53 protein-coding genes and 2 tRNA genes (1 of these 55 running past the window's edge) are annotated in these 57,671 nt (G+C 54.7%); 37 read left to right on the top strand and 18 right to left on the bottom strand.

The features are described from left to right. Together hpnD and hpnE are read left to right on the top strand one after the other, a co-directional pair. Positions 1-209 carry the end of a presqualene diphosphate synthase HpnD gene (gene hpnD / locus BEN30_RS17955; RefSeq protein ID WP_084005462.1) on the top strand. Its footprint begins 1,462 nt before the window's first position, so 209 of the gene's 1,671 nt are visible here — the last part of the coding sequence; the start codon falls outside the window, past its left edge; the stop codon is at positions 207-209. Further along, complete coding sequence (gene hpnE / locus BEN30_RS11950) at positions 206-1,468, top strand: hydroxysqualene dehydroxylase HpnE (RefSeq protein ID WP_069958560.1); 1,263 nt, start codon at positions 206-208, stop codon at positions 1,466-1,468. The genes hpnD and hpnE overlap by 4 nt, the downstream gene beginning before the upstream one ends. Here hpnE and ispH read toward each other — a convergent pair. Then, positions 1,465-2,439 carry a 4-hydroxy-3-methylbut-2-enyl diphosphate reductase gene (gene ispH / locus BEN30_RS11945; RefSeq protein ID WP_069958559.1) on the bottom strand — a complete coding sequence of 325 codons (975 nt, stop codon included), beginning with the start codon at positions 2,437-2,439 and terminating at the stop codon, positions 1,465-1,467. The genes hpnE and ispH overlap by 4 nt on opposite strands. Before the next feature lie 729 nt (positions 2,440-3,168). On the opposite strand from ispH, the gene rpoH reads away from it, so the two are divergent. From rpoH to BEN30_RS11930, 3 genes are all read left to right on the top strand, one after another. Further along, positions 3,169-4,092: an RNA polymerase sigma factor RpoH gene (rpoH, locus tag BEN30_RS11940; protein WP_069958558.1), complete on the top strand. Its 924-nt coding sequence runs from the start codon at positions 3,169-3,171 to the stop codon at positions 4,090-4,092. A 64-nt stretch (positions 4,093-4,156) separates the two neighbouring features. Beyond that, positions 4,157-4,933 (top strand): SAM hydrolase/SAM-dependent halogenase family protein, encoded by a 777-nt coding sequence (locus BEN30_RS11935; RefSeq protein ID WP_069958557.1) that lies wholly within the window; start codon positions 4,157-4,159, stop codon positions 4,931-4,933. A gap of 119 nt (positions 4,934-5,052) precedes the next feature. Next, a complete protein-coding gene (locus BEN30_RS11930) occupies positions 5,053-5,883 on the top strand; it encodes an MBL fold metallo-hydrolase (protein ID WP_069958556.1) in 831 nt (276 codons plus the stop codon). Positions 5,884-5,973: 90 nt separating this feature from the next. On the opposite strand, the gene BEN30_RS11925 is transcribed toward BEN30_RS11930, so the two are convergent. From BEN30_RS11925 to BEN30_RS11910, 4 genes are all read right to left on the bottom strand, one after another. Next, entirely contained in the window at positions 5,974-6,810 is an 837-nt protein-coding gene (locus BEN30_RS11925; RefSeq protein ID WP_069958555.1) for an OmpA/MotB family protein, read from the bottom strand. A gap of 46 nt (positions 6,811-6,856) precedes the next feature. Then, positions 6,857-7,660 (bottom strand): motility protein A, encoded by an 804-nt coding sequence (locus BEN30_RS11920; RefSeq protein ID WP_069958583.1) that lies wholly within the window; start codon positions 7,658-7,660, stop codon positions 6,857-6,859. Positions 7,661-7,825: 165 nt separating this feature from the next. After that, positions 7,826-9,136, bottom strand: coding sequence for an HlyD family type I secretion periplasmic adaptor subunit (locus tag BEN30_RS11915; protein WP_069958554.1), 1,311 nt, complete (start codon positions 9,134-9,136; stop codon positions 7,826-7,828). Between the two features lie 3 nt (positions 9,137-9,139). Beyond that, positions 9,140-11,584 carry a peptidase domain-containing ABC transporter gene (locus BEN30_RS11910; protein WP_069958553.1) on the bottom strand — a complete coding sequence of 815 codons (2,445 nt, stop codon included), beginning with the start codon at positions 11,582-11,584 and terminating at the stop codon, positions 9,140-9,142. A 506-nt stretch (positions 11,585-12,090) separates the two neighbouring features. Here BEN30_RS11910 and BEN30_RS19115 point away from each other — a divergent pair. Then, positions 12,091-14,376, top strand: a complete 2,286-nt coding sequence (locus BEN30_RS19115) for a CHASE2 domain-containing protein (RefSeq protein WP_069958552.1) — start codon at positions 12,091-12,093, stop codon at positions 14,374-14,376. Between the two features lie 10 nt (positions 14,377-14,386). Here the strand turns inward: BEN30_RS19115 and BEN30_RS11900 are convergent, their stop codons facing one another. The 5 genes from BEN30_RS11900 to BEN30_RS11880 all read right to left on the bottom strand — a co-directional run bounded on the left by BEN30_RS11900 (position 14,387) and on the right by BEN30_RS11880 (position 20,902). After that, on the bottom strand, positions 14,387-15,601 hold the full coding sequence (locus BEN30_RS11900; RefSeq protein WP_069958551.1) for a hypothetical protein: 1,215 nt from the start codon (positions 15,599-15,601) through the stop codon (positions 14,387-14,389). Between the two features lie 237 nt (positions 15,602-15,838). Continuing rightward, on the bottom strand, positions 15,839-16,207 hold the full coding sequence (locus tag BEN30_RS11895; RefSeq protein ID WP_069958550.1) for a response regulator: 369 nt from the start codon (positions 16,205-16,207) through the stop codon (positions 15,839-15,841). A gap of 31 nt (positions 16,208-16,238) precedes the next feature. Then, the gene (locus tag BEN30_RS11890; RefSeq protein ID WP_211563390.1) at positions 16,239-18,641 is read right to left on the bottom strand and encodes a GAF domain-containing protein; all 2,403 of its coding nucleotides are present in this window, start codon (positions 18,639-18,641) and stop codon (positions 16,239-16,241) included. 18 nt (positions 18,642-18,659) lie between these two features. Next, on the bottom strand, positions 18,660-19,106 hold the full coding sequence (locus BEN30_RS11885) for a hypothetical protein (protein WP_069958549.1): 447 nt from the start codon (positions 19,104-19,106) through the stop codon (positions 18,660-18,662). Between the two features lie 131 nt (positions 19,107-19,237). Continuing rightward, complete coding sequence (locus tag BEN30_RS11880; protein WP_170827042.1) at positions 19,238-20,902, bottom strand: sensor domain-containing diguanylate cyclase; 1,665 nt, start codon at positions 20,900-20,902, stop codon at positions 19,238-19,240. A 293-nt stretch (positions 20,903-21,195) separates the two neighbouring features. Here BEN30_RS11880 and BEN30_RS11875 point away from each other — a divergent pair, with 293 nt between their 5' ends. Next, on the top strand, positions 21,196-21,534 hold the full coding sequence (locus BEN30_RS11875; protein WP_069958547.1) for a hypothetical protein: 339 nt from the start codon (positions 21,196-21,198) through the stop codon (positions 21,532-21,534). Between the two features lie 203 nt (positions 21,535-21,737). Next, complete coding sequence (locus BEN30_RS11870) at positions 21,738-22,805, top strand: RelA/SpoT domain-containing protein (RefSeq protein ID WP_084005457.1); 1,068 nt, start codon at positions 21,738-21,740, stop codon at positions 22,803-22,805. Positions 22,806-23,152: 347 nt separating this feature from the next. Here BEN30_RS11870 and BEN30_RS11865 read toward each other — a convergent pair. After that, positions 23,153-23,227 (bottom strand) — tRNA-Asn (locus BEN30_RS11865). A gap of 29 nt (positions 23,228-23,256) precedes the next feature. Further along, a tRNA-Cys gene (locus tag BEN30_RS11860) sits at positions 23,257-23,330 on the bottom strand. Between the two features lie 406 nt (positions 23,331-23,736). Between BEN30_RS11860 and BEN30_RS11850 the strand changes: the two genes are divergently transcribed. From BEN30_RS11850 to BEN30_RS11830, 5 genes are all read left to right on the top strand, one after another. Continuing rightward, a complete protein-coding gene (locus BEN30_RS11850) occupies positions 23,737-24,387 on the top strand; it encodes a protein-L-isoaspartate O-methyltransferase family protein (protein WP_069958545.1) in 651 nt (216 codons plus the stop codon). A 149-nt stretch (positions 24,388-24,536) separates the two neighbouring features. Beyond that, positions 24,537-24,875, top strand: coding sequence for a rhodanese-like domain-containing protein (locus tag BEN30_RS11845; protein ID WP_069958544.1), 339 nt, complete (start codon positions 24,537-24,539; stop codon positions 24,873-24,875). Between the two features lie 183 nt (positions 24,876-25,058). Beyond that, on the top strand, positions 25,059-26,447 hold the full coding sequence (locus BEN30_RS11840) for a TolC family outer membrane protein (RefSeq protein ID WP_170827041.1): 1,389 nt from the start codon (positions 25,059-25,061) through the stop codon (positions 26,445-26,447). A 115-nt stretch (positions 26,448-26,562) separates the two neighbouring features. Then, positions 26,563-27,336, top strand: a complete 774-nt coding sequence (locus BEN30_RS11835) for a DUF2497 domain-containing protein (RefSeq protein WP_245649046.1) — start codon at positions 26,563-26,565, stop codon at positions 27,334-27,336. A gap of 108 nt (positions 27,337-27,444) precedes the next feature. Next, positions 27,445-30,102: a valine--tRNA ligase gene (locus tag BEN30_RS11830; protein WP_069958542.1), complete on the top strand. Its 2,658-nt coding sequence runs from the start codon at positions 27,445-27,447 to the stop codon at positions 30,100-30,102. Positions 30,103-30,212: 110 nt separating this feature from the next. Here BEN30_RS11830 and BEN30_RS11825 read toward each other — a convergent pair whose 3' ends face one another. Continuing rightward, positions 30,213-30,467 (bottom strand): hypothetical protein, encoded by a 255-nt coding sequence (locus BEN30_RS11825; protein ID WP_069958541.1) that lies wholly within the window; start codon positions 30,465-30,467, stop codon positions 30,213-30,215. Positions 30,468-30,694: 227 nt separating this feature from the next. Between BEN30_RS11825 and BEN30_RS11820 the strand changes: the two genes are divergently transcribed. Beyond that, positions 30,695-31,552, top strand: a complete 858-nt coding sequence (locus BEN30_RS11820; RefSeq protein ID WP_069958540.1) for a LysR family transcriptional regulator — start codon at positions 30,695-30,697, stop codon at positions 31,550-31,552. A gap of 124 nt (positions 31,553-31,676) precedes the next feature. Here BEN30_RS11820 and BEN30_RS11815 read toward each other — a convergent pair whose 3' ends face one another. Together BEN30_RS11815 and BEN30_RS11810 are read right to left on the bottom strand one after the other, a co-directional pair. Next, the gene (locus tag BEN30_RS11815; protein WP_069958539.1) at positions 31,677-31,967 is read right to left on the bottom strand and encodes a TusE/DsrC/DsvC family sulfur relay protein; all 291 of its coding nucleotides are present in this window, start codon (positions 31,965-31,967) and stop codon (positions 31,677-31,679) included. Between the two features lie 185 nt (positions 31,968-32,152). After that, the gene (locus BEN30_RS11810; RefSeq protein ID WP_069958538.1) at positions 32,153-32,686 is read right to left on the bottom strand and encodes a DinB family protein; all 534 of its coding nucleotides are present in this window, start codon (positions 32,684-32,686) and stop codon (positions 32,153-32,155) included. A gap of 175 nt (positions 32,687-32,861) precedes the next feature. On the opposite strand from BEN30_RS11810, the gene BEN30_RS11805 reads away from it, so the two are divergent. The 5 genes from BEN30_RS11805 to BEN30_RS11785 all read left to right on the top strand — a co-directional run bounded on the left by BEN30_RS11805 (position 32,862) and on the right by BEN30_RS11785 (position 38,135). Beyond that, positions 32,862-33,260 (top strand): DUF302 domain-containing protein, encoded by a 399-nt coding sequence (locus tag BEN30_RS11805; RefSeq protein ID WP_069958537.1) that lies wholly within the window; start codon positions 32,862-32,864, stop codon positions 33,258-33,260. 123 nt (positions 33,261-33,383) lie between these two features. Continuing rightward, a complete protein-coding gene (locus BEN30_RS11800) occupies positions 33,384-33,866 on the top strand; it encodes a hypothetical protein (RefSeq protein WP_139135001.1) in 483 nt (160 codons plus the stop codon). Positions 33,867-33,943: 77 nt separating this feature from the next. Continuing rightward, a complete protein-coding gene (locus BEN30_RS11795; protein WP_069958535.1) occupies positions 33,944-35,083 on the top strand; it encodes an NAD(P)/FAD-dependent oxidoreductase in 1,140 nt (379 codons plus the stop codon). Positions 35,084-35,179: 96 nt separating this feature from the next. Next, entirely contained in the window at positions 35,180-37,033 is a 1,854-nt protein-coding gene (gene ilvD / locus BEN30_RS11790) for a dihydroxy-acid dehydratase (protein WP_069958534.1), read from the top strand. 262 nt (positions 37,034-37,295) lie between these two features. Further along, positions 37,296-38,135, top strand: a complete 840-nt coding sequence (locus BEN30_RS11785; RefSeq protein WP_069958533.1) for a bacteriohemerythrin — start codon at positions 37,296-37,298, stop codon at positions 38,133-38,135. 38 nt (positions 38,136-38,173) lie between these two features. On the opposite strand, the gene xth is transcribed toward BEN30_RS11785, so the two are convergent. Beyond that, positions 38,174-38,977: an exodeoxyribonuclease III gene (gene xth / locus BEN30_RS11780; protein WP_322091072.1), complete on the bottom strand. Its 804-nt coding sequence runs from the start codon at positions 38,975-38,977 to the stop codon at positions 38,174-38,176. Between the two features lie 135 nt (positions 38,978-39,112). Then, on the bottom strand, positions 39,113-39,463 hold the full coding sequence (gene erpA / locus BEN30_RS11775) for an iron-sulfur cluster insertion protein ErpA (RefSeq protein WP_069958578.1): 351 nt from the start codon (positions 39,461-39,463) through the stop codon (positions 39,113-39,115). A 147-nt stretch (positions 39,464-39,610) separates the two neighbouring features. On the opposite strand from erpA, the gene BEN30_RS11770 reads away from it, so the two are divergent. From BEN30_RS11770 to BEN30_RS11695, 16 genes are all read left to right on the top strand, one after another. Further along, positions 39,611-40,810: a deoxyguanosinetriphosphate triphosphohydrolase gene (locus BEN30_RS11770; protein WP_069958532.1), complete on the top strand. Its 1,200-nt coding sequence runs from the start codon at positions 39,611-39,613 to the stop codon at positions 40,808-40,810. 15 nt (positions 40,811-40,825) lie between these two features. Further along, positions 40,826-42,580, top strand: a complete 1,755-nt coding sequence (gene argS / locus BEN30_RS11765) for an arginine--tRNA ligase (protein WP_069958531.1) — start codon at positions 40,826-40,828, stop codon at positions 42,578-42,580. Between the two features lie 24 nt (positions 42,581-42,604). Then, the gene (locus BEN30_RS11760; RefSeq protein ID WP_069958530.1) at positions 42,605-43,549 is read left to right on the top strand and encodes an SPOR domain-containing protein; all 945 of its coding nucleotides are present in this window, start codon (positions 42,605-42,607) and stop codon (positions 43,547-43,549) included. Next, positions 43,536-44,591, top strand: coding sequence for a beta-N-acetylhexosaminidase (nagZ, locus tag BEN30_RS11755; RefSeq protein ID WP_084005451.1), 1,056 nt, complete (start codon positions 43,536-43,538; stop codon positions 44,589-44,591). The genes BEN30_RS11760 and nagZ overlap by 14 nt, the downstream gene beginning before the upstream one ends. Before the next feature lie 10 nt (positions 44,592-44,601). Further along, a complete protein-coding gene (locus BEN30_RS11750; protein WP_069958529.1) occupies positions 44,602-45,300 on the top strand; it encodes a site-2 protease family protein in 699 nt (232 codons plus the stop codon). A 29-nt stretch (positions 45,301-45,329) separates the two neighbouring features. Further along, complete coding sequence (locus BEN30_RS11745; RefSeq protein WP_069958528.1) at positions 45,330-46,187, top strand: segregation and condensation protein A; 858 nt, start codon at positions 45,330-45,332, stop codon at positions 46,185-46,187. Continuing rightward, on the top strand, positions 46,184-47,293 hold the full coding sequence (gene scpB, locus BEN30_RS19165) for an SMC-Scp complex subunit ScpB (RefSeq protein ID WP_322091071.1): 1,110 nt from the start codon (positions 46,184-46,186) through the stop codon (positions 47,291-47,293). Before BEN30_RS11745 ends, scpB begins: the two co-directional genes overlap by 4 nt. Positions 47,294-47,488: 195 nt before the next feature. Continuing rightward, complete coding sequence (locus BEN30_RS11735; RefSeq protein ID WP_069958527.1) at positions 47,489-47,725, top strand: twin-arginine translocase TatA/TatE family subunit; 237 nt, start codon at positions 47,489-47,491, stop codon at positions 47,723-47,725. 101 nt (positions 47,726-47,826) lie between these two features. Then, the gene (tatB, locus tag BEN30_RS11730) at positions 47,827-48,267 is read left to right on the top strand and encodes a Sec-independent protein translocase protein TatB (protein WP_069958526.1); all 441 of its coding nucleotides are present in this window, start codon (positions 47,827-47,829) and stop codon (positions 48,265-48,267) included. After that, entirely contained in the window at positions 48,264-49,190 is a 927-nt protein-coding gene (tatC, locus tag BEN30_RS11725) for a twin-arginine translocase subunit TatC (RefSeq protein WP_069958525.1), read from the top strand. The genes tatB and tatC overlap by 4 nt, the downstream gene beginning before the upstream one ends. A 21-nt stretch (positions 49,191-49,211) precedes the next feature. After that, a complete protein-coding gene (serS, locus tag BEN30_RS11720) occupies positions 49,212-50,489 on the top strand; it encodes a serine--tRNA ligase (protein WP_069958524.1) in 1,278 nt (425 codons plus the stop codon). A 2-nt stretch (positions 50,490-50,491) separates the two neighbouring features. Further along, positions 50,492-51,271 (top strand): 5'/3'-nucleotidase SurE, encoded by a 780-nt coding sequence (gene surE / locus BEN30_RS11715; protein ID WP_069958523.1) that lies wholly within the window; start codon positions 50,492-50,494, stop codon positions 51,269-51,271. Beyond that, entirely contained in the window at positions 51,271-51,921 is a 651-nt protein-coding gene (locus BEN30_RS11710; protein WP_069958522.1) for a protein-L-isoaspartate(D-aspartate) O-methyltransferase, read from the top strand. Before surE ends, BEN30_RS11710 begins: the two co-directional genes overlap by 1 nt. Further along, positions 51,922-52,929 carry a M23 family metallopeptidase gene (locus BEN30_RS11705; RefSeq protein WP_084005449.1) on the top strand — a complete coding sequence of 336 codons (1,008 nt, stop codon included), beginning with the start codon at positions 51,922-51,924 and terminating at the stop codon, positions 52,927-52,929. It abuts the gene before it with no gap. Between the two features lie 23 nt (positions 52,930-52,952). Beyond that, positions 52,953-53,312 carry a DUF4389 domain-containing protein gene (locus BEN30_RS11700; RefSeq protein ID WP_069958521.1) on the top strand — a complete coding sequence of 120 codons (360 nt, stop codon included), beginning with the start codon at positions 52,953-52,955 and terminating at the stop codon, positions 53,310-53,312. 101 nt (positions 53,313-53,413) lie between these two features. Next, the gene (locus BEN30_RS11695; protein ID WP_211563388.1) at positions 53,414-55,114 is read left to right on the top strand and encodes a monovalent cation:proton antiporter-2 (CPA2) family protein; all 1,701 of its coding nucleotides are present in this window, start codon (positions 53,414-53,416) and stop codon (positions 55,112-55,114) included. A gap of 120 nt (positions 55,115-55,234) precedes the next feature. Here BEN30_RS11695 and ald read toward each other — a convergent pair whose 3' ends face one another. Further along, entirely contained in the window at positions 55,235-56,353 is a 1,119-nt protein-coding gene (gene ald / locus BEN30_RS11690) for an alanine dehydrogenase (RefSeq protein WP_069958520.1), read from the bottom strand. A 295-nt stretch (positions 56,354-56,648) separates the two neighbouring features. Here ald and BEN30_RS11685 point away from each other — a divergent pair, with 295 nt between their 5' ends. Together BEN30_RS11685 and BEN30_RS11680 are read left to right on the top strand one after the other, a co-directional pair. After that, on the top strand, positions 56,649-57,116 hold the full coding sequence (locus tag BEN30_RS11685; protein ID WP_069958519.1) for an Lrp/AsnC family transcriptional regulator: 468 nt from the start codon (positions 56,649-56,651) through the stop codon (positions 57,114-57,116). 100 nt (positions 57,117-57,216) lie between these two features. Then, the coding region (locus tag BEN30_RS11680) for a hypothetical protein (RefSeq protein ID WP_139135000.1) at positions 57,217-57,671 on the top strand (455 nt) is incomplete at its 3' end.

Below are 57,671 nucleotides of genomic sequence, written 5' to 3'. Positions count from 1 at the left end.
CCCAAGCACAAGACCACTACGACCAAGCCCGCGTTGCCCTGTTACACTTGGACAGATCGAAAACACGCCCGGCCCGGATCATGTTGGGCGTCTATGAACGCATGTTGCGGCATTTGCAACGACGCGGCCTTGCCCGCGCGGATGTCAAAGTGTCGTTGGGGCGTTTTGAGAAAATCGGCTTGGTTTTGCGTTATGGGCTTTTTGAATGACACGGCGTGTTCACATCATTGGCGCGGGGCTGGCCGGGTTGTCGGCAGCGGTACGTTTGTGTGCGGCAGGGGTGTCCATCACCGTGCACGAAACCGCCAAGCATGCGGGTGGACGGTGCCGAAGCTTTTATGATGATGCGCTTGAGGCAATCATCGACAACGGCTCGCATCTGGTGCTTAGCGGCAATCACGACGTGTTGGACTATGTGGCTCTCATAGGCGGACAAGCGGCGCTGGAGGGAGGCGCGGGCGCCCAGTTTGCGTTTCAAGACCTTTCAACGCGCACAAGCTGGTGTGTTGATTTGGGCCAAGGCCATGGGCGCGCGGCGTTGCTGAGTTGGTTGTGGGATAAACGTCGCCAACCTCCGGGGTTCACGCCGTGGGGCTTTTGGCGCGATCTTTTGGCGCTGAGTCGCGGGCGCGGTTGTCGGGTCGCGGCGTGCTTGGACACAACGTCGGAGCTTTACCGCACCTTTTGGCGGCCCATGACATTGGCGGTGCTCAATGTTGAGCCTCAGGTCGGTTCGGCCCAATTGTTGTGGGCGGTGTTGCGCGATACGGTGTTGAAGGGCAGTGCCTTTGCCAATCCGGTTTTTGCCCCACAAGGACTGGGGGCGGCGCTGGTGGACCCGGCGTTGGCGATGTTGGCCAGGCACGGCGCTGACGTGCACTTTGGACGTCGAATTTCGGGTTTGGAGTGTCAAGATGGGCGTGTCAGCGCCATTCAGTTTGCCCATGCGGCGGAAGTCTTGGGCCAAGATGATGGGGTTGTTTTGGCCGTTCCGCATCATAAGGTGGCGGACGTCTTGGAAGACGTCCACGTGGAGATGGGCGCGCAATCGATTTTGAATGTGCATTACCGGGTTGCATCGGATGAGGCGGCCATTGTCGCGCCGCGCCTGATGGGATTGGTGGAGGCCAAGGCGCAGTGGCTCTTGCAGCGTGGTCCCATTGTGTCCGTGACCGTCAGTGACGCCCAGGCATGGATGGACAAAGACACCGATGCCATCGCCCATGCTTTGTGGCCCGATGTCGCCCAAGCCCTGGATTTGGGCGAGATGCCAAGCCGTTACCGGGTCATCAAGGAGCGCCGCGCGACGTTTTGCGCCAGCCCTGAGGCACAGCTCAAACGTCTGCCCACACGCACCAAACTCGCCAATTTGGTTTTGGCCGGGGATTGGACGGATACAGGGCTCCCGGCAACACTGGAAAGCGCCGTTAAGTCCGGGCGCTTGGCCGCAGAGACCATTCTTGCTTAATCGAGCAGTTCAACAGGCAGCTTAAAATGCATGTTTTCTTCGATGCCGGTGAGCAGCTCGACGCGAGTGTCGCGCAGCTCGGCCAAGCGTTCAAGCACGCCTTGGACCAGCACTTCGGGGGCTGATGCGCCCGCCGTCACGCCAATGGTTTTGACCCCCTCAAGCCACGCGGGGTCTAGGTCGTCGGCATCGTTGATCAGATAGCTGGGGACGTCGCAGGCCTCGCCAATCTCGCGCAGGCGATTGGAATTTGAGCTGTTTTTGCCGCCGATCACCAGCACCAAATCGGTGTCGGTTTGATGGCAAGCCATCTCGCGCACCGCTTGCTGGCGGTTTTGTGTGGCATAACAAATGTCTTTGAGGTTGGGGCCTTCAATGTCGGGGAAGCGCTTGGTCAGGGCTCCAATGATGTCGCGGGTGTCGTCAACGCTCAGTGTCGTTTGGGTCACGTAAGCCAGTCGTGTGCCTGGGGCTATGGCCAGCTTTTCGACGTCTTGTACGGTGGCCACCAGATGGGTTTTGCCGTGGATACGGCCCAAGGTGCCTTCGACTTCGGGGTGGCCTTGGTGACCAATCAAGATGACTTCTTCCCCACTGTCGGCAAAGCCTTGGCCCTGGCGGTGGACTTTGGTGACCAGCGGGCAGGCAGCGTCGATGTACGGCAGGCCGCGGCGTTGGGCCTCTTGCTCGACCGCGTCGGATACGCCGTGGGCGCTGAAAATGGTGTGGCCACCGTCGGGAATTTCATCCAATTCTTGAACGAACACGGCCCCCAGGTTTTTGAGCTCGTTTACAACGAAGGTGTTGTGGACGATTTCGTGGCGCACATAGACCGGAGCCCCATACAGTTCGAGAGCTCTTTTTACGATGGCGATGGCGCGATCCACCCCGGCACAAAATCCACGCGGTTGAGCCAAAATGACCCGCAAGGGAGGGAGTGTCGGGGAATGGGGGGCGGGGGCGGCGCTCAAAGGACGTCTCCAAGTGGGGGAAGGGACAGGCGTTATGGCGACCATAGCCCCCTTTGAAACAAGTTGAAAGAGGAAGCAGGGTTCTTTCGATAATTTACATTGATATCAATATACGTCACAATGCAATGTAATATATAGATTTTATTTATTTTATAGGGCTGTGCATTGGTGAAAACCATTGACTCTGGTGTGCCATTATGGGATATTCTAGGGGATTAACGCCCGTATGGGGTTGATTGCGTTATGGGTGGCATGGGGTTGCCCTTGACGTCGATCCGGCCAAAATGACACCCTGTCTAACTGGGCTCGTCAAAGCGGCCAAAGTGGATCGGGCTTATCCGGGCTTTTGTGGCAATCGGAGGGGCCGACTGAACGAAGAGCCATCGGGCTTGTTTAAGTTGGTTGCCTGTGAACGCATTGCCATCCAATTGCCACTTTGTCGCCATGTTATGGGGGCTAGATTGGATGAGTTTTTAAAGACTATTGCTTCGATAGGAGGATAGCTATGTTGACGTCTACCGTGCTTTTTGCACTTGTCGCTTTAGCGGCCACGCCCCTTTTGTTGGCGTATCTCCTGTCATTGCAGACTGAAATGAAGCGGAAACGGGTTCACGTTCCCGTTCGTGTAACCGGGGTTCGTGTGCCGCGCACTGCACATTTTGATCACCGCCGTTGATTTCAGACGTCTTGTCATAATGTATTGATGATGATTTGGGAGTATTTCTCGCCATGACCGCATTGAACTTACCCACTGCCGTTACCGAAAGCGGACTCGCGCGCTATTTCAAAGAAGCGTGGAAGTATCCTGTTTTGGGTGCCAAAGAAGAGCGCCTCCTCGCCGAAAAATGGCGTGATGAAGGTGATGTCGACGCGGCCCACACGCTGGTGACGTCTCATTTGCGCTTGGTGGTGAAGATCGCCATGGGGTATCGCGGCTACGGCCTGCCGGTGGCGGATTTGGTGTCGGAAGGCAACATCGGCCTGATGAAGGCGGTTAAGAAATTTGAGCCCGAACGCGGCTTTCGCTTGTCCACGTACGCCATGTGGTGGATCAAGGCGGCGATCACGGAATACGTTTTGCGCACTTGGTCGATGGTGAAAATGGGCACCGTTGCGGCGCAGAAAAAACTGTTTTTCAGCCTGCGCCGTCACAAGCAGCGCCTAGGCATTCAAGATTCGGGTGAATTGAACCCCGATCAAGCCAATCTTTTGTCCGAACAACTGGATGTGAAGGCAGATGAAATCATCTCCATGAACAGGCGTTTGGCGACCAAGGATTTGAGTCTCAATGCACCGGTTGGACAAGACGAAGGCAGCACGGTCGAGTTTCAAGATCAGCTGCAATACGAAGGCGCATCGCCAGAAGAGTCGCTTGCCGATGGTGAAGAACGGGGCTTGCGTCACGACATGTTGCGCTCCGTCTTGGATATGCTGGATGTTCGCGAACGCCACATTTTTATGGAGCGGCGCTTGAAAGACGATCCCGTGACGTTGGAAGAATTGGGCCAGCACTACGGCATTTCCCGTGAACGGGTGCGCCAGTTGGAGGCTCGCGCCTTTGATAAGGTGCAAAAGGCCATGACTGGCGAAATGGCGGACCGGGAACAGGCGGCTGAAGAGGCCGTCGCCGCGGATGCTCCGTTTTTGAGCTAAGGTTTTCGTTCTGTAGGCGAATTTGCTTATTGGATTATCGCGGTTAAGCCATGATAATTCCGCCATGACGACACCCGCTGCACCCATTGTACTGTTTTGCGATTTCGGCTTGCCCTATACGGGGCAAATGAAGGGGCGTCTGGTTGAAGAACTGGGCTCTCATGCGGCTGAGCATCTGATCATCGATTTGTGCCACGACGCACCTTCTTTCGACATTCGTGCCGGATCGGTGCTGCTGGCGGCTCATGCCGACGACTTTCCGCTGGGCAGCGTCTTTATCTGTGTTGTCGATCCCGGTGTGGGGTCAAAAGCTCGCAAGCCCGGCGTGGTGTATGCGGGTGGAAGATGGTTCGTCGGTCCCTTGAACGGGCTGTTTGAACACGTTCTGCGCCGCTGGGACCAAGACGGTGAGGCTCAAGCTTATGAAATCGTGTGGCGGCCCACCCGGTTGTCTGCGACCTTTCATGGACGAGACTTGTTCGCCCCGGTGGCAGCGGGCCTGGCGCTGGCGGGCAATCAAGGGATCGAAGGCTTGGTTCCGCTCAAGGCTGAAGAGATCCGCCGTCCGGATTATACTGATGACTTAAGCCAAGTGATTTACGCAGACGGCTTTGGCAACCTGATGACCGGGATCCGCTGGGAGTCGCTGCAAGACGGTGATATGATTGAAGTTGAAGGCCGCATTTTACCGCGTGCGCGGACGTTCTCCGACGTTGAATCGGGGGCGCTGTTTGTTTATGAAAATGCGGTCGGATTGGCGGAAATCTCCGCCAATTTGGGAAATGCGCAAAAAAGTTTAGGCATAAGTGTCGGAACACACGTAAAAATCATTAAAGTGTGACGGCGATCACTTTCATTTCACGATGAAACTGCGTTACTATCCATTTGGCTGGCCTAACGGGTGAAGACCTATCGGAAGCAAGTGGGCGACACAAACAAGTTGGTGCTACGGGGAAACAAATGGCTTTGAAAGTCAAATTCTGGGGCGTGAGAGGCAGCATAGCTTGCCCGTCCGCCAAGCATATCGGATATGGCGGCAATACCAGCTGCCTCGAAATCAAAGTCGGTGATCGCCGATTGGTTTTGGATGCCGGAACGGGCATTCGCGGCCTTGGTCAGACGTTCTTGAAAGACGATATCAGCCAAATTCATATTTTGTTGACCCACACCCATTGGGATCACATCAACGGCTTTCCTTTTTTTGTGCCAGCCTATGATCCGCGCCGTTCGGTGCACATCATGGCGGGGCACCTGCGCGGCGGTGAGGGCATTCAAAATGTTCTCGCGGCACAAATGGATAACCCCATGTTCCCCGTGCCGCTGTCGGCCATGCAAGCGAAGATGCGGTTTGAAGACTTTGAGGCCGGCATGGGCTTTGATATCTATCACGATGTCCATGTGCGCACCGCGCCCTTGAACCATCCCAACGGCTCGACCGGATACCGCATTGAGCACGCCGGTCATTCCATCTGCTATGTGACGGACACCGAACATGTGCCGGGCAAGATGGATCAAAATATCTTAGGCCTTATCGAAGGCGCGGATTTGGTCATTTATGACAGCACCTACACCGAAGAAGAATTCCCCTCTAAAATTGGTTGGGGACATTCGACCTGGAACGAAGGCGTCAAACTGTGCCGCGAAGCCGGTGCAAAATCCCTGGCGATCTTCCACCATGATCCGGAACATGATGATGATTTCATGACCAAATTGGGTGAAAAAGCCAAGGCTGAATGGGACGCCGCATTTGTAGCCCGCGAAGGCATGGAACTTAGCTACGGCGACGACTAAGCATTCCGTCCCCGAGGCAATCTACGCATAAAAAAGCCGCCCCAAGTGGACGGCTTTTTTGTTTGGGTGGCGCTTGATATGAAACCTTGATTATTGGGGCGCAGGCGCTTGATCCTGGGGCGCAGCACCGCCTTGTTGCTGTTCTGCGGCTTTGAGGCGCTCTTGCACGGCGTCCTGGGCAGCTTTGGCTTCGGCGCGACGTTGGCGTTCTTCGCGAGCCAAACGTTCTTCCAGCAGCACTTCGGTGAAGGCGTCTTTGGTCTGATTGTTCATCGGTTCTAAGCGGATCACAACCCGGCGGTTTTTGGTTTGATTGAGCTTGATGGGATTGCCATCAGCATCACGGTTGGGAACCTTGGGGTGTGAATCGCCAAACCCTGTGGCTTTGAGTTGGAAGGCGTGCACGCCATCTTCTTGTAATGTGCGCACCACGGCAGCGGCCCGGTCAGCGGACAGTTCCCAGTTGGACGGGTAGCGTTCGGTGTGGATGGGGTCGTCGTCGGTATGGCCTTCAACGTCAATCAGGAAGTATTTGTATTCTTCCTTAATCAAAACGTCGGCCCACAATTTGATCAAAGGTCCGGCTTCGTCGATGAGAAGGGCGGTGCCGGGCTTAAAGAAACTGCCGCTGTCCATGTCGATGGTGACGCCGCGGTCGTCTTTTTGCACTTCGACTTTTTGTTCCATGCCGACTTGAAAGACGATGTCTTCGATTTTGGTTTTGACGACTGAAGTTGTCGTTTCTGCGGCCTCACCCGCACCGATTTTTTCGTGAATGCCGGACATCACTTCATCAAAGAGCGCCATGTCGATTTTGGAAAATGACACCAGCATGATGAAAAAGGCCATCAGAAGGGTGATGGCGTCAGCATAGGTGAGCAGCCATTCTTCTTCATCGGGCTCTTCTGTGAGGGGTGGTGGTGCCACGTCTCATGCTCTCCGTCTTGGGCTTTGTTGCAGAGGGGGTGTTTAATTACGATTCACTGCGTTTCGCTTTGTCGATGTTAAAATGGATGGCCGGGTCCAAGTAGCTGTTCATCTTGTCTTGGATGTAGCGCGGGCTTTTGCGGTCCGCCATCAAGATCAGGCCTTCAGCAACCAAATAGTTACGAAACCGCACGATCTGTTCACGCTGCATAATTTTATTCGATGCGGGAATAAAGAGCATGCGCGCCAGCAGCACACCGTAGAGGGTTGTGATCATCGCAACGGCAAGACCGCCACCAAGGGCACTGGGATCGCCGCCCATTTTGTCGAGCATGATCACCAAACCGATCAAGGTCCCGACCATGCCAAAGGCCGGTGCGGAGGATGCCATGAATTTGAGGATGTTGACCTGCACCGTGTTGCGCCCAAAGGTCGTTTCGGTGAGGTTGGTCATGATGTCGCGCACTTCATCACCGGAATAACCGCTGGTCACCATCTCAACGCCGAATTTGAGGAACTTGTCCCCCTTGACGGCTTTCGAGGCTTCAACTTCCAGCGCGGGCGGCCCACCTTTTTGCACGATGTAGGCCCAGCGGATCATGCGACCGACTTCGGCCTTCAAAATGTCGCGACCGACTTTGGGCGTAAACATGATGCGGCCGATCAGCTTTAACGACAGCAAAACGTAGCGTGGCTCATACGACACAAACGCTGACGCCATCGTGCCACCGAAAACGATGATGAAACTTGAAAGGCTGAAAAAGATGATGGGGTTGTCGGTTTCCCAAAGAATTGCGCCTAGGAATAAGCCAAAGGCTCCGACCAAAGAAAATAATGTAGTTAGTGACACGCCCATTGGGTCTCATCCCCCTAATATCCAGGCTATTCTGCCGGATCCCCGAACCAATTCTGGTAGATCGAAACGGGATAATTCGATAACATTCTGTTCTGCGAATCCTTCGCTTGTGGTCAATCATATCCAAAATTGAGGCACAAGGGGAAGGGGTGTCTGATATCAGCGTTCTCGGAAGGCTTCGTGCTTTAATTTCAAGACCGGTTTGACCAAGAAATCCATGACGGTTTTTTGCCCCGTGCGGATATCCACGGTCGTTTCCATACCGGGCATTATAGGCCATTGGCCCTTTTTGTCCCCCAAATACGATTTGTCCGGCTGAACCACAACGCGGAAATAGGGCATGCCTTTTTCGTCGAGGCTGGTGTCCGCTGCGACCAAAATGACCTTGCCGTCCAGGCCGCCATAGCGGGCGAAATCATAGGTGGAAACCTTCACCAGCGCATGTTGACCCTCGGCGACATAACCACGATCGGTCGGATTGAGGCGGCTTTCGACCACCAGGTTTTCCCCCGTGGGTACAATTTCCATGATCGGTTCGCCGGCTTTGACGACGTTACCTTCGCCGGTGAACATCAAGTTGATGACCACACCGTCGATGGGGCTTTTGATTTCTGCGCGAACGCCTTGCTCTTCGGCGCGTTTCAAAAGTTCGGCAATGCGCCCGATGGACTGTTCTGTTTTGTTCAGCTCATCCTGGGCTTCGCGGCGAAAGCGGGTTTCGTCTTCCAAATTGCGGCGCTCCGCTTCTGAAACGGCGGCGCGGGCGCGGGGGATGCCGGCTTGGATGGACTGCATCTCGCCCTGCAAGGTTTCGACTTCGGCGCGCAATTGCAGGTGATCGACCCTGGATGTCAGTCCGTCTTTCAACAAATCGGTAGAAATTTTGTAGCGTTCGCGGGCACTTTCCAAATTGTTTGTCGCCGCCCGCAAACGCGCTTCCAGTTCTTGCACTTCCAGTTTGCGCTGCTTCACCAATTCGTTCAACACCGCAAGACCCGCCGCCAATTGACGCTTGCGGGCATCAAAGGCTTGGCGTTGTGCCGCAACTTGATCGGGGACGCGCGCAACCACCTCAGGCGGAAATTCGGGGGTGTCTTTGCCTGTGGCTTCGGCATCCAGACGGGCACGGGTCAGCAATTCACTATCAAGACGGACTTGAAGTTCTTGAAGGTTCGTGCCCCCTGAACCCAGATCCAGCTGCATCAACGTTTGTCCGGCCGTAACCACTTCACCTTCACGGATGAACAGCTTTTGAACGATGCCACCTTCCAAATGCTGAATGACTTTGGATTTGCCCAAAGGAATGACTTCGCCCGGTGCGACGGCGACTTCGTCAAGCTTGGAGAAACTGGCCCAAATGATGCTAAAAATAATCAGCGCCATCACTGGCCAAGCCGCGTTGCGCCATGTCGGCACGGGATGCTGCATCAACATTTTTTCAAGTGGATTGGTTTTAACCGTGCTCTCCACAGTTTATTCTCCCACCGGACCCTTGAGACGCAGGGTTGGGGTCGAGCGTGTCCGTGCACCTGTTCCCCGGTTCGTTGTCCCTTTACGTGGGGTGGACGGGGCGGGAATACCACCCTCTGCCCAAGTGTTGAGAATCGATTTGGTCGTGGGGCGCAGGGCGGCTCCGGCTTTGATCTTGGCTTTGACGTGCTCTGCGCTGTTTTGGGAGACCGCGGATTTCTGCGTTGGTTGCAGGTCCAGGTTGGCCCGTGCGCGGATGCTCCGTGCACCACGCAAGGCTGGCGTGGCAAGCGAAGACGGCGCGGAAACGGGTTTGCCAACCGTCCTATGAATGGGGGTAACAGAACGCAATTGGGCCCCTGCTTGAACACCGCCAGGGGTGGCGTTTGCGGTTTTCTCGGCAGAGCGCAAAATCGGCTGCGACGCGTTTGATGAAATGGGACCTGTTGAATTCGCTGCGGTCTTCGGTTTGGCCATGCGGGGGGCTTTCCCGCGCGCCATAGCGGCAGCTTTGACCTTGGGTTTGGCTGCGGCCGCAGTCTTGGGTGCCTGAGCAGCGTGAGTTTGTGTCGCGGAAGCTTGGGCCAGCGCGGCCTTTTCAATCGGTGTCAATTTAGCCGGGGCTTTGAGCTTCGCGGCGGGCTTTTGCGGGGTGGCCGTGTGCATTGGTGCTGGAGATGCCGATGCTGCCGCGGCGCTGGACGCGTCGGCAGACTTTACCCCGGCTTTCGCCATGATGGCTTCGTATCCCGTGTTCGGCTTTCCACCGCCTGGGCCGCCATTGGGGCCTTTGGGCGGCGCTTTGGGGCCGTCACCTTTGGGGGGAGGGGCTTTGCCGCCAAACAGGCGCGGCAACACTTCGCGGGCCGGTCCGGACAGGGCCAGCTTGCCGCGGTCAAGCGCGTACAAGAAATCACAAGCCGACAGCAAGGTCGGGCTATGGCTGACCATGATCACGGTCCGGGTCTTGGCGATTTCGACCAAGGTGTTTTTGAGCTCGGTTTCCGCATGACGGTCCAAACTCGAGGATGGTTCATCCAGCAACACCACCGGCGGGTTGCCGACCAAGGCGCGGGCGATGGCGATGCGTTGGCGTTGACCGCCCGAAAGACGTCCACCGGCTTCGCCAATTTCGGTCGCGTAACCGTCCGGTAGATCGATGATGAATTGGTGCACACCCGCTTCGGTTGAAGCCTGGATGACTTCTTCGTCGGTGGCATTTGGCATGCGCGAGATGATGTTGTCGCGCACGGTGCCCGCAAACAACACGCTTTCTTGCGGTACATATCCCAGCCAGTCAGCCAACTCGGAGCGGGTAAACTGCGCGATATCTGCGCCGTCCATGGTGACGCGGCCTTTTTGCGGCTGATAAAGACCTTGGATCAGCTTGAGCAAAGTGGTTTTGCCCGACCCATTGCGTCCCACCAGGGCATGTACACCGCCGGGCGCGATGTCCACGGTGATGCCTGATACCACGGGCGCCAAGTCTGGGCTGTAGGAAAAGATTACATTTTCAATGGACAGCGCACCGCGGGGCTTCTTCAGTTTAATTTCGCTGGCTTCGCGTTCTGATGGGCCCGTAAACACTTTGCCCAGACGCTCGGTCGCTTGCAGAAAGCCGGAATACAAACGCCACGTGCCGACCAACTGGTTGAGCGGACCCATGATCCGACCCGACAGCATGTTGGTCGCAATCAGCGCGCCCATGGTGAGCTGTTGGTCAATGATGGCCAATGCACCGACGGTGGTCAGCAACAAAGATGTCAACAGACCCAATGAAGAGCCAATGTTAGAGAAGCCGTCGGTCTTGGAGCCGCGGGTGATAGCGCTTTCGATATTTTCTGCGTGCGCTTCTTCCCACACCGGTTCCATGGAACGGTCCAGCGCCAGGGCTTTGATGGTGGTGCGACCGGCAATCATCTCCGCCACCAGTGAATCCCGAGACTGGGTGGATTTGCGTTCCTGACTGCTGGCTTCGGACATGACGTTGGACGACCGCCAGGCGACGAACATGAACACCGGCAACATCACCAGCAATACCCAAGCAACCGGAGCGGCGATGACAAAAATCACCACCAGGAACAAGAGCGCGAAAGGCAAATCGGCGACCAACAACGCGGTTGAACCCGACAGCGTGTTGCGAACCATGTCCACGTCGCGAAATAAGGACGACCAATACGCAGATGGCTGAATTTCCAAGGTTTGCAAGGGAACGCGCATAACTTTGCGAAACAGGCGACGGCCCAAATCCACGTCAACGCGCAGTGCTACGGTTTGCAGAATGCGGGCGCGAGATTGGCGCAAGATATAGTCGAAAATAATGACCAAGATCATGCCCACGACCAAGCCTTGCAACGTGCTGATACCGTTGTTGCCCACAACCCGGTTGTACACCTGCATGGTGAAAATTGGCACGGCCATGGCCAGCAAGTTGACAAAGAACGACATGGCCACGACTTCTTTGAAGACGGGCGTAAGAGGCTTTAAGAAGGGTTTTAGCCAGCTTCTGGGCGACTCTTCTGTCGTCGGTTCCAATCGGTTTCTCCGCTCAAGTGCTTGATGTTAAACGCCTCATTCTGAGGTTCTTTACGCAAATGGACGTGTTGGGCTAGGGCACTTATCCACAAGCATCATCATAGAATCGGGTTAACAAGAGGTAAAGGAAAACTGTAAAATTCGCCTGATAAATTTTTAGATTACAAAGGCTTCTGTAGCAAAGCTAACATATGGGTTTGTAGAAAAACGGGTTGGTTTTGTGTTTTTATATTTTTATTCCATGTCAAGAACTATTATAAAGTGCGGGATGTGCGTTTTTGCGTCATTTTGTCTTGACCTGATGCGGGTACAAACGCTCTAGTGGAAGGCAATTAAGCGTAAGATTGCTCCTGATTGCGTTGTTTTCGTCTGTTTGCGGGCGTTGACGGTCTTTTGCGGGGCAAAATGGGCGGATATGAATGAAAAAGTTTTTCAAAAAAGCGTTTAGCCTCGACCGCATGGTCGGCTTGGGCATGCTCTTGGCATTGCTGGCGCTTTCGCGTTTTGATCCGTATCCCGTTCAGTTCTTGCGGGAAAAAAGCTTTGACATTTATCAACAAATCAAGCCTCGGGTGGTTCCGAAGCCTGAAGACCGCCTTGTCACCATCATTGATATCGATGAACGCAGTCTGCGCGAAATTGGCCAGTGGCCCTGGTCGCGCAAGACCGTATCGGAGCTGGTCGCCAGCCTGCAGAAAATGGGCGTCGGCGTGACCGCCTTCGATATTGTGTTTTCCGAGCCCGACCGGATGAATCCGGCCGGCGTCGTGGCCTCCTTGCCGGGGCTTGATCAAGACGTTCGGGATAAGATTTTACAACTCGACAGCAACGACGATCTTTTCGGCGCCGTTGTGAAGAAGTCCAATGTGGTGTTGGGGCAAGCAGGCTATTGGGACCAGCTGCCCAACAATGCCGGTGAGCCGTTCAGAAAATCGGTGGCGATCCGTAAATCAAGCAAAGAGGCGGCGGAGCCAACGGATTATCTCACCAACATTCCGACTTTGATCCGAAATCTGCCGGTGCTTGAAAAAGGTGCTCAGGGTGTCGGCATGTTTTCGTTGAATCCGTCGTTGGACGGCATCATCCGCGAAGTGCCGTTGGTGATGAAGCACGAAGGCTTTTTGTATCCGGCCTTGTCGGTCGAAGCCATTCGCGTCGGTTTTCATGTCTCCACCTTGATGGCGGAAGTGGACCCTTTTGGCATCAGCGCCATTGGCGTTGCGCCCAAAAGCAAGGTCAAACCCAAGGGCTTGAAAATTGAAACCAACGAAAAGGGACTGGTGCGGCCTTATTTCGCCAAACACGACCAGAGCCTTTATGTCTCGGCGGCCGATGTTTTAAACGGGACCGCCGACCCTTCTAAAGTCGCAGGGAAAATTGCTTTTGTCGGCACCTCTGCGGTGGGGCTGCTTGATATTCGGTCCACACCGATCGACCCCTTGATTCCCGGGGTTGAGGTTCACGCCCAGGTGGTGGAAAATGCCCTGGCGATTGACCGGAAAATGGGTGCCGTGGTCGCGGCCGATCAATTTCTGCAACGCCCGCAACTGATTAAGGGTGGGGAGATGATCCTCATTGCGATGGGCGGTTTGCTGATGATCATCCTCACGCCTCTGCTGGGTGCGACCCGTTCGTTGGTGGTCTTTTTGGTGTTGGCGGGCGGCGCCATGGGCGGGTCTTGGTATTTGTTCGCCCAGGAACGCATTTTGCTGGATGCCACGTTTGCGGTGGTGTCGACCTTCTTGCTGTATTCAACGTTGACCTACATCAACTTCACCCAAGAAGAAGCCGCCAAGCGCCAAACCCGCACGGCCTTTTCCAAGTACCTGTCGCCGGACATGGTCAAAGTGGTTGCCGAAAACCCAGACCAGTTGAAACTGGGCGGACAAAAGCGCGACATGACGTTGCTGTTTTGCGACGTGCGTGGCTTTACGACCATTTCTGAACAGTTTGATGCCGAAGGCTTGACCAAGCTCATCAACAAATTGCTGACGCCGCTCACCAACGTGATTTTGGCGCGTAAGGGCACCGTCGATAAATACATGGGTGATTGCATCATGGCCTTTTGGAACGCGCCCCTGGACGATGCTGAGCACGCCCGCAACGGCTGCCGTTCCGCATTGAAGATGCTCGAAGAGATGGACCCGCTGAATGCGCGCCTGGAACAAGAAGCCATTGAAGAGGGGCGCAAACACATTCCTTTGAAAGTCGGTATCGGCCTCAACTCCGGTGAGTGCGTCGTCGGCAACATGGGGTCAGACCAGCGCTTCGACTATTCGGTTTTGGGTGACACCGTGAACCTGGCCTCGCGCTTGGAAGGTCAGTCGAAAACTTATGGCGTGCGCATCGTCATCGGTGACAAAACCCACGATCTGGTTGAAGGCATGGCGTGTATCGAACTTGATTTGATCAAGGTGAAGGGCAAGACCGAAGCCGTGCGCATTTTCTGTTTGCTGGGCGATGAAGAGCTGGAAGTAACGCCGGAGTTCAAGGCTTTCAAAGCCAAGATTGACGAACTGCTGGCCAAGTACCGGGCGCAAGATTGGGCCGGTGCGCGTCTAGCCTCAGCCGAAGGCCGTGCCATGCACGAACCCTTCGACATCGACGATGCGTTCTTCGACCTCTATGACGAGCGCATTGACGCCGGTGAAGCCAACCCGCCGGGCGAAGGCTGGGATGGCGTGTTCACCGCGACGTCGAAGTAGGATTTGCTTGTTATAACGGTAATTTAAACTCGGATACTGGCAATCTCTCTCCCGTCTTATGAACGACAATTGACGGTTCTCCATTATCATCATGCTCGATATGGATGTGCCAGTGGCGAAGTGCTCCATCCTTTTCAGAAGTATTGAGCCTATCAAGCACACCAATGATAAGCTCTCTGGGCAAGGCCAGGGCATAGTTCTTACCTACACATCCCAATACATGAAATCCGACATCTCCAGATTCTAAAAAGGCTTTCCATTGGGGGTGAAACCCATACCAGTAATATCCGTTTCCACCATCATAAAGCTTGGAAAGGGAAATGATTGCCCGAGTTTTATGGTCAGGCGACCAGAACAAAGAGCGTTTGTGGGCAAGAAAATTTACGCCTTCACGCTCAGAAATGCTTTTAACAATTTTATTTCTAATATCTGTCATTATGGCTTGAGGGGTGTGTTGATGAACATAGCTGACTTTCGCAGTACTGCAGTTTGTTGAGGTCACGTCTTCAACGTCTTGCAGTTCATTATCCACCGCAGCCTCAACATCCTTGGCAGTCGCAAAGACCACATCAATGATGTTATCCAGTCTTGTGTACTCAAACGGTACTAATAGGCTTTGAATTTTTGAGAGGGTTTCGTCCTCATCGGTCTTCTCTTTCAGATCAACCAGTCTGAGTAAAGCATCCGCACTTATTAAGCGGATATCCCATGCGTGCCGTGAACCTCGCACCTGAGCTTCAATGTCGCCTGTGTCTTGTCGACCAACCACAATGAGAATAGATGAGTTTGTGCTAATTTGATCCCGATTGAGCAAGCCCATCCTGTAATTAGCCAAGGTATCAAGATTGATGCGGTATGCATCTGTCGTTTTGACCTCCACAACAAGGGAATGGCCGTTGGACAATTTCCAAAGACCATCAAACCCTATAGCCCCTTTCCGTCCCTGATAAAGACCATTTTCCACTTTATAATCAAGACGTCGCCCCAACTCGTTGACAATATCCTGTAGGACGAGCCCACTATCTTTGAACGAGTCCGTAAGACATTTTTCTACATGTATGCCCAACGTTTGGGTTGGAATCTTGGACAAGTACTCTCGTAGCTCTGCAGCACAAGAGTTACCATCCTTGAGAGGTTCTTTTCCCCCTGCAAAGGCAACAATTTGGTCAATTGCGTACTGCTCAATTTGCTCTCGGTTGTTTTTCCACAACTCAATTAGCGGCATATTTATTCCCCTAAGTCACTGCGCTTGTTGTATGTCTTATAATGGCAACGTTAAGTTGCACGCAAGGTAAAATTGAGTTAGTCGGAGCACTTTCAGAAAAGTAAAGATCCGGCTCAATACGGGCGTCAGCAAAGACCCTCTATCCCGTCCTGAATGATGAGCGGGTAGCAAAAGAGTGGCTCAGCGTGAGACTTGCGTGGCGTGTTCACGGCGACGAGCAAGTAGGGTGGGGTTGAATTAGGTACTCGCCGAAACGATACCTTCGACGGTCGCCGCAAAGGTCATGACGTCGATGGGCTTTTCGATGAAGCCCGCCGCGCCGCAGTCTTTGGCTTTGTCTTTCCAGAGGTCGTCGGTGCGCGCCGAGATGACGATGATTTTCATCTTCGACAAGCGGGCAGTGGTGTTCACAAGTTCGCACAGTTCCAGGCCCGTCAATTCCGCCATCATCAAATCGGTGATCAAGACGTCAGGCGGATCGGCTTTTAAGGTCGAAACAATGGGGGCGCCGGCGGGAGACGTGATGACCGTGTGTCCCGCTTGTTCAAGAGCCAGGGACATGAGGTCGATCACATCGGGGTCATCATCAACGAGTACGATTTGCATGTGCTTGTCCTTCACCCTGTCCCTGTTTTGATTACTTAGACTTCATCACCCATACGCCGTTCCAGTCCTTGGGATTTTCTGTCTTCAAGTGCGTGCAGCGTTCGATATAGGTGTTGGACAGTTCATCTCGGGGGTTGGCTTTCAACACGTCATTGAACGATATGATGGCCTTGTCCCAATTGCCGGCACGGTAATGTTTGCGCCCTTCGGAAAAATAGTTCACGCCGTCCATCAAGTTGGGGAAGGTTTCATCGGTGTGATAGTCGAGCACTTCATAAACGCCCACCGGTTCGGTCTTGCCCTTGACGATGACGTCGTCAATGTCGCGGATGCGGTACGTGCCTTTGAGCTTTTTGTAGGTGAATTCAGAAATGAGCAGGTGCGCATGGTATTGCTTGCAGGCACTTTCCAAACGCGCGGCCAAGTTCACGCCGTCGCCGATCATGGTGTAATCCATGCGTTTGGGCGAACCGATGTTGCCTGATACGATGTTGCCGGTGTTCAGCCCTAGACCGTGATCGATGGTCATCTCGCCCCGCGCCGCACGGACCTTGTTCCAGTCGGCCAGGCTGGTGAGCATTTTAATGCTGGCGCGCATGGCGCGGTCTTCATCATCGCCGTGACCAACCGGAATGCCGAACGCTGCCATGATGGCATCCCCGATGAATTTGTCGAGCATGCCGCCTTCTTCGGTGATGCAGTCGACCATGATGGTGAAGTATTCGTTGAGCAGCGCGACGGTGCCTTGCGGCCCCAGGGCTTCGGTGAGTGTGGTGAACGAACGGATATCGGAAAACAGCACCGTGGCATCGGCGCTGCGACCGCCCAAAAACTCATCGCCACCCGCCATCAACTGATCGGCCAAGCCTGGGTCCATATAGCGGCTCATGGTTGACTTCATACGTTTTTCAGACGAGATGTCTTCGATCATGATCATCGAGCCCAGCTTTTTGCCTTCGGATGAAATCAACGGTAGCGTTGTGACGTTGGCAGAGGTCTTCTCTTCGCCGAAGGTCAACTCGGCATCCATCAAAATGTCGGGAACCTCTGTCTCGCCCACCTTCTTGATGGTTTGCAAAACCCAGTCGTTTTCTCCGGCAAAAAACTCATCTGCGGTCTTGCCGATCACATCCTTTTCGCCTTCCAGCTTCATGATCCGATAACCGGCCCTGTTGCAGGTGACGATCTTGCCGTCTTCGTCGGTGGTGACCACAGCGTTGGACATACTTTCCAGCATGCTTTCGTTGTAGTTTTTCATGTTCTGAACGTCTGAGAACAACTTGGCGTTTTCCAGGCCGATGGAAATTTGCGCGGTGAACGCTTTGAGGCGTTGCTCGTCTTCATCGGAAAACGGCCCGCCCTTTTTGTTCAGCACCTGGGTGACGCCGATGCACTTGCCTTCTTTGTTGACCACCGGCGTGCACAAGATGGAGCGGGTGAAAAACCCGGTCTTTTTGTCGAACGCCGGGTTAAAGCGCAGATCGGCGTAAGCGTAGGGGATGTTGATGGTCTTGGCCGATGTGAACACGGTGCCGGCAATGCCCAAATGATTGGGCAAACGAATTTCCAGCGCGTTCAGTCCGGCGCCCACCATGGACCACAGTTCGTTGGTTTTTTCGTCATTGAGAAACAATGTGGAGCGTTCCGCGTTCAACATCCGCGTCGCTTCGCCCATGACCTTGGCCAGCAAGGCGTTCAAGTTGATTTCGGACGTTACATCGGACACCACATCCAGGAACTCCATTTCCTGGCTGCGCTTCTTTTGCATGCGTTCGACGAATTCCGTGCTTTGCAATGCGACGGCCGCTTGGGTGGCAATGTCTTGCAAAAATTCCAAATCGTCCTTGTTGAAAAGGGCGTGGTGACGGCCATCCTTTTTGTTCAGCGCCTGGACCACGCCGATGATGTCGCCCTTGACGGTTTTGATGGGCGCGCACAAGATCGAGCGGGTGCGAAACCCGGTTTGTTCATCAATGGATTTGTTGAACCGCGCATCGGCATGGGCATCATCAATCAATGTGCCTTTGCCCGATGAAAAGACCCAGCCTGCAATGCCGCTGTCGTTGAGGATGCGGATTTCGCGGATGTTTGAACCTTGTGCGACGCGGGTATACAGCTCGCCGGTTTCCATGTCGTTGAGGAATAGGGAGGAGCGTTCCGCATGGGTTTCGCGGCTGACGATATCGACCAATTCACGCAGCACTTCGTCAAGTGTTTCGATGCCTGCCATGTGGCGTGAGATGCCCAGCAACAGGTCCGCGCGTTGCAGACGATGAATTTCCGCATCGCTCAACTGCATGACGTTGCGCGCTTTGGGGCGCGCTTTGGGCTTTGCCGCCGCTTTGCCGTTGACCGGCTTCTTTTTCGGCGGCGTTTTGGTCACGCTGGCGCGGGACGTTTTGGGTTGGCGTTGCGGCGACGTGGTGTCGGCCATGGTGGTCATTCCCCAGTTTTAAGCGTTTTGTTTTTTCAGCACTTCCAGTTCATCGCGAAGCGCTTGAATGGTGGTGTGCAGTTGTTTGGCCTCGTCACGAGCCTCGCGGGTTAATTGTTCAATTTGATCTTCGTATTTGAATTTGACAGCATCCGTTTCGTCGCGGATGGCTTGAATGGTTTTGTGCAATTGGCCGCTTTCGTCTTTGCCGTCTTTGATGGCGCCGTGAACGGCTTCATCTTTGTCAAAGCGCAGGCTTTCCAACTCATCGCGCAGCGCCCCAGCGGTGGCGCGCAATTGCTGGATTTCTTGATTGGCTTCGGACACGGCGGCAGAGACGGCCTCGTCCTTTTCAAAGCGCACGCGTTCCATCTCATCGCGCAATGCCTGAATGGTGTTTTTCAGGTGGCGGATTTCCGTTTGCGCGACGAGCAACTCGTCCGTTTCTTCAAGTGTTACGCCCATAAGTGATCCGTCATGACTTTTGCAGCCCGCGCCCGCGAACCAATTTCTCTGATTTAACGACAAATCCTTATATTACGCAAGGTTAGCCATTCAAATTGTCATGTGCTTGTATGTGCGACAAATTGCGATATCTAATTGACATCAAGCGGTCGCGGCGTTGGGGAGGCGAACTCTAAGCGTTCTGTGGTGGCTTGGGCCTGTAATTCGATGGGCTCTTCACAGTACATGACGCAGTTGCGCCCCGCAGCCTTGGCGTTATACAGCGCCCGATCCGCCCGCGCCAAGATGTCATGAATGTCCTTGTCGGCCTTGTTCAGCATGGCGATACCAATGGATGCGGTGACTTTGATGGTGCGTTTGTCCCACGGAATGGCCGTATTTTGCAGGTCAGTGCGCATGCGTTCGGCCAACGTGATGGCCCCCGCAATGTTGGTTTCCGGTAACATCAAGGCGAATTCTTCTCCGCCGATCCGTCCCAGCACGTCGGGTCCGCGCAAGCTTTTGCGCACAATTTCCACAAAACGCCGCAACACCTCATCCCCCCCGCCGTGGCCATAGGTGTCGTTGACCTGCTTGAACAGGTCCAAATCGATCATCAGCACAGTGAGAGGATGTTCGTAGCGCTGTGACCTGGGCACCTCGGTCGCGGCTTTGTACAAGAAGTGACGGCGGTTGTAGGCACCCGTCAAGCCATCCAATGTGGCCAAGGAGCGCAGCTCTTCTTCCATCTTTTTTTGTAGGGAAATGTCGATGATAACGCCGTTATGGACGGTGATTTCATCGTTGCCAGGCATCGGCTTTGAAATGCCGCGCCACCACTTTTCTTCCCCGCCGGGGGTTAGAAAACGTCCTTCAAAAGACCATTCAGCGCGTTTTTTAAAGGCCTCGTCGACCGTTTTCATATAGCGTTTTTTATCATCCGGATGGATCGACAGGGCGTTCCAGTTGCGCTGCAATTCAGCGGGGCTGACCCCATAAAGCTCTTGGCAGCGGGGGCTGACGTAAAGATAGCCGCGCTCTCCGCCGCTGCGTTCATACCACTGAAAAATAACCCCCGGAACGTTGGCCGCCATATCGCGAAATTTACGTTCCGATTTTTCCAGCGCGACCTTTTCGTTTTCATAGGCGCTGACTTGACGACACAATTTGTTGACCAGCCAAAAGATCGTTATGCCAAACAGGACCATTACGGGAATAAACGCCCAACTCATATGCACAAGTTTTTCTGCGGCCATGGCGTTGTCGTCCATGGTTTGCTTGGTGATCTGCGCCTGCTGACGCCAAGACATACGCAATTGATCCAGCGCGGCGGTCGCGGCTTGGGGAAAGAGGTCAATTTTTTTGTCGATTTCCGACGGGCTTAGGCCTCTTTCACGCAGCTTGGGGATGTCCTGGATTTGCACGCGGCTCTTTTGGATCAACGTACGCAAAATATGCAAAGCGGCCTTTTCGTCCTCATTGACATCAAGCAACCCGTAACTGTCGACGGCGTTTTTGGCCTGATCGAGATCGATATCAAGTATATCCAAAAGGTGTTCTTTGCCATGCAGCAAATAGTCATTCAAGTGCTGCGCCATTCCCGAGTAGCCCAAATAGCGGTGCATCTGCGTTAGATATGTGATTTTAATTTCAGACACTTGATCGAAGTTCTGCCAGGTCTTGCGCATGTCTCCAAACAAACCCATGGCACTCGAGCCGATGTACAATGCGCCCGCTGACGTTGTGAGAATCAGCACCGCCGCCGCGATGGAGATATAGCTCCAACGCGATGCAAAAGGATTGGGGATTCTCGACATAATGCGCATTTGTCTACTCACAGAACGCGGTGACCATTTGACGACTGCACGCTAGAGGAAAGGTTGGCTATAAGACAAAGGAAGGTTTTGTGAAGTTTCCGTGACGCGATGAGGTCAAGCGACCGCTGGAACCGGGATCGGTATGCCTTCCGGCAGACCTCGCCGTCTCCATTCTTTTGTCATGACGGCAATGCTTTAGTTCTATACCATTGACGGAGCACCTGGCCTTATTTGGGGCTGTAGGTCATCAGGAGGGGAACGAAGCGTGAAAGTCTATATTGGGGACCGTAATCATGGGTGTTGACCCCGACGAGATGTCCGAGATTCAAAATTCCCTGTCATCTCCTCAAGGGGCCAGTCGGGAAGAGGTTGCGGCTTTCAAAAAGGTTTTGTCCCACACATCGACCGAAGTCATCCTCAAGCGCCTCGACGATAACGTCATTGCCCGGGCCTGGAAGCGCGATCTGGCCGAAGCAGAAGTCGATCGTCGGGAATCGGCAGCGATTCCGGGTTCCAAGAAATCCACCTCAGACGGCTCACAGCGCCACAAGTCGGCCGTATTGAAAAGCTGGGGGATCTCTTTCTTGCTCATCATCGTTGCCCTCGCACTGGTGGCCGTAAAGCTGCTGTGAAGAGGGGGAGGGCCTCGGTGTCATTGCGAGAAGCGCCGTGACGACGCAATCCATGTCGAAGGGGCACCTTTCTGTTGGCTGATTTGTTGGAGAAAGAGGGGGGTATGGATAGTGAACAGGATTGATAGCTCTTTCTTTAATACACCCATAGATGTAGGTTATTCCCATGCAGCAACAAACGATGCCGGGGGCAGCAATCACTTATGGTCAACTGGATCAAACGCGAGCATACGAAAAACCAGGTCAATGAGTCTGGGAAGCGAGTACGTAAAGGTGAGCACACCGACCAAGATATAAGCGTGATCGAAAACCATCGCGCATCTCATTCATATGTCTTAAATACCTTCCAATCGACCCTCCGCAACCGTGCTAGAGGTAAGCAGATCACCTTCGGACAACGCCTCAAGCGTATGCCGACGATCTTGGATAAGTTACAGCGCCAAGAGGGGATGAAACTCGCACGGATGCATGATATTGCGGGGTGCCGCCTTATTTTTCGTACTGAAAGTGAATTGCACGCTTTTCGCAACAGCCTTCATGAGGCTCGGATGAAGCACACGCTGCATAACGGCCCTAAAGGCGATAAATACGATTACATCAAAAGACCAAAAGCAAGCGGCTATCGTGGCATTCATGATGTTTACGAGTATGACGTGAACTCAGAGACTGGCACGCATTGGAACGGCCTGCTCATTGAACTTCAATACCGGACAAGGTATCAGCATGCATGGGCGACCGCTGTTGAAGTTGCTGATTTGACTACTTCTAATCGCATCAAATTCGATGATGCGCAGTCGGAGTATCGTGACTTTTTTAAACTGGCAAGCGAGATCATTGCACGTGGATTTGAAGGTAAAACGTCATGTTTTCCTGAAATGTCGGATCGTGAATTGATGGTTAAGTTCAGATGGGTGAACCATCGACTTGGATTGATGGATAAGTTTAAACATCTAGCAACGGTTCAAGCACCCAAGCGTTTTAAGAAAAACACTATATTGCAATTCGCTATTAATCCGAAAACTTCTAAGCGCAGCTTGGATGTTGAAAGTTATGATTCGGTCGTTGTGGCACTGAAGCGATATGCAGAACTTGAAGCTAAAGCTGATGAGTATGTGGATGTAGTTTTGGTGCAGGCCGCGAACAGAGAGAGCATGCGTGAAGCATTCAAAAACTACTTTTCAGATACAAAAGAGTTTTCCAGATACATCAATAAGGGAATGGAGAAATTGGCAATCAAGGTTTTAAACACACAGATGGTTGAAGGGACATAAATGGATAAAATGCAATTTTTAGTTCTATCCGGATTTCTTGCCATGATTGCCTATTAGGTAGACGGGCTTCGCAAGGCTAAGAAACATACAATCATTTTGCGTCTGGGCATCCTGTCTATGAGTGATGAGTTGAAAGTTCCGCATGACATTTTTGGGAGGAAACTTGATGAATTAAGGGAGCAGGGCTGGAGAGAAAAATCTTTTTTATAGCGGTATACTCTAAACCACCATTGCCACCCTCACCGGGTGGCGTTTTTATTTTGCTCCCTCGGTGCTACCTCAAAAAATAAGCCCGCGATTCGTCAAAAGAAAACCCCTGATTTCATCTAAGAAATCAGGGGTTTTATTGGCTCCGGCGGTAAGATTCGAACTTACGACCGATCGATTAACAGTCGATTGCTCTACCACTGAGCTACGCCGGATCAAGCGTACCGTTTGCGAGGCGGTTGGATGGAGGCGCGGACCGGATTTGAACCGGTGTACACGGCTTTGCAGGCCGCTGCGTAGCCACTCCGCCACCGCGCCATCCTGCCCAATGCAAACCATGGCTTTCGTTTGGTTTGCAAGGGGAGCCGTGGGGCTCCTTCAGCACCTTCAAATGAAGGCTTTGGCCCTCCTCGCGAAGGCGCTGGAACATAGAACGCTCATTCGCCCCGGTCAAGCACCCCAATGGGCTTTTCTGAATTTTTTTGTAACATGGCGCAGAACCTCGGATTATTGGCGAAATGCAAGGGGATTCAGGCGCTTGCGATTGGGGAAGGGGAACTGGCAGGGGGCGGGCAAGAATGCAATCATCTCCATTGTGCAGCGCGCCGTGCTCGGGCTATAGTGCCGGGCAATAGGGTGGTTTTGGGACCTGGGGGGGCCGAAAACCGATGATGTTAAGAGACACACGCGGCGCATTTGCGCCCTGGATAGAGGGGGTTATCCCATGGACTTCGCGCTCGCCCGTCACAATATGGTCGAAGGTCAAATCCGCACCAATAAAGTCACCGACCCCTTGGTCGTTGAGGTTTTGGACGTGCTGGAGCGCGAATCCTTTCTCCCCGCAGCTTTGAAAAAACTCGCTTACATCGACGAAGATTTGATCGTCGGGGCGGGGCGCATCTTGATGGAACCGATGGTTATGGCGCGTTTGATGCAATTCGCCGCCATTGAAGATACCGACGTGGCGCTGGTTGTTGGGGCGGCGACAGGATATGAAGCGGTGGCGATTTCCAAGATTGCCTCTGCGGTTGTTGCGGTCGAATCGAATCCTGAGTTACAGCGTTTGGCCGCTGAAAACATGGCGACACAAGGGGCGGACACCGTCACCTTGGTGAAAGGCGATTTGACCAAGGGCAACCCCGACCACGGGCCTTATGACGTTATCTTCATCAACGGTGCCGTCGGTGAACTGTCCAGCAGCTTGACCGATCAGTTGGCCGAAGGGGGACGCCTGGTTTATATCAAATCGGGTGCCGGAACGGGTAAAGCCATGCTGGTGAGCAAGGTGCAGGGCGTTGTGTCGCAAACGGAATTGTTCGACGCCAACGTGCCCGTTTTGCCGGAATTCGCCGCCAAGGCACACTTCAGCTTTTAAATTTTCTCCACAAAATGGTTGAATATCGTTTCAAAGACTTGAAATTGCGACACTTAAGATTTATCTAATATTTGACTGAGGGTGAAGTACACCTCTCAGCCCAAATGCGATGTCTCAATGACGTTAGATGATACTTGTGGAGCTCCCCGATGACCAACGTGTCTTTGCCCCTCGAAATCGACGCCTATGGCCTGCAGAAAATCAGGTCGGAAAACTTAAACGCCGCTTATATTGACGTGCGGATGCCATGGGAAGTCATGCAATCTCCCATCACGTTTCCGACCGGGGCTTGTCCCAATATTCCGCTCAATCAGTTGCCGCAGCACTTAAGTGCATTGCCCAAAGTCGACCATTTGGTCATCATTTGTGCCCACGGAAGCCGTTCTTTGATGGCGGCGCAGTGGTTGCGCCAAAATGGATTCGCAACGGCGCAATCGTTGTCGGGGGGCATGGCCTCGTGGCGACGGTATCAAGAGATGGCCGCGTAAAGCGCTGAATTATCCCATTTTTGAGCACATCAAACGTTAATATCTGTGAGCTATGGTCTTTGCATCTTACGATGTGTAGTCTTTGCGCACTTCGTATAGATGGAAAATAGCGGAAAATAATTGTCTATCTGGCCTCTATACGGGACAATAGGCGACGTGAGCTCGATTCATATGAAAAGAACGATGAAAAACTTAAACAGCACAGTTTCTCGAATTGCTCTCTCCGGTATGGCCTTTGGCGTGTGCGCAAGTCTGTTTGCCGCACCGCTTCACGCTGAAACGCTCACGGAAGCGTTGGCCAAAGCTTATACGACAAACCCGACCTTGCAGTCGGCGCGCGCCACCTTGCGGGCCAAAGATGAAAGTGTCTCTCAGGCGCTGGCAGGCTGGCGTCCGTCCTTGTCGATGACCGGCACGGCGGGTGCGCGAAAACAGAAAACCAGCCTCGTGCCCAATAACACGAATACGAATCCGAAAACCGCATCGCTCGATTTGACCCAGTCGCTTTATGCCGGCGGTCAGACCTCGGCGGACATTTCGTCGGCGGAAAATTCCGTGCGCGCCCAGCGTGCGCGGTTGGTGGCGTCTGAACAGACCGTGTTGCTGAATGCGGCGACCGCCTATTTGAACGTGCTGCGTGACCAGGCGGTGGTCGAACTGAACGCCAAGAACGAAGACGTCCTTAAAAGCCAGTTGGAAGCCACCCAAGACCGCTTCAACGTCGGCGAAATCACCCGCACCGATGTGCACCAAGCCCAATCGCGCTACGCAGGGGCCACCGCTGACCGTATTCAAGCGCAAGGTACCTTGGAGGCCTCACGGGCGGCTTACGCCAATATGATGGGCAATGGGCCCGAAAAGTTGGAAGCGCCCAAGTTGGCCTTGCCGATGCCCACGGGGTTGGATGATGCCTTGAAACTTGCCGAGGAAACCAATCCTGACGTGTTGGCGGCTGAGTTTGATGAGCGCGCTGCTGCCGATGATATTGACAGCACCCGCGGGCAGTTGCTGCCCTCGCTTGATCTCAACGGCAGCGCTTCACGCTCGCTGGAAACGGCTTCCAAATCCTATTGGGCCACGACGTATGAGGCGACGGTGACGCTGAGCGTGCCGTTGTATCAATCCGGTTCGGTCTATTCAAAATTGCGCCAAGCGCGTCAAACGGCTTCGGCAACGCGTATGGACCTTGTTCAAACGCGCCGCGATGTCACTGAACAGGTCCGCAGCGCGTGGGAGACCTGGGTCTCTACAAAAGCGCGAATCGAAGCCATTAAAACTCAGGTTATTGCCGCCGAAACGGCTCTGGAAGGCGTTCAACGCGAAGCCAGTGTGGGTTCGCGAACGGTTCTTGACGTTTTGGATGCCGAGCAAGAATTGTTGGATGCAAGCGTAAATCTTGTTAAATCTCAAAGGGATGAGACCGTTGCCGAGCTGACGTTGTTGTCCTCTATTGGGCATCTGACCGCGACGGATTTGAACCTCGCTGTGGATTTATATGATTCACAAGGGCATTATCAAGAGGTTCGGGGGAAATGGTTTGGTGGCAGTGTTAACGACGACACCGCAAAATAATTGAGAAAAATCAACCGGAAAAACCGGTCGGGTAAACGTCAAGTTAAGTATTTGATCGAATAATTTGGGCTGGGGAAATCGGGTCCAAACATCTCAGGGGATAAGCGAGCTTTCAATGAGCGAAGACGCGCAAGGACAAAACGGCGAAGAGCCTTCGATGGAGGATATCTTAGCCTCTATTCGCCGCATCCTTTCTGAGGACGGCGAAGAGGCTGCGCCTGCTGAAAAGGCCGCACCACCAGCGCCCGAACCTGAAGAAGAAATGGATATGGCCGCCGCCATGGCTGAGATGGAGGCTGAACCCGAAGAAGAGATGGACATGGCCGCTCTCATGGAAGAGATGGCGGCTGAGCCTGCGCCCAAACCTGAACCCGCGCCGATGATTGAATTGGCGGAAGACGATCCGGAACCAGAGCCAGAGCCAGAGCCAGAGCCTGAGCCAGAACCCGCGCCGGTCGCACCGCCGCCGCCGCCGCCCGTTTATACGGCGCCGCCGCCACCGCCACCGCCTCCTGTTTACGAAGCGCCTCCACCCCCGCCACCACCACCACCACGTCCGGGGGGAGAGCCAGATATTTCGTCGATCCTCGATTTGACCGCGGAAATGATCACCACGCTGCCGGAGGGGACGAACTTCAGCAACACCATCATGTCGGCGGGTGCCTATCGGGCCTCAACGGACGTCTTGGCCGATTTGGCGCGGGCGATTTTAAGCCAGCGCGAATTGCAGGTTGGTGGGTCCGACATCACCTTGGAAGGCATGGTTCGGCAAATGATGAAACCTTTGCTGAGCGAATGGCTGGACCAAAACTTGCCCTACCTGATCGAACGTTTGGTCAAAAAAGAGATCGACCGTATGATCAACCGGGCAGAGCGTCTCGAAGACTAAGATCGCTTAAATTTGTTTTCAAAAGCGCCGCCCAGGCTTCCCCGGGCGGCGTTTTTGTTCTAGAAACCACTACAACCACCCCACACCTCATGACGGACGGCAAATCTGATGTTGGACAAGACCTATACGCCCCACGATGTTGAACAACGCATTTATGATCAGTGGGAAAGCTCCGGTGCTTTTGCCTGTGGCCAAGGGGAGGTCTCAAACGGGGCGCAAGACGCCTACACCATCGTCATTCCGCCGCCCAACGTGACCGGCAGCTTGCATATGGGCCATGCGCTGAACAACACCTTGCAAGACATCTTGATTCGTTACAACCGTATGCTCGGCAAGGACACCTTGTGGCAGCCCGGCACCGATCATGCGGGGATCGCCACGCAGATGGTGGTCGAACGTCAGATGGAAAAGGAAGGCCTGACCCGTCACGATTTGGGCCGCGACAAGTTCATTGAACGGGTGTGGACTTGGAAAGCTGAAAGTGGCGGCACCATCACTCGCCAGTTGCGCCGCCTGGGCGCGTCGTGCGATTGGTCGCGCGAACGCTTTACCATGGACGAGGGTTTGTCCAAAGCGGTACAAAAAGTTTTTGTCGAACTGCACAAGGCGGGGCTGATCTATCGCGACAAGCGCCTGGTCAACTGGGACCCGCTGCTGCACACCGCGATTTCCGATTTGGAAGTCGAAAACAAAGAGCATGTCGGCAAGATGTGGTACTTCAAGTATCCCATCGAAGGCCAAGAAGGAAAGTTCATCACCGTCGGCACCACGCGCCCCGAAACCATGCTGGGCGATACAGGTGTGGCGGTGCACCCCGATGATGAGCGTTATGCGGCTTTGGTGGGGCAAATGGTGCGTCTGCCCATCACCAACCGTCTGATACCCATTGTTGCCGATGCCTACGCCGACCCCGAAAAGGGCACCGGTGCGGTGAAGATTACCCCAGCCCACGATTTTAATGACTTCGAAGTTGGGCGGCGGTGCAATTTGGACATCATTAACGTCTTGGACTTAAACGCCGCCATCAACGAAAACGGCCCCGCACACCTGCAAGGCCTGGATCGGTTCGAAGCGCGCGACGTCATCGTCAAAGAGATGGAAGGCTTAGGCCTGCTGGAAAAGATCGAAGAAAACCCCATGACGGTGCCTTACGGCGATCGTTCGGGGGTGGTGATCGAGCCGTGGCTGTTGGATCAGTGGTTTGTCGATGCCGGCAAGCTGGCCGTCGATGCCATCAAGGCGGTTGAAGATGGCCGCACCACGTTCCATCCCAAGCAGTACGAAAACATCTATTTCGACTGGATGCGCAACATTCAGCCGTGGTGCGTTTCGCGGCAAATCTGGTGGGGCCACCAAATCCCCGCATGGTATGGCCCCGACGGTCATCCGTTTGTCGAATACACCGAAGAAGAAGCCCGCGCGGCTGCTGAAAAGCATTACGGCGTGGCCACTGACGTGACCCGCGACCCAGACGTGTTGGACACGTGGTTCAGCTCAGCCCTGTGGCCGTTTTCCACCTTGGGCTGGCCGGACGACACCCCGGAAGTGAAACGCTATTACCCGACCGATTGTTTGGTTACGGGTTTCGACATCATCTTTTTCTGGGTCGCCAGAATGATGATGATGGGCTTGCATTTCATGGACGAAGTGCCGTTTAAGGACGTTTATATCCACGCCCTGGTGCGCGATGAACAGGGCCAGAAAATGTCCAAGTCCAAGGGTAATGTTTTGGACCCCTTGGAACTGATCGACCAGTTCGGCGCCGACGCGGTGCGCTTCACCATGACGTCGCAAGCCGTGCAGGGGCGTGATGTGAAGCTGTCCATCAGCCGTATTGAAGGCTATCGCAACTTCGTCACCAAAATCTGGAATGCCGCGCGTTACGCCGAAATGAACGAATGCAAGCCGGGCGCGGACTTTGATCCGTCTTCCGTCAAACTCACCGTTAACCGCTGGATCATTTCCAAAGCGGCGGAAGCGGTGGCGAAGATCGAAGCCTCCATCGTCAGCTACCGCTTTAACGAAGCTGCCGACGCGGGCTATCATTTCACCTGGGGGCAGCTGTGCGATTGGTACTTGGAATTCACCAAGCCGATCTTAAACGGCGACGACGAAGCGGCCAAGCTTGAGACCCGCGCCACCATGGCGTGGGCATTCGACCAAGTGTTGTTGATGCTGCACCCGATTATGCCGTTTGTGACCGAAGAGTTGTGGGCGCAAATCACCGCGCGTCACGGCCAGTTGATGCTGCAACCGTGGCCCAACCTCAAGGGCTTGGAAAGTGCCGAAGCCGAGGCCGAGATGGACTGGGTGGTGCGCTTAATCTCAGCGGTGCGCGCCGTGCGCTCGGAAATGAACGTGGAGCCCAAAGCGCAACTGGTCTTGCGTTTGAAAGACGCCAGCGCCGAGACTTTGGCGCGTCTTCAAACCCACCAAGACCTGATCCACCGCATGGCCCGCATCAAAGACAGCGGGGCGCTGGAAGGCGACGTTGAAAAGGGTTCCGTCTCAACGGTTTTGGACGAAGCCACGATGATCTTGCCCATGTCCGGCATCATCGATGTGGACGCCGAAAAGGCTCGCTTGGACAAAGAGCTGAGCAAGCTCGATCCTGAAATCATGAAGTACGAAAAGAAGCTTTCCAACCAAGGCTTCCTGGCCAAAGCCCCGGCCGAAGTGATCGAAGAACAAACCGAACGCCTGGAAGCCTTAAAAGCCGAACGCGCCAAAGTGAACGAAGCGGTGCTGCGGTTGGCGGACCTCTAAGGCCGCTTCACGCTTTTCTTTGCAGAGCGACGGTTGAGCAAACAAAAAAGGGGACGGTTTTCCGTCCCCTTTGTGTTTTTGGTTCAGTTTTGCCTGAACCAATTTGGCGTCTAGCTGTGATGATAGCGGTGACGCAGCATGGGGGTGACGATTTTGGGGCGGACAGAGTTCACGCCATCAAGATGGTCCAAGTCTAAGCCGCTCAAAACATCGCTGCGGTTTTGCAGGTGGCTGGTGGCGATGAAGCCCGTCACGGTCGTGTAGCCATAACGCTCGGCCGATTCCGGCCTGTGCTGAACGGTTTGCAGGGACAGCATATGGGCATGCTCTTGAAGGATTTTGTCGGGTGGCGTGATCTTTGTCATCGCAGGTGTCCCTGTCAAAGTGTTAAAAGGTGCAACAGGTTGGGGTGGAGAGGCCGCCGCCAGCATTTGTGAGTGTGACCTTGCGACCTCTCCCTTGAAGTCAGCCTGAAGGGGTTGTGCTTCGGGATAAATGTGCACTGCACACGCTAATCTTTCAAACGAAATTATATGATTACTAAAATTGATAAAATCGATTAGACTTCAAAAATACTGGAGGATCTGAAACGATGGATATCGATCTTGCGAAAACGTTTGTGGCGGTTTACGACACGGGTAACTTCAACCGTGCCGCCGAAAAACTCAACGTCACCCAATCGACGGTGAGCACCCGCATTCAAAATCTTGAACAGCAACTGGGCCGATCATTGTTTGTACGTTCACGCGCGGGCACGGAACTGACGGTTGCGGGGCAGCGCTTTTATGGACACGCGACCCATTTGCTGCGGGTTTGGCAGCAAGCCCGTCACGACCTGGTGCTTCCCGAAACCTTGCATGATGTACTGACCATCGGCGGGCAGTTTACCTTGTGGGATGAATTGCTGCTGAGCTGGCTGCCTTGGATGCGCGCCAACATGTCCGATGTGGCCTTGCGTGCCGAGGTCGGCTTTCCCCAAGACCTGATTCGCAACTTGCAAGAAGGCTTGCTCGACATTGGCGTCATGTATATGCCCCAAGCCCGTGGCGGGTTGGTGATCGAACGGCTTTTGGAAGACAAGCTGGTGTTGGTATCGACAAATCCCAGCGGCGGTGGACCGGGCGATGATGGATATGTGTTCATCGATTGGGGACCTGAGTTTCAGAGCGAACACGATATGGCTTTCAAAGATAGCCCGTATCCCGCCATATCGGTGTCCCAAGGGATGCTGGGGTTGCAGCATATCCTCAACTGTGGCGGTTCGGGGTATTTGCCGCAGCGATTCGTAAAGCGTCAGGTTGATGCGGGACGTTTGATGCGGGTGCAAGGTGCACCGTCCTTTTTACGCGCGGTTTACATGGTCTATCCCAACGAGCGTGCCGACGATGAACGTTTTGAATACGCCCTGTCGGGCTTGCGCACCATCGCCGCCTTGCGGGTTAAAGAATAGCTTAAAGCGCAAAAAAAGGGGACGGCTTGCCGTCCCCCTTAAGGTCCGCGGGTTCAGTTCCATCTCGGTTCTGTCTCTGGGCCCGTGGTGTCGTCAGCCGCAATGCGGCTTCTGTAAATGGTCTTCAGACGCAGCCCGTCGGTTTCGGCAGGCCGCCCCATTTACAAATCAGTTTCATCGGGCCGGTTTCAAAAACGTTGAACAGCTGTTTTTTGTCGACGCCCATTGCTTTGGTGAAATTGCGGATGGCCGGTACCGTGTTGTCGCGCTCAAACATTTCGCGCGCGGACATGATGTAGCCCATAATCTCATCAGTGATTTCACGGCCGTCACGCGAAGCAATTTCCCGCGCAATTTCCGGTGTCCACAAGTCTCTGTTGAGCAAAAAACCTTCGCCGTCTGTCTGAATATCCATGTATCCCTCCTAAAATAATAGCGATCAGCACACGGGGCTTATACGCACCGTGTTCTTACCTGAGTAAATAAGTCGGATTTAGGAGATTTTCAAGTGCTATATAAGAAAAAATGAATGTAATTGGTGGATTATTATGAAAATGAGAGTTTTTCTAATGTGTAAGTATGTGAGTGAAAGGGTGCGATTTAATCGCTGGCCATGTCACGCAACATGAAAATGAGATCCAGCACCGGGGGATTTTGGATGCCCGCTTGGGTGAGCATGGCGTGGACCTGACCTCTGTGGTGGGTCTGGTGGTTGAGTAAGGTGAGGAAGATGTGCCGTGCAGGGGAGGCATGTTTTTCCCCTCCTGAAACAGAGCGGTAGCGCACTTCACCATCCAACCCACCGTCGAGCCCCACTGAGCGCCGGTCCACCAGACGGATAAAGTGCTCATCCATCGCGCGGCGTGCGGTGACGAGCTTCTCGAAATCGTCATGCAAAATTTCATCAAGGCTTTTGATGGCGCTGTATTCGCCCATTACCCGGCTGGTCCAAACCCGGTCAACGACCAAAAGGTGGTTGAGGGTGGCATGGATCGAACCGAAGAACGCACTGCGATCCAGGCGGTAGTCTGCGTCGGACAAGTTCCGGACACAGTCAAACACGCGGTCATTGGCCCACTGGTTATAACGGGCCATCAGTTGCAGGTCGTGCAAGGTGTTTACGTTCTCATTCATGGGGCAACGGTACTGTGTTGGAAGGGGCTTTTCAATGAAAACCGTTGGTGGTGCTGCAGAATCCAAAACACAATAAAAGGCGATCAGGGGATTGATCTTGAGAGGCGTAATTCCCATATTCGGCGTGTATATTCACCCCCGATTCTTGTTCAGAAAAATAAAAACTGGAGCAACCATGAGCTACCACTTTACCGTGACCTTGACGTGTCCCTTTGACGAAGCCCTTGAAAAGGCGACGGCCGCCCTGAAAGCCAAGGGCCTTGGCGTGCTGACCACCATCAACGTGCAAAACGCCATGAAGGAAAAGTTGGGCGAAGATATCAATCCTTACATGATTCTCGGCGCGTGCAGTCCGTCTCATGCGTTTAAGGCGATCCAGGCGGAAGACAAAATCGGCGTGATGCTGCCTTGTAACGTCTTGGTTCAGCAAAAAGACGACGGCAAGATTGAGATTTCCATCGTTGATCCCGTCGCGTCAATGTCGGCCATTCACAATGATGCGCTTGGTGAGGTTGCCTTGGAAGTCCAGAGCTTGCTCAAAGGCGTCGCCAGAGACTTGGAAGCTTCCGCTTAAGCCTTCAAAGTCGGGCAAAAATAAACGAGGTGCTCCCATAATGGCGGTGCCCCGTTTTGTTTTTGCTGTGATACTATCCGCGCTATGAAAGCTGTTGTTTGTGTTCGGATGTGGATTTTGTGCGTGCTCGTCTCCCTGGGCGGCGCTTTTCCGGCCATGGCGGACAGCGGTGACTTGATCGAAGTGTTTATCGATGCGCGCCAGTCGGCGTATGTCACGTATCAAGGCGTGGCGACGGACACGTCCCAGCAAGCCCGAGACGAAATGGCGGGCTACGCCACCTTGGAAGGCATTTCATTGGTGACGTGGGAAGAGTTTCGCAACCAGGCCCAAGACATTGTCGCCAAGGGTATCTTAAAAAACGAATACCCCGGTGCGGGCACAGCTTTGGGCATCTTGGCGGTTTTGAAAGCCAACCCGGGCCGCCCCATAGCGGTCACCTGGAACGGCGGAATCGCGACCTCATTTTTTGACTTTCAGCTCGCCGTGGAGACGCTCGAAGCCTATCAAGAAAATGCAGAAACTTACGAAAAAAGCCGCACTGAGGCTAAAGAAGACGATCCGCTCAACCCCGACGTACAGATCAGGGCAATGCTGGGGAGCTAACCGCGGAAACCAAGTTTGAAATATGTGTGCCTCCCTGATATCAAATAAAAAAACAATCTCTCGAAAAAGGAATTCTCATGTCGAAGTTCGTTGTTATCGGTGCCGGATTTGGTGGCCTGACGGCCGCTGCCGCGTTGCGTAAAAAGGCTCCCAATGCGACCATCACCTTGATCGCGCCGAAACGTGAGTTTGTGTATTACCCCAGCCTCATCTGGGTGCCCACCAAGTTGCGTAAGGCAGAAGACTTGATCATTTCCTTGGATCATTTTCTGCGCATACATCGCATTGAATTTCATCAAGGCACCGTGACGGGGCTGGAACAAGGCGGGCGGGTCGTTGTCACCGATACCGGCCCCGTCGCCAATGACGGCTTGATCATGGCTTCAGGCGGGCGCTTCATCCGCAAACTTCCCGGCATTGAAAACGCCATTGTGCCGTGTTCCGGAATCAAAGAGGCCCAAGATATTCATGATCGCCTTCACGCCATGATGGAGGGCGCTGGTGGCACCATCGCCATGGGCTTTGGCGGCAATCCGAACGAGCCCAGCGGCGTGCGCGGTGGGCCCATGTTCGAGTTTTTGTTCGGCATCGACACCTATCTGCGCAAACACAAAATGCGCGCTAAATTTAACCTTGTGTTCTTTTCTCCAGCCCCCAAGCCGGGCATCCGCATGGGCGAAAAAGCCGTTGATAAACTGCTTGGGGAAATGAAAAAACGCGATATCCAAACCCACCTGGGGCACAAAATGAAGGCCTTTGAGGCGGACAAAGTCGTTACCGAAGGCGGTGACTTTTCCGCCGATATGATTTTGTTTATGCCCGGCCTGACGGGGCCGGCGTGGGTGCAAGACAGCGGTCTGCCGCTGTCGCCGGGGGGCATGGTGCAAGCGGATATGAGCTGCAAGGTCCAAGGATGGGAAAAAACCTATGTCGTCGGCGATACGGGCTCTTACCAAGGCGGCCCCGATTGGATGCCGAAGCAGGCGCATATGGCGGATTTGCAAGCGAAAACGGCTGTTCAGAACCTGCTTGCAGAGATGAATGGACAACCTGCCGACAAAACCTTCCGCGTCGAGCTGATTTGTATCGTCGATACGCTGAATTCGGGAACCATGGTCTATCGTGATCTCAACAAAAGTTCATTGTATCCCATGTTCATTTTTGGTCATTGGTTGAAACGCATGTTTGAACATCATTATCTCAAGGCGTTTCGGTAATTCCGGCAAGCCCGGCGGGGTTTTTTATTGTAATGCGCCATGCGGTGCTTAATATCTCAAGACATCAGTATAAGATCATTTTGAAGGATATCGATCATGCCCGAACTTCGCTCACGAACTTCCACCCATGGCCGTAACATGGCTGGCGCGCGCGGACTTTGGCGCGCCACGGGCATGAAGGATGGCGATTTCGGCAAGCCGATTATTGCGGTGGTGAACTCCTTCACCCAGTTCGTGCCGGGCCACGTGCACTTGAAAGATTTGGGTCAGTTGGTCGCCCGCGAAATTGAAGCCCACGGCGGCGTCGCCAAGGAATTCAACACCATCGCGGTCGATGACGGCATCGCTATGGGGCACGATGGTATGCTGTATTCGCTGCCGTCGCGTGAAATTATCGCCGACAGTGTTGAGTACATGGTCAATGCTCATTGTGCCGACGCCATGGTGTGCATTTCCAACTGCGACAAAATCACGCCCGGCATGATGATGGCGGCGATGCGCTTGAACATTCCCGCTGTGTTTATCTCGGGCGGGCCGATGGAAGCGGGCAAGGTTGTCGTGGACGGTGAAGAAATCGCCGTGGATTTGATCGATGCCATGATTCAAGCCGCCGATCCCAATGTGTCCGATGAGACCGTGATGGATTTTGAACGCGCCAGCTGCCCCACCTGCGGGTCGTGCTCGGGCATGTTCACGGCCAACTCCATGAACTGTTTGGCCGAAGGTTTGGGGCTGGCGCTGCCGGGCAACGGTTCGTTGGTGGCGACTCATTTGGCGCGCAAAGGCTTGTTCGAAGAAGCCGGGCGTATCGTGATGGAAATCACCAAACGCTATTACGTGGACGGGGACGAAAGCGTCTTGCCGCGCAATTTGGGCGGTAAAAAAGCCTTTGAAAACGCCATGGCCTTGGACATCGCCATGGGCGGATCGACCAACACGGTGCTGCACATTTTGGCCATCGCCAACGAAGCCGAAATCGATTTCACCATGAAAGACATCGACGCCATGAGCCGGCGGGTGCCGCATTTGGCCAAGGTCGCGCCTTCGACCCAACTCTATCACATGGAAGACGTGCACCGGGCCGGTGGCATCATGGGCATTTTGGCGGAATTGGACCGTGCGGGTCTCATCCATAGGGACGTTTCGACGGTGCATTCCAAGACCATGGGCGACGCCTTGGATCGTTGGGACATCGTTGGCACAGACGATGAACTGGTGAAAGCCTTTTACCGTGCCGCCCCCGGTGGTGTGCCGACCCAAGTTGCGTTTAGCCAGGACAAGAGCTATCCGTCCTTGGATGACAACCGTGAAATGGGCTGCATCCGCAACAAACAACATGCCTACAGCACCGATGGCGGACTGGCGGTGCTGTTTGGCAACATCGCCGTGAATGGCTGCATCGTGAAAACGGCGGGTGTGGATGCATCGATCTTGACCTTCACGGGCCGGGCGCGGATTTGCGAAAGCCAGGATGAAGCGGTGGAAAAAATTCTCGGCGGCGAGATCGTGGCCGGTGATGTTGTGTTGGTGGTTTATGAAGGCCCCAAGGGTGGCCCCGGCATGCAAGAAATGCTCTATCCGACCGCATATCTCAAATCCATCGGCATTGGCAAAGAATGTGCGCTGCTCACCGATGGGCGTTTTTCCGGTGGCTCGTCAGGGCTGTCGATCGGGCACGTGTCGCCCGAAGCTGCTGAAGGCGGTGCCATCGGCTTGGTTCAAGAAGGCGATAGCATTGTTATCGACATTCCCGGACGCACCATCAATGTGGCGGTGAGCGACGAGGTGCTGGCCGAGCGCCGTGCCGAAATGGAAGCCCGGGGGACAAAAGCCTGGAAGCCGACCAAAGCGCGACCACGCAAGGTCAGCGCTGCGCTGCGCGCCTACGCGGCCATGGCCACCAGCGCCGACCGGGGGGCGGTGCGCGATGTCAGCCAGATAGAGCGTTAAACCAGATTGAGCGCTAAGAATTTCACTGAGGGTTTTCCTTAACAGGTTAAATAACCCCATTGAATTTGTGTGAATTCGCGTGTATGTGTCTTCCACGTAAAATTACGTAGGCAAATCGATCGCGTTTGTCCTCAGTGTGGGCGCAGGGTTTACGAACCCTATTTTGTTAAAAGGTGCGGGGGACCATCGCATCAAGCGCTGGAGCGCATCTGCACTGAACGGCTCAAGTCATGTGGGTAATTCTTGGGGAAAGTGCTGAATTATGCTTGTTGAATGGTCGAAGGAACTTGAAATTGGTGTCGCCTTTGTGGATGCCGATCACAAGGTTTTGATAAATTTGCTCAATCAAGTTGATGAGTGCATTCATCAAAAAGAAGAAACGACGGTTCTCGGCAGTGTATTGGACGCTTTGGTCGAATACACAGAATATCATTTCTTGCGCGAAGAAAAGATGATGGAGTTGAGCGGCTATACGGGTCTCTCAACCCACAAAACCACGCACCGCATGCTCAGTGGCAAAGTCCGCGACGTCTATGAAGACTTCCAAGCCAATCCGGGAAGTGTCGATCCCATTGATGTACGGGATTTTTTGCAGTCGTGGCTGGTGGATCACATCATGGGCTCCGATTTTGCTTACAAAGACATCTGCCTGTATAATCTGGAAGCGGCGCAGGCCGCCGGGCAAGTGTCTTTCTTGGGTGATGGCTCGACGTTTAACGAATGGGAACACATCCGCATCATGGTCGTGGATGACAACCCTAACTTTCGCCGTTTGATCCGCACCATTTTGCGCGCCGTCGGTATCACGCAAATTCAGGTGGTCGAAACGCCTGAAGAAGGCCTGGACCGCTTAGCCGATCGGCCCGCCGATGTGGTGCTGTGCGATTGGGTGATGGACGACATGAGCGGCACAGAATTCGCCCGCAAGGTCCAAGAGATGAAGCTGCCGACCCGCGTGGTGATGTTGACGGGCTATTCGATTGATGTGCTCAAAGAACGCTCCACGGATTTGGCGGTCACGGACTATATTGAAAAGCCGATAAAAGCACGTGAATTGCTGGAAACCATATCGCGTGTCGCCATGTCGGTGCCCACGCCCTGAGCGCGGTGCGCCTCAGTATTCTCTGATTAAAACGGTGATTAGAGTGCCAACTCACACCACACCGGGGTGTGATCGGATGGTTTGTCCCAACTGCGGGGCGTTTTGTCGATGCCGCTGGCGGTGAGTTTGTCGGCGGCTTGGGGGCTCAGCAGCAAGTGGTCGATGCGACAGCCTTCGTCCCGGTCCCATGAACCGGCCCGGTAATCCCACCACGAATAGCGTCCGCCTTCGGCATTGCAAGCGCGAAAGGCATCCGTTAGACCCAAGTTCACAATGCAACGCAGGGCATTGCGGCTTTCGGGCAAGAACAGCGCATCGCGGACCCAGTTTTTGGGTTCATAGACGTCTTGGGGTTCGGGGATGACGTTGTAATCGCCGCCCAGCACAAACGCTTCTTCGGTTTGTAAAAGTGCGCGGGCGTGGGCGTAAAGACGTCGCATCCAGCGCAGTTTGTAATCGTATTTTTCGCCCGGTGCCGGGTTGCCGTTGGGCAGATAGATACAGCCGACCCGCACACGTTCACCATGCGAATTGCACACGGTGCCTTCAACATAACGGGCTTGTTCGTCATCCGCGTCCCCGGCCTCAATATCGGGCAGGCGGGTGGCGGTGACTTCGATGGGCGTTTTGGATAAGATTGCGACCCCATTGTAGGTCTTTTGACCAACAACTTCGGCGTAATAGCCCGCCGCTTTGACGTCTTCCCAGGGAAAGATGTCTTCCACGCCTTTAAGCTCTTGCAGCAACACAACGTCCGGGTCGAATTCGCCCAGCCACCGCATCAGGTGCTCCTTGCGCGCTTTGAGGGAATTAACGTTCCAGGTGGCGATTTTCAAAGGCATTAGGCCATAAACTCAGCGCGCAATAATGGTGTTGAGCGAATACAAGATATAGGTCAAAAACAGGAACAAAAACAGGTACGTCCAGACTTTATAATATTTCCGGGTGCGCATGTTTGTTTCCCTAAAGATGCGGTTTTAGACCGAAAATGAGGTGCCGCAACCGCATGTGGACGTGGCGTTGGGGTTTTCGACGGTGAAATACTGGCCCATCAAGTCGGCTTTGAAGTCCAGCACGGCACCGTTTACAAACGGGACCGAGACTTCATCCACCACCACGTTGACGCCATCGCGTTCAAACACCAAGTCATCATCGTTGACGGTGGCGTCTAAGCTGAAATTGTATTGAAAACCAGAACAGCCGCCGCCGGTCACGCCAATGCGCAGCTTCATCTCCGGATTGCCTTCGTTTTCAATCAACAATTTGATGCGCGTCACCGCACCGTCGCCGATTTTCAGGCCGTCTTGAACTTCAGTTGTATCGGGCATGGGCACCTCTGTTGGGGCTTAATCTTTTTCAGGGATGGTCAATAATAGATCATTTGCTCTTGGATGTAAGGTGCAAAGTCCAAAAGTCAACGCATATGCGGCCCTTGAGGGCTTGCAGGGTGAGGGGCGGAAGGGTAGTTTCCCTGCATGAACACTTCGTCAGAAAACTTCGCCACTTTCGCCTGCAAACCCGAAGAAAGCCGGGGGCGCTTGCACGATGAGCCGGAAAGCGCCACCCGTAGCTGCTTTCAGCGCGACCGCGACCGCATCATTCACGCGGCGGCGTTTCGCCGTTTGCAGTACAAAACCCAGGTTTTTGTGAACCACGAAGGCGATTTTTTCCGCACCCGCTTGACCCATTCCCTGGAAGTGTCGCAAATCGCCCGGTCCATTGCCCAGTGTTTGAACCTGAACCAATACTTGGCGGAAACCTTGGCGTTGGCCCACGATTTGGGCCACACCCCGTTTGGTCACGCGGGCGAATTCGCGCTGGAAGATTTGATGGCGCCCTACGGCGGGTTCGATCACAACGCCCAGTCTTTGCGCGTGGTGACCAAGTTGGAACAACGCTATGCGGACTTTGACGGCTTGAATTTGACCTGGGAAACCTTGGAAGGGGTGGTCAAACACAACGGCCCGCTGACCGGCTTTGCCGAGGCCAAGCCGTTGCCGTGGGCCATCGTTGAATACGCCAAGGACCAAGATTTGGGCTTGAGCACGTATGCATCGGGCGAAGCGCAAATCGCCGCCGTCGCCGACGATGTGGCTTACAACAACCACGATATCGACGATGGTCTGCGCGCCGGATTGTTCACCATTGACGACATTCGTCAGGTGGATTTTGTCGGCGAGACCTTTACTGAGGTCGAAAAACGCTATCCGGACCTCGATTTTTCGCGCACCGTGCATGAAGTGGTGCGGCGCACCATCGGCATGATGGTCGAAGATATCTTGGCAGAGTCGCGCACCCGTTTGGCTGACGCCAAACCGCAAAGCGTCGATGACGTCAGAAATTATGGCGAGCCATTGTTCGGGTTTTCCGATGAAATGGCGAAAAACGACCGAGAATTGAAAGAATTCTTGTTTCCCAACATGTATCGGCATTACAAGCTGAACCGCATGACCTCCAAAGCGCGCCGCGTGGTGAAAGACTTGTTTGAGCTGTTTTTGTCAGAGCCCGGCACCATGCCGACGGAATGGCAAGTGGGCACCAACGGTGCGGGAGACGAGCTGACCGCGCGCGTGGTCGCCGATTACATTGCCGGCATGACCGACCGCCATGCCCTGGACGAACACCGTCGCCTGTTTGATTTGCAGGCCCGCACCAGCGAATTTTCGTTGGGCTGAATCTGAGAATACACAATGAACCTGTTTACCCATTTTCGTGACCAAATCGCCGCCTTGATCGAGGAACGGGTCGCCGCTGGCGATCTCCCCCAAGGTCTTGATCTCAGCCGCATTACGGTCGAACCGCCGCGCGAAACGTCCCACGGCGACATCACCACCAACGCCGCCATGGTGCTGGCGAAACCAGCCGGGAAAAACCCCCGTGATATCGCCGCCTTGTTGGCGTCCAAGGCCGAAAGCTTGCCCGGCGTGACGGGTGTGGAAATTGCCGGACCGGGCTTTTTGAACATGCGCTTGAGCGATGATTTCTGGCATGCCCGGCTGCGCGATATTTTAGATTCTGGCGTGGCTTACGGCGATAGCGCCACCGGCGACGGGGCGAAGGTCAACGTCGAATACGTGTCCGCCAACCCCACCGGGCCGATGCATGTCGGCCATGCGCGCGGTGCCGTGTTCGGCGATGCCTTGGCGTTGCTGTTGGACAAGGCCGGATTTGACGTCACCCGCGAATATTACGTTAACGATGCGGGCGCGCAGGTCGATGTGTTGGCGCGCTCAATGCGTGTGCGTTACTTGGAAGCCTTGGGCGAAGACATCGGGGCCATCCCCGAAGGCCTGTATCCGGGCGATTATTTGGTGGCCCCGGCCGAAGCCTTGGCCGCGCGCGATGGCGACAAATGGAAAAACGCCGACGAGGCCACCTGGCTGCCCATGATGCGCGAGTATTCCATCAACGCGATGATGGACATGATCCGTGAAGATTTGGCGGTCATGGGGGTTGAACACGACGTCTTTACCTCTGAACGCGCCTTGGTTCAGGCGGGCAAGGTGGACGAAGCGCTGGCGTTTCTTAAAGACCAAGGTTTGATCTACGAAGGCGTTTTGGAGCCCCCCAAAGGCAAATTGCCCGACGATTGGGAAGAGCGCGAACAGACCTTGTTCAAAGCCACCCAGTTTGGCGATGACGTGGACCGTCCGGTGGCCAAATCTGACGGCTCTTGGACCTATTTCGCCACTGATATGGCCTATCACCTGGACAAATATCGGCGCGGTTATGCCGACATGATCGACGTTTGGGGTGCCGATCATGGCGGTTACGTGAAACGCATGCAGGCGGCGATTAAGGCGTTGACGGGTGGCCAAGGCCAGTTGGATGTGAAGCTGTGTCAGATGGTGTCGCTGTTGGATCACGGTGAGCCGGTCAAAATGTCCAAGCGGGCAGGGACTTTCGTGACCTTGCGCGATGTTGTCGACAATGTCGGCAAGGACGTGGTGCGCTTCATCATGCTGACCCGTAAAAACGACGCTGGGCTGGATTTTGATTTTGCCAAGGTGACGGAACAATCCAAAGACAACCCGGTTTTCTATGTCCAGTACGCCCACGCGCGGGTGAATTCGGTGATGCGTATGGCGGCCGATGAACTGGGGGCGGAAACGGTTTCGATTGACGCCATTCATGGTGCGAAATTGGAGCGTTTGAGCGATGAAAATGAACTGCAGCTGATCAAATTGATGTGTCAGTGGCCGCGCATCGTCGAAAGCGCCGCCTTGGCCCACGAACCGCACCGCATCGCGTTCTACTTGGGCGAGGTGGCGGCCAGCTTCCATGGCCTGTGGAACAAAGGCAAGGACGATAAATCGTTGCGCTTTATCATGGCTGATGACGTAGAATTGACCTTGGCGCGCTTGGCGATGATCCGCGCGGTGGCGAATGTGATCGGTTCTGGCTTAAAGGTGTTCGGCGTCACCCCAGTAGAAGAAATGCGTTAACTCTTTTTCGGTATTATTTGGCTCATGAATACAGATCCCGATTCTTATGAAGACAATGTTCCCGACGCTTCCGAGCTTCTGGACTTTGAATTGATCGCCAAAAGCCAGCCTGATAAGGGCCAGGGCCTGTGGCTGTGGGTGGTGTTGGTGCTGATCGTGGCCGGCGGCGGCTGGGCGGCATGGCTATATCTGCAAAGCCAAAATGCCGAAGATATGGCGGCCGCTTCAAACAATGTGCCGATGATCTTGGCGCCGAAATTTGCCTTGAAGGAAAAACCCACCGATCCGGGCGGCATGAAAGTGCCGGACCGCGACAAGTTGGTTTATGACCGCATGGCGGGTGAGCAAGATACAGGTAGTGGTGGCGCAGGGCAGGTGGAGCGTTTGCTGCCGCCCCCGGAAACCCCGATTGAGCCGCCAAAATCTATGCCTCCGTCAATGACTGCGCCCCTGTCTCCGGACGCGATGCCCTCTGAAATAGATGCTGGCGAACCGGATGTGGTGTCTGCTGCACCTGTGCCGGAACCTGAAAAAGCTGCGGCCAAAGGCCCGGTGAATATTATTGCCCCCAAGGCCGATGTGAAGACGGAAGCCAAGGCGGCTCCTGTGGTGAAACCTGCGCCCGTCCCCGCCTCGGCACCTGCGCCTGTTGCAACGCCCGCTCCGGCACCTGCTCCAGCACCTGCTCCGGCAACGGCGAAAGCCTCCGGAACGGCAGGGCAAGGCTACATGATTCAGCTTTCTGCGGTGCGCAATGAATCGGATGCAAAGTCCGAATGGGCGCGCTTGTCAAAGGCCCACCCGGATGTTTTGGGCGGACTTGAACTGGTGATTCAACGCGCCGATTTGGGTGCCAAGGGCATTTTTTACCGTGTGCGCGGCGGCTGGTTTGCGGATCGCAATGAAGCCAAAGCCATTTGTGATGAGCTGAAAAAGCGCAACGTGGGGTGCTTGCTTGCCAAGCCATAAGCCGATTTCGAAGCCCTCGGCGGTCGTCTTTGGCTGTTCGGGGTGTGAGCTGACGTCTGAGGAGCACGCCTTTTTTCGCGCGACCAACCCGCTTGGCTTGATCTTGTTTCAGCGCAACTGCGACAGTCCCAAACAGGTCCGTGCCCTGGTTGAGGCGTTTCGCGTCTGTGTGGGCCGCGATGATGCACCGGTCTTGATCGACCAAGAAGGTGGACGGGTGGCGCGATTGAGGCCGCCTCACTGGCCTGAATTTCCCGCTGCCAAAGCCTATGCCACTCTGTTTGCCAAAGACCCCGACCAGGGGCTTGAAGCCGCCAAGCTGGGCGGTCGCCTGATTGGTCACGAGCTGGCGGACTTGGGCATTTCCATTGATTGCGCGCCGGTACTCGACGTGCCCCAACCGGGGGCAGACCCCATCATCGGCGACCGCGCCTTTGGCCCGGATGTCGACACCATCGTGCAACTGGCCAAGGCGTTTATGGATGGTTTGATGAAGGGCGGTATCACCCCTGTCATCAAGCACATTCCCGGTCACGGCCGCGCCCTGGTGGACAGCCATAAAGATTTGCCGAAGGTTGATGCGGCGCTAGAGGATTTGCAAACTGTCGATTTTGCGCCATTTCGAAGCCTTCATATGGCGGGATGGGCGATGACCGCGCATGTGGTCTATGCGGCCCTTGATCCAGACCTGCCCGCCACCTTGTCGCCGGGCATCATTGAAAATGTGATTCGCAGGCAGCTCGGTTTTCAGGGCGTGCTGGTGTCTGATGATTTGTCCATGAAGGCGCTGTCTGGCAGCTTTGTCGAACGTACCTCCGCGTGCCTGAAGGCGGGCTGCGACGTGGCGCTGCACTGCAACGGTGACATGGACGAAATGGTCCAAGTGGCCGAAGGTGTGGCTGTGGATGGTTCTGAGATGACGCGGGGGGGCTGGGCGCGCTATAAAATCAGCAAGCTTCTGACCGCCAGCGCCACAAAGCCGTTTGCATCGAAAAAAGAACACGCCAAAGCGCGCCACCGTTTCGACACCTTATTGGGATAATTCCGGACTTATGGGCGATTTTGATCTGTACCATTTTTTGGCGGTGGCCTCCGTTTGGGTCATTCCCATCGTTTTGGCCGTGACGCTGCATGAAGCCGCGCACGGTTGGATGGCGTCCAAACTGGGCGACGACACCGCCTTGCGCATGGGGCGGGTGACCTTCAATCCGATCAAACACATTGATCTGTATGGCACCATCATCATGCCTGCGGCCCTGTTGCTGTTGAGCGGGGGGCAATTCATGTTTGGATTCGCCAAGCCCGTTCCGGTGAATTTTGGTCGTTTGCGTCGCCCGCGCCTGGATATGATCTTGGTCGCCGCCGCCGGGCCCGGGGCCAACATTTTGATCGCCATCGTCGCCACGTCGTTGATGCATGGGCTTCAGTACCTGCCCGTGGAATTGGTTGATTGGGTCTTTCAAAACCTTCTTAATGCTTTAAAAGTAAACGTCATATTGGCGATGTTCAATTTGTTGCCGCTGCCGCCTTTGGATGGCGGACGCATTGCCGTGGGGCTGTTGCCCGAACCGTTTTCGTCCCAAGTGGCACGGTTGGAACGGGTCGGTTTCGCGATCTTGATTTTCGCGCTGTTTATCCTGCCGTGGATCGGTGGCAAGATCGGCCTAGATTTGAATGTTTTTACCACCTTGGTTTTGGTTCCGTCGCAAGCGGTCATGGAACTGATTATTACGATAACGGGAATTCGTTAGCGCAAGACGATGTTGGAGAACAAAAGGTAATGTCGGACGACGGATTATACCTGTCTGATTACGATGAAGAGGCCTTGCCACAAATGCCGTCGATCTCGCCTTTTGAGGTTGAGGTGGATGGCTATGCGGGGCCGATTGACGTGCTGTTGTCGTTGGCGCGCGAACAAAAAGTCGACTTGATTCACATTTCCATCGTCCAGTTGGCCGATCAGTATCTCAAATTCGTGGCGGAAGCGCGCAGCAAAAACCTGGAACTTGCGGCCGATTATCTGGTCATGGCGGCGTGGCTGGCGTATTTGAAATCGCGCTTGCTGATCCCCAATATGACCAAGGAAGACGAGCCCACGGGTGAAGAACTGGCCGCCGCGCTGCAATTTCAGCTGCAACGCCTGGAAGCCATGCAAAACGCCGGGGCGAAGCTGATGGCGCTGGCCAAGTTGGGCCAAGATTTTTATTCCCGCGGGGCCAAGGAACGCTTCCGCACCACCCAGCGCACGATTTTTGAGGCGTCTTTAAGCGATTTGATCCGCGCCTATGCTCAGCACAAAAGCCGCGGCACCAAGGGCCTTACCTTGAACATCGAAAAATCGTGGGAACTGCACGCCATCGAAGATGCGCTGGTGCGGTTGCGCGCGCTGGTCGGTCACGTGCCCGATTGGCAGATGCTCACCAGCTTTTTGCCCGACAATCTGACAAGCCCGCTCACCCGTCGTTCCGCCATGGCGGGTACGTTTGGCGCCGTGTTACAGTTGGTCAAGGAAGGCCGCTTAAAAGTTCGCCAAGACGGCACCTTTGGCGATATCTATTTTCAAACCACCGAGGATTGGACCAAGCCGTTCGTCCACGATGCAAAACCTGATCCTGAAGAGCCCGGTAGCGAAGAATGACGCATATGGAAGACGAATACGAAGATCCACAGATTGACGAGGTCGAGATCGATGACCCGGAGTCAACGGACTCTGACGAGTCTGAGGATGAAGCGTCCTCATCGCCGTTAAACCCGGCGCTGGCCCGTGAAGCGGCCATCAAAGCCGCCAATTCTGCGTTTGATGAGCTGGAAAACGACGACCTGGACGATTTGGACGGCGTCGATGACAGCGAAATCGATCCCGATATGGTGCGGTTGTTGGAAGCCGTGATGTTTGCGTCCGCCGAACCGGTATCCGAACGTGCGTTGGCCCATCGCTTGCCCGAAGGCGTAAACGTCAAGGCGCTGCTGTTCAATCTCAAGGGCTTTTATGAAGGCCGCGGCGTGACCTTGGTGCGCCGGGGCGGGTCCTGGGCCTTTCGCACCGCACCGGATTTGGGGGCACGGCTGAACCTGGAAGTCGAAGTGTCGCGCAAATTGTCCCGTGCGGCCATCGAAACGCTGGCCATTATTGCCTATCATCAGCCCGTTACCCGCGCCGAAATCGAAGAAATTCGCGGTGTGTCCCTGTCCAAAGGGACGTTGGATTTGTTGTTTGAAGAAGGCTGGATCAAACCGCGCGGACGGCGCGATACGCCGGGCCGCCCGATGCAGTGGGGCACCACCGATAATTTCCTGGATCACTTTGGCTTGGAAAGCGTCAGCCAATTGCCGGGGCTGAAAGAACTGCGCGCCATGGGCTTGTTGGATTCGCGCCCGGCTATGGAAGCGTACTCGATCCGCGCCAATATGCAGACGTCCGCCGAAGTCCAAGAAACCTTCAAGCTGACCGAAGCCCAAATCGTGCGCTCCGAGCACCATAACGAAGACGACGACGTCAAGGTCTCCGACCCGAACATCACGCCTTTGGAAGACGCTATCGAGCAGTCGCATGCCAAACCAGAACCGGAACCGAAAGAGGAATTGGACAGTTCCGGCACCACCAAAGCCACCGCCGATAAGCTGGACGCCGCCATGGGCGCGGTTGCCGACGCGGTGAAGAGCGCCGTGCAGGCCTTGGAACGCGAAGCCGAAAAGAACAAAGAAGAGACGGAAGAGCAAGACGATGCGTTTGAGGACAATTAAGAGGGGGTAATGCAGCCTTTTTCGAGTTCATTTTGCTGCAGCGCACCGTTTCCCTTGATCCCGGACCAACGGCTCTGTATGTAAGTCATTCAGTTGATATTGCTCTGGGTTGACGAAATTTCGATATCTCAGAAAAAACCCTCATTTGAGGGGATCAGGTAAGGTGACAATTCACCATAAGGACGGGAAAACGACATGGGTGTAATGGGTATTTGGCAGTGGGTGATCGTTTTGGCGATTGTGTTGCTGTTGTTTGGCGGTCGCGGCAAGATTTCTGGCCTTATGGGTGATTTTGGCAAGGGCCTGAAATCCTTTAAGAAGGGCATGAAAGACGGCGAAGAAGAAGATGCGCCCGTCGCCAAAAGCGAAGCGATCGAAGAAAAGAAATCTGCGGTTGTCGACGCAAAGACCGAAGACAAAGACAAGGCTTAAGGTCTTGTTTTTGCAATTTTCTTCGGTTGTGGGTCTGTGTGCCGACGTTCACATTCGAGCGGCGGCGTTTTTCGGTTCACCTCTTCAGGCGGTAATCGGCCATGTTTGACATCGGCTGGCAGGAATTGTTCGTCGTTGCGGTCCTCGCGTTGATCGTGATTGGCCCCAAGGACCTGCCCAAAACCATCAAGCTCGTCACGTCTTGGATTCGCAAGGCGCGGATGATGGCGCGTGAATTTCAGACGGGCATCGACGACATGGTGCGTGAAGCCGATTTGGCCGATGTGAAAAAAACCCTCATGGACGGCAGCGACGATCTGAAAAAAGAACTGGAACAGACGGTGGGGACCGACATCGCCAAGGATTTGGACCTGAGCGAAGACGAAACCCGCAAAATCACCTCCGGTTCCGCTAAAGGTGTTGATCTTGGCGAAATTTTAGAGCCGTCCGACGAAGTTCCGATCCCCGACGGTGCCGTTGACGATGACGATGACGTTATGCCCGTCGCCAAAAGCAGCCCAAAAACGGAGCAGACATCGTGACCAGCAAATCTGCCCCAACAGAAAACCACGACGACGACAAAGCGCCGTTGATGTCGCACCTGTTGGAGCTGCGCCAGCGCCTGATGGTTTCGCTGGGCATCATCTTGGTGCTGTTTTTTGCCTGCTATGGACTGTCGGAATATATCTATGCGTTCTTGGCCCAACCGCTTTCCGATGTACTGAGCAATCAGCCCTGCGGCAGCAAGCGGATGATCTCCACCGCACCGCATGAAATCTTTTTCACCTACATCAAAGTCTCGCTGTTCGCGGCGATGTTCTTGAGCTTTCCGTTTGTTTCCGCACAGTTTTGGAAGTTTGTCGCCCCCGGCCTCTATAAAAATGAAAAGCGCGCTTTGCTGCCGTTTTTGGTGGCTTCGCCGGTCCTGTTTTTCTTTGGTGCGGCGCTGGCGTATTACTTCGTGTTTCCCGTGGCATGGTCCTTTTTCGCCAGCTTCCAGGTGTGCCCCGGCGACACCGGCATCCCCATCGAAATGGAAACCAAGGTCAGCGAATACCTGTCTTTGGTGATGCGCTTGATCTTTGTTTTTGGCCTGGCGTTTGAGCTGCCGGTGATCCTGACCCTGTTGGGCCGTGCGGGCATGGTGACGGCCAAGGGGCTGCGCGAAAAGCGCCGCTACGCAATCGTGATTGCCTTCATCGCCGCCGCCATCTTGACGCCGCCCGACGTGATCACGCAAATCGGTCTCGCGGTGCCGTCTTTGTTGCTGTACGAAATCTCCATCTTGTCCGTCGCCATGATTGAAAAAGATCGCCCTAAAGAAGACGATGACGAAGAAGATGACGACGACAAAGAAAAGGGCTTGGAGTTCGACGAAGACGAGGACCAAACGGGTCCCGCTGAGCCGGAAAAAAAGTCCGAATTTGGCGATAAAAACAAATTTGACGAAGTACCTGAGCCATAAGAGCGGCGAAGGGGAGACACCATGCACGACATCCGCAAAGTTCGCGAAAACCCCGAAGCCTTTGACGCCGCCTTGGCGCGTCGCGGCGTGGCACCCGTAAGCGCCAGCCTGCTGGCCTTGGATGACGAGCGCAAAGCCTTGGGCACGTTGGCGCAAGACATTCAATCCAAGCGCAACGCCGTGGCCAAGGAAGTGGGCAACCGCAAGGCCCGTGGCGAAGACGCGTCCGATTTGATCGAAGAGGTTTCCAAATCCAAGGACGCCCAAGCCGAAGCGGAACAAAAAGCCAAAGAAGCCACCGACAAGCTGCAAGCGGCCCTTTCGACCATTCCCAACCTGCCCGATGCGGACGTGCCCGACGGCACCTCGGAAGCGGACAACGTCGAAGTCAAAAAATGGGGCACCCCCAAAAGTTTCGATTTTAAAGTCAAAGACCACGTCGATTTGGGCGAGGGCTTGGGGCTGATGGATTTTGAGACCGCCGCCAAAATATCCGGCGCGCGCTTTGTGTTGCTGAAAGGCGCGCTGGCGCGCCTGGAACGGGCCTTGGCGAATTTCATGCTGGACCAGCAAACCGGCAAAAACGGCTACATGGAAATCAATCCGCCCGCCCTGGTCAAAGACTCGGCCCTTTACGGCACCGGGCAATTGCCCAAGTTCGCCGAAGATTTGTTTCACACCGAAGATGATTTTTGGCTGATCCCCACCGCCGAAGTGCCGCTCACCAACATGGTGTCGGGTTCGATGCTGGATGAGACTGACTTGCCCCGCCGGGTCACGGCGATGACGTGGTGCTTCCGTTCCGAAGCGGGATCGGCGGGCAAGGACACGCGCGGCATGATCCGCCAACACCAATTCACCAAGGTGGAAATGGTCTCCATCGTCAAACCGGAAGAGTCCGACGCCGAGTTGGCGCGCATGACGGGCTGTGCGGAAGGCATTTTGGAAGCGCTTGAATTGCCGTACCGCACCATCACCTTGTGCACCGGGGACATGGGCTTTGGCGCGGTGAAAACGCACGACATCGAAGTGTGGCTGCCCGGCCAAGACACCTACCGGGAAATTTCCAGCTGTTCCAACACCCGCGATTTTCAGGCTCGACGTATGAACGCGCGGTTCAAGCGCGCTGGCGAAAAGAAGCCGGAATTCGTCCATACTCTGAACGGGTCGGGCTTGGCGGTGGGGCGGTGCTTGGTTGCGGTTCTTGAAAACTACCAAAATGCGGACGGCTCCATCACCGTGCCTGACGCCTTGCGACCCTATATGGGCGGACTTGAGGTCATTGAGGGCGGTCGCTGATCATGCGTGAACGGGTCCCCGATCTGTCAAAGGCACGGGTGCTTCTTTCCAATGATGATGGCGTCCATGCGCCGGGGCTGAAGGCTCTGGAACGGGTGATGAAACGCATCGCCGGGGAGGTGTGGGTGGTGGCCCCGCTGACCGAGCAAAGTGCTGCCGGCCATTCCCTGACCTTGCGCAATCCGCTGCGCATTCATAAAATTTCGCCGCGCAAATTTGCCGTCACCGGCACGCCCACGGACTCGGTGATGCTGGCGGTTCATGAAGTGATGAAAGACAACCCGCCCGATCTGGTCGTGTCGGGCATCAACCGGGGTGGCAATTTGGGCGAAGACGTCACCTATTCCGGCACCGTTGCCGCCGCCATGGAAGGCACCCTTTTGGGCATTCCGTCGCTGGCGATTTCATTGGTGGCGCCCGACAGCGCCAAAGCGCACTGGAAAACGGCGGAGGCATTTGTCGAACAGATTATGGCCAAAGTCAGCGGTCTCAGCTTTCCCCGCGGTGTGTTGCTGAACGTCAACATTCCCGATTGCCCGGTGGACGCCGTCTCAGGGATCGAAATCACCCGCCAAGGAAGACGTAAAATCGGCTGTGAATTGCTCCAAGGCAAGGACCCCAAGGGCGCACCCTATTACTGGATCGGCGCGCAACGCGACGAAGACCGCTCGATCAAAGGCAGTGACCTGGAAGCCACCAGCCGCAACGCCGTGTCGATTACCCCGTTGGGCCTGGACTTGACCCATCGCACCATGTTGAAGACCTTGAAGGGGGTGTTTTGATGATGACACCAGCCTCAACCCGTAATCCCGGAATGATGCAGTTGGTTTTTGAGTTGCGCAAAAACAATGTTGCGGATGACGTAATAGACATCATGGAACGCACGCCCCGTGAACTGTTTGTTCCCCAGGCGTTTCAAGACCGCGCCTTTGAAAACGCCGCGCTGCCCATCGGTCATCATCAAACCATCAGCCAGCCTTTGGTGGTGGCCATCATGACCGAGGCGTTGGAACTGACGGATCGCTGCAAAGTGTTGGAAATCGGCACCGGATCGGGCTATCAGGCGGCGATCTTAGCGCCAATGTGTCGACGAGTGTACACCATCGAACGCCATCGCATGTTGCAAGACGAAGCCATCAAACGGTTTGCCCAATTGCGTATCCACAACATCACCACGCGCTGTGGCGACGGCTCCAAAGGGTGGCCGGAACAGGCCCCGTTTGATCGCATCATCGTCACCGCCGCCGCCATTGATATTCCCCCGGTTCTGGTCGATCAGCTGGCCATCGGCGGCATTATGGTGGTGCCCATTGGCGACGACCAGCACGATCAACGTTTGGTCAAGGTGGTGCGCACCGATGACGGCACCGAAATCAGCGATCTCGGCTGGGTGCGCTTTGTGCCCTTTGTCGAAGGGGAAGTTCTGCCTTAAGTGTTTGAGGCCATTGATGTGGGGCGCGGCTCCGGTCATAATCCGCCCATGATGAACGCTGTCGTCCGGATTCTCAGGCCCATCCTCAGTGTGGGCATATTGCTCACCCTGTCGGCGTGCGGCTGGGCGCAATGGCCGCCGCCCGGTGACGGGCCTCGCCTGAGCAATCGACCGGGCAGCAGTGATGGGTACATCAACGCCACCTCTGTCAAGGTCGGCAAGGGCGATACGGTCTATTCCATCGCCCGGCTTCACAAGCTGTCGCCGCGTGATATCATTGACGCCAACAACTTGCGCCCGCCCTATGAGCTCGATATCGGTCAGCGTCTGGTATTGCCCAGCGGTCGGGTGCACACGGTGCAAAGAGGCGAATATTTGGCGCTCATCGCCAAGCGTTATCAATCCGACGCCTTTTCGATTGCCCGCGTGAACGGCATTCGCAGCCCTTACACCATCTATCCGGGGCAAAAGCTGCGCATCCCCAGAAACGGGACCGCGTATGGTGGCACAGGCACGACGGTTGCCAGCACGCCGCCTCCACCGGCCTCTTCGCCCTCTCAAACGGTTACGCCAACCCGTCCCCAAAGCACTCAACAGGCCATATCCACCGTGCCGGAGCCGCCCAAACGCTCCGGCGGAAAATTTAGTTGGCCGATTGAAGGCAAGCTTTTGTCCAGTTATGGCAGCAAAGACAAAGGCATGCAAAACGACGGCATCAACATTGCCGCACCCAGGGGCGCCACCGTAAAGGCGGCGGAAAACGGCGTGGTTGCTTACGCTGGCAACGAAATTCGCGGATTTGGCAATTTATTGTTGATCAAGCATGACGGCGGTTGGGTGACGGCTTACGCCCACAATGACGAGCTTTTGGTCAAACGTGGAGACAAGGTTTCTCGGGGGCAAAGCATTTCTAAGGTGGGCAGCACTGGCAGTGTGACCTCGCCGCAACTACATTTTGAATTGAGGAAGGGCGCGACAGCGGTCGATCCCAAAAAATACCTCATGTAAATGTTTTTGCATTGGAGCGAGAAATGGAAAACCAGACCCGCGACAACTTGACCGATAAATCGACGTGGATGCGCTTGCTGTACATCGCGCTATTTACGTTAGCCTTCAACATTGCCGAATTGCTGATTGCGATAACGGTCTTAGTGCAGTTCTTTTCAGTCTTGTTTACCAAAAAGCCAAATCAACGTCTGCAGACCCTGGGCCGGGATTTGGGCGCGTATGTGCAAGATGTGGTGTGGTTCTTGACCTATCAAAGCGACCACATGCCTTATCCCATCAGCGATTGGGGGCCTCAGTCCGCATCCAAACCAGCGTCCAAACCGTCACCCAAACCATCGCGTAAACCAGCGGCAAAGAAAAATCCGCCTGCCGATAAAAACTAGAGGCAAATATTGCGGTGCTTCGTGTAGGTTGATTGTGAACGCGCCCTCCCGTGGTGGGAGCGTAAAAGGTGAAAAATTAAATTGAGTCATGAGTTCAGACCTTGGTTAGCACAATCAATTACCTCTCAGATGTCGCCATTTTACTCACAGCCGCTGTTGTTGTGGTTCCGCTTTTTCAATCCATGCGCATGGGGGGCGTGCCTGGGTTTGTCATCGCAGGTGTGATTGTCGGCCCCTACGGCTTCGCGCTGATCGGGAATGTGCATGAGATCGGCCAGTTGGCGGAACTCGGCGTCGTTCTGTTGCTTTTTATCATTGGCATCGAACTCAATCCCACGCGCTTGTTGATGATGCGCAGATTGTTGTTTGGTCTGGGTACGCTTCAAGTGCTCTGCACCAGTGCCGTATTGGCCGCGGTTGTCCATTATGGGTTCGGCGTTCCGCTTCGGGTCGCCATTCTTGTCGGTCCCGCCCTGGCCCTGTCCTCGACGGCTTTTGTGCTTCAGTTGCTTGGCGAAAATAAGATGCTCACCTCTGAACAGGGGCGGGCTTCCATCGCCATCTTGTTGCTGCAAGATTTGGCTGTTGTGCCGTTGCTTGCCTTGGTTTCCCTGCTTACCATGCCCACGTTCAACTTGGCGGGGGATGTCGTTATTGCGTTGGGTGAAGCGGTGTTGATCGTTGCTTTTGTCATCTTTGCGGGGCGCTATCTTCTCCAGCCGATCTTTCACCGCGTCGCGCAGTCACACAACTCAGAAGTCTTTACCGCAATGGCCGTGTTGCTTGTACTGGGTGCGGCCCTTTTGATGGAGCACGTCGGTCTTTCGATGGCCATGGGGGCATTTTTGGCCGGGCTGTTGATTGCAGATTCATCCTTCCGACATCAGATCATTGCCGAAACACAGCCCTTTCGCGGGCTGTTGTTGGGGCTGTTTTTTATGTCGATGGGCATGACCCTCGATCTGAATTTGCTTTTCTCCCACCCCGTGCTTCTGGTCAGCTTGGTTGCGGCCTTGATTGCCCTGAAAGCCGTCGTTATCTGGCCGCTGGCACGCTTGTTTGGGCTTGCTTCGAAACGGGCCCTTATGGTGTCTCTGTTCCTTGCACAAGGCGGGGAATTCGCGTTGGTCATCTTTACGGTTGCGCTGGGTTCTGGCCTTATGGATGAGGTTTTGTTCCAGCAACTTTTGTTGGTGGTCATTCTGAGCATGCTGGTCACACCGTTTCTGGCATTTTGGGCGCGGCAGTTGCATAAGTCTGAGAGCTCTGATCAGCACATTTCACCCATTCAGACGGTTAAAGAAGAGCCGCTCTCGGCACCCATTCTCATCATCGGTTTTGGCCGGGTCGGTCAACAGATTGGCCAAGTGCTCGAATTGGCAAAGGTGTCGTTTGTGGCCATTGATAACGACCCGACCTTGGTCGCGCGTGAATACGCCAAAGGGCGGGCGGTGTTTTATGGAGACGCAGAAAGGCCCGGCGTCTTAAAAGCGTTAGGCGGTGAAAAGGCAGCCTTGGCGATAATCGCCATGAATGACCATGGCGTTACGGAGCAGTTGGTTTCGGTGTTGCGGCACAACTTTCCACATCTGGCGATTTTTGCCCGAGGCCATAATCAGCAAAGCTGTCAACGGCTGAAGACGCTTGGGGTGGATGTCGCCGTCTCGGAAACGCTGGAGGCCAGCATCGAGCTTGCGCGGGCGGCGTTGGCCAACGTGAGCACGCCAGATCAGGATGTCCAGGCGCTGATTGACGATTTCCGCCGCCGCTATCATGAGCCCGATCCGCTTGGAAAAACGTAACGGCTTATCAGGACATAAAGAAAGGGAGCCTGCACATCGTGTGCTGGCTCCCTTTCTTTTGTAGGGTCGTGATAATTCAGTCCCAGTCTAAGCCGCGTCTATGCCGCGTCTATGCCGCGTCTAAGCCGCCAGCGCCTGGGTCGGATCGACAAAGGCGTAGCCTTGGTCATGGGCCACGGCTTGGTAGGTGATCTGGCCGTGGTAGACGTTGAGACCTTGGAGAAGGTGCGGATTGTCCTGTAACGCCTGACGATAGCCCTTGTCGGCCAACTGCAGGCCAAAGGGCAGGGTAGCGATGTTCAGCGCGTAGGTGGACGTGCGCGGCACCGCACCGGGCATGTTGGCGACACAATAGTGGACAATGTCATCAATGATGAAGGTCGGGTCAGTATGGGTGGTGGCGTGTGAGGTTTCAAAGCAGCCGCCCTGATCGATGGCGACGTCCACCAGCACGGACCCGGGGCGCATGCCCTTGAGCATGGCGCGGGTGACCAGTTTGGGGGCCGCTGCGCCTGTGACCAGAACGCCGCCCACCACCAAATCGGAAACGAACACGGCGCTTTCCAAGGCGCTGGCCGATGAATAGAGGGTTTTGAGGGCTGCGCCAAAGCGGTTGTTCAGCGCGTTCAGCACTTCGACGTTCCTGTCCAAGACGGTGACGTCCGCACCCATGCCCAAAGCCATCTGAATGGCATTTTCGCCCACCACACCACCGCCGATGATGGTGACTTTGGCGGGGGCGACACCGGGCACGCCGCCCAGCAACATACCCGCCCCACCGTGGGCTTTTTCAAGGCAATGCGCGCCTGCCTGGATCGCCATGCGTCCAGCGACTTGGGACATGGGGGCCAGCAGCGGCAAGCCGCCCTGAGCACTGGTGACGGTTTCGTAGGCGACACAAACCGCGCCACTGTCGACCAAATCGCGGGTCTGGGCGGCGTCGGGGGCCAAGTGTAAATAGGTGAACAGAATCTGATCTTCGCGGAGCATTTTGCGTTCATGCGCCTGGGGTTCTTTGACTTTGACGACCATATCGGCGCGGGCAAAGATTTCAGCGGCGGTGCCTAAGATGGTGGCTCCAGCGGCTTCATATTGCCCATCCAAACAGCCGATGCCGATGCCTGCATTGGTTTCAACGATGACAGCGTGGCCATGGTTGACGAATTCGCGCACGCTATCGGGGGTCAGACCGACGCGGTATTCGTGGTTTTTGATTTCTTTGGGGACACCGATCAACATAGCTCTCAACTCCCTAACGGTCGGTTGGATGGGTATGCTTGCGTTGTCGCTTCGTTTCAGGCCAGAGCCCAGAGAAAGGGGGCTCGATAATTGGGGGGCATGAAAATTGGCCCCAGAGAAAAACGGCGAAAAACTGTGGCCTCGCTTTGAAACGTTCGTTTTATATAGAAACAGCGTACCGTATTTGATGTGAAATGTTCTTGCGAAGTTGCGTTACTTTCCTGATAATTTAGCAGTAAATGCAATAAATATGTTATGTAGACAATAATGTGTGAATATTAGAAAGATATATGCAATGTACCGTCTTGATGCAACTGATGTAAAAATTCTCGATACGCTGCAAAATGATGGTCGCATCACCAACCAGGACTTGGCCGATAAGGTGCACCTGTCGCCTTCGGCTTGTCTGCGCCGGGTGCGGCGGTTGGAGCAAGACGGTGTCATTGATGGGTACGTCGCGTTGCTCAACCCGCGCGCCGTGGGGCGGTCTTCGAACATTTTTATCGAGATCACGTTGTCGAGCCAAAGCGAGGCGGTTCTGGACGCATTTGAAACCGCCATCGCCGAAATTCCCGACGTCATGGAATGCTACTTGATGGCAGGCGAAGCCGATTATTTGGTGCGCGTTTCGGTGTCGTCGGCAGAAGATTATGAGCGCGTGCACAAAACCTACCTGTCGCGCTTGCCCGGCGTGGCGCGCATTCGCTCTATTTTTGCCATGCGCCGGGTGTGTAAAAAGCAAGGCTTTGTGTTGGAAGCCTGATTTTTCGCAATGGGTTGATTTCCGGCTTTTGAATAAACAAGTACAGTGTGAAGGCATTGCGGATCATAGTGGTTGTGCAGCTTGAATTGGGATAATAGTCATGGCAAAAAAAACCACCGATGAAACGTCTCACGAAGACGAACACTTTGAAAACACCCCTTCGTCTCTTGACGAGATGACTCATATGGAATTGCGCCTGTTGCATCGCGAAGCCTCAGAGGCGATTTTGTTTGCCAAGAACATTCAATGGCGCTCCGTCGGGGCGGCCTTGTTGGTGTTCGGCGGGTGCATCGCCATCACCGTGATCACCAAGGCCAATCTGGCCTTCGCAAACATCTTGTCGTCATTGTCCATTTTGCTGACGTGCGGGGTGGTTTTTGTTCTGCTCATGTATCAATTCTGGCAGTTTAACGAAATCAGCCGAATCAAACAGATCGAGCAGCATTTTTCGACCCTCTACACCAAAATCAGCCAGTCAAAATCGCGCCGCGAAGGCAATGCGCATCGTTACACGTTGTTGATGTTCATGATGGTGGTGGTTATTTTGTTCGCCCT

The organism is Magnetovibrio blakemorei (assembly GCF_001746755.1).
Classification (GTDB): Bacteria; Pseudomonadota; Alphaproteobacteria; order Rhodospirillales; family Magnetovibrionaceae; genus Magnetovibrio; species Magnetovibrio blakemorei.
Note: the sequence above shows the minus strand (reverse complement) of the source record. Positions and strands in the feature narration are given on the sequence as shown.

What these genes read in the sequence shown, in the direction of transcription:
- hpnE (WP_069958560.1), top strand. Translation starts at nt 206, where the DNA reads ATGACACGGCGTGTTCACATCATTGGCGCGGGGCTGGCCGGGTTGTCG.
- rpoH (WP_069958558.1), top strand. Translation starts at nt 3,169, where the DNA reads ATGACCGCATTGAACTTACCCACTGCCGTTACCGAAAGCGGACTCGCG.
- BEN30_RS11935 (WP_069958557.1), top strand. Translation starts at nt 4,157, where the DNA reads ATGACGACACCCGCTGCACCCATTGTACTGTTTTGCGATTTCGGCTTG.
- BEN30_RS11930 (WP_069958556.1), top strand. Translation starts at nt 5,053, where the DNA reads ATGGCTTTGAAAGTCAAATTCTGGGGCGTGAGAGGCAGCATAGCTTGC.
- BEN30_RS11910 (WP_069958553.1), bottom strand. Translation starts at nt 11,584, where the DNA reads ATGTCGTTCTTTGTCAACTTGCTGGCCATGGCCGTGCCAATTTTCACC.
- BEN30_RS19115 (WP_069958552.1), top strand. Translation starts at nt 12,091, where the DNA reads ATGAAAAAGTTTTTCAAAAAAGCGTTTAGCCTCGACCGCATGGTCGGC.
- BEN30_RS11900 (WP_069958551.1), bottom strand. Translation starts at nt 15,601, where the DNA reads ATGCCGCTAATTGAGTTGTGGAAAAACAACCGAGAGCAAATTGAGCAG.
- BEN30_RS11895 (WP_069958550.1), bottom strand. Translation starts at nt 16,207, where the DNA reads ATGCAAATCGTACTCGTTGATGATGACCCCGATGTGATCGACCTCATG.
- BEN30_RS11890 (WP_211563390.1), bottom strand. Translation starts at nt 18,641, where the DNA reads ATGGCCGACACCACGTCGCCGCAACGCCAACCCAAAACGTCCCGCGCC.
- BEN30_RS11885 (WP_069958549.1), bottom strand. Translation starts at nt 19,106, where the DNA reads ATGGGCGTAACACTTGAAGAAACGGACGAGTTGCTCGTCGCGCAAACG.
- BEN30_RS11880 (WP_170827042.1), bottom strand. Translation starts at nt 20,902, where the DNA reads ATGTCGAGAATCCCCAATCCTTTTGCATCGCGTTGGAGCTATATCTCC.
- BEN30_RS11875 (WP_069958547.1), top strand. Translation starts at nt 21,196, where the DNA reads ATGGGTGTTGACCCCGACGAGATGTCCGAGATTCAAAATTCCCTGTCA.
- BEN30_RS11870 (WP_084005457.1), top strand. Translation starts at nt 21,738, where the DNA reads ATGGTCAACTGGATCAAACGCGAGCATACGAAAAACCAGGTCAATGAG.
- BEN30_RS11850 (WP_069958545.1), top strand. Translation starts at nt 23,737, where the DNA reads ATGGACTTCGCGCTCGCCCGTCACAATATGGTCGAAGGTCAAATCCGC.
- BEN30_RS11845 (WP_069958544.1), top strand. Translation starts at nt 24,537, where the DNA reads ATGACCAACGTGTCTTTGCCCCTCGAAATCGACGCCTATGGCCTGCAG.
- BEN30_RS11840 (WP_170827041.1), top strand. Translation starts at nt 25,059, where the DNA reads ATGAAAAACTTAAACAGCACAGTTTCTCGAATTGCTCTCTCCGGTATG.
- BEN30_RS11835 (WP_245649046.1), top strand. Translation starts at nt 26,563, where the DNA reads ATGAGCGAAGACGCGCAAGGACAAAACGGCGAAGAGCCTTCGATGGAG.
- BEN30_RS11830 (WP_069958542.1), top strand. Translation starts at nt 27,445, where the DNA reads ATGTTGGACAAGACCTATACGCCCCACGATGTTGAACAACGCATTTAT.
- BEN30_RS11825 (WP_069958541.1), bottom strand. Translation starts at nt 30,467, where the DNA reads ATGACAAAGATCACGCCACCCGACAAAATCCTTCAAGAGCATGCCCAT.
- BEN30_RS11820 (WP_069958540.1), top strand. Translation starts at nt 30,695, where the DNA reads ATGGATATCGATCTTGCGAAAACGTTTGTGGCGGTTTACGACACGGGT.
- BEN30_RS11815 (WP_069958539.1), bottom strand. Translation starts at nt 31,967, where the DNA reads ATGGATATTCAGACAGACGGCGAAGGTTTTTTGCTCAACAGAGACTTG.
- BEN30_RS11810 (WP_069958538.1), bottom strand. Translation starts at nt 32,686, where the DNA reads ATGAATGAGAACGTAAACACCTTGCACGACCTGCAACTGATGGCCCGT.
- BEN30_RS11805 (WP_069958537.1), top strand. Translation starts at nt 32,862, where the DNA reads ATGAGCTACCACTTTACCGTGACCTTGACGTGTCCCTTTGACGAAGCC.
- BEN30_RS11795 (WP_069958535.1), top strand. Translation starts at nt 33,944, where the DNA reads ATGTCGAAGTTCGTTGTTATCGGTGCCGGATTTGGTGGCCTGACGGCC.
- ilvD (WP_069958534.1), top strand. Translation starts at nt 35,180, where the DNA reads ATGCCCGAACTTCGCTCACGAACTTCCACCCATGGCCGTAACATGGCT.
- BEN30_RS11785 (WP_069958533.1), top strand. Translation starts at nt 37,296, where the DNA reads ATGCTTGTTGAATGGTCGAAGGAACTTGAAATTGGTGTCGCCTTTGTG.
- xth (WP_322091072.1), bottom strand. Translation starts at nt 38,977, where the DNA reads ATGCCTTTGAAAATCGCCACCTGGAACGTTAATTCCCTCAAAGCGCGC.
- erpA (WP_069958578.1), bottom strand. Translation starts at nt 39,463, where the DNA reads ATGCCCGATACAACTGAAGTTCAAGACGGCCTGAAAATCGGCGACGGT.
- BEN30_RS11770 (WP_069958532.1), top strand. Translation starts at nt 39,611, where the DNA reads ATGAACACTTCGTCAGAAAACTTCGCCACTTTCGCCTGCAAACCCGAA.
- argS (WP_069958531.1), top strand. Translation starts at nt 40,826, where the DNA reads ATGAACCTGTTTACCCATTTTCGTGACCAAATCGCCGCCTTGATCGAG.
- BEN30_RS11760 (WP_069958530.1), top strand. Translation starts at nt 42,605, where the DNA reads ATGAATACAGATCCCGATTCTTATGAAGACAATGTTCCCGACGCTTCC.
- BEN30_RS11750 (WP_069958529.1), top strand. Translation starts at nt 44,602, where the DNA reads ATGGGCGATTTTGATCTGTACCATTTTTTGGCGGTGGCCTCCGTTTGG.
- BEN30_RS11745 (WP_069958528.1), top strand. Translation starts at nt 45,330, where the DNA reads ATGTCGGACGACGGATTATACCTGTCTGATTACGATGAAGAGGCCTTG.
- scpB (WP_322091071.1), top strand. Translation starts at nt 46,184, where the DNA reads ATGACGCATATGGAAGACGAATACGAAGATCCACAGATTGACGAGGTC.
- BEN30_RS11735 (WP_069958527.1), top strand. Translation starts at nt 47,489, where the DNA reads ATGGGTGTAATGGGTATTTGGCAGTGGGTGATCGTTTTGGCGATTGTG.
- tatB (WP_069958526.1), top strand. Translation starts at nt 47,827, where the DNA reads ATGTTTGACATCGGCTGGCAGGAATTGTTCGTCGTTGCGGTCCTCGCG.
- serS (WP_069958524.1), top strand. Translation starts at nt 49,212, where the DNA reads ATGCACGACATCCGCAAAGTTCGCGAAAACCCCGAAGCCTTTGACGCC.
- surE (WP_069958523.1), top strand. Translation starts at nt 50,492, where the DNA reads ATGCGTGAACGGGTCCCCGATCTGTCAAAGGCACGGGTGCTTCTTTCC.
- BEN30_RS11710 (WP_069958522.1), top strand. Translation starts at nt 51,271, where the DNA reads ATGATGACACCAGCCTCAACCCGTAATCCCGGAATGATGCAGTTGGTT.
- BEN30_RS11700 (WP_069958521.1), top strand. Translation starts at nt 52,953, where the DNA reads ATGGAAAACCAGACCCGCGACAACTTGACCGATAAATCGACGTGGATG.
- ald (WP_069958520.1), bottom strand. Translation starts at nt 56,353, where the DNA reads ATGTTGATCGGTGTCCCCAAAGAAATCAAAAACCACGAATACCGCGTC.
- BEN30_RS11685 (WP_069958519.1), top strand. Translation starts at nt 56,649, where the DNA reads ATGTACCGTCTTGATGCAACTGATGTAAAAATTCTCGATACGCTGCAA.